Origin of the sequence: Plantactinospora mayteni (assembly GCF_016862935.1) — a bacterium.
Taxonomy (GTDB): Bacteria; Actinomycetota; Actinomycetes; order Mycobacteriales; family Micromonosporaceae; genus Plantactinospora; species Plantactinospora mayteni.
Window position 1 is genome coordinate 1 of sequence record NZ_BONX01000012.1, and the last position, 57,671, is coordinate 57,671.

Genomic DNA, 57,671 nt, shown 5'->3' on the forward strand with positions numbered 1-57,671 from the left:
CGCGGACAGCTCCGGACCGCACGACAGCCAAGCCGCACGACAGCCAAGCCGCGCGACAGCCGGACCCCACGACAGCCGGACCCCACGACAGCCGGGCCGCATGACGGGCCAGGCCGCACGACAGCCGGGCCGCACGACAGCCGAGCCGGAGGAGCCCGGGAGCGGATGGCTCCCGGGCCCGCCGTGCCGGGGTCAGCCGAGCTGGCCGCTGACCGAGAGTCTGGCCCGCAGCGCGGTCACCGTCATCTCCCAGGGAAACCTCTCCAGATACCGTTCCCCGGTGCCCGGCTGGTGCAGTGGCATGACGTGGTCGCCGAAGAGCACCGTGACGTCCCAGTCCCGCAGCCGGGCGATGCTGGTCAGGAAGGCCGGGTGGGCCGCCATCGCGGCGTTGGTGAACGGCATCGCCACGATCGGCAGCCCCTTGCCGAGTCCTTCGACCAGCAGACCGAGGGCGAGGGTGTCGGCTATCCCGGCGGCCCACTTGTTGATCGTGTTCACCGTCGCCGGAGCGACGATCATCGCGCCCGCGTCGGGCAGCACGTCCGGATCACCGGGGTGCTTGTATGCCGACCGCACCGGATGCCCCGTCTGCCTGCTCAGCGCCGGTACGTCGACGAACTTCGTACCGTCCGGAGTCAGCACCACGCACACGTCCCAGCCGTCCCGCTGCGCACAGGTCACCAGCCGACCGACGTGCCGAGCCGGCGGCGAGCCGCAGGCGAGCACGTACAGCACCCGTGACCCGGTCGACTCCGTCACCGGACGATCCCGCACAGCACGGCCATCAGATTCCTACTCCCATGTGTTCAGCCAACTCCGCAATCGGCGCCGGCGGCGCACCCCGTGTGCGACGCAGCACGTTCGACATCACCTCGTGCGCGATCGGCCGGCACCGGATCTCGGACGGGGCCAGCCGGTCGCCGTCGACCAGCGCCTCGCCCGCCCGGTCCAGGTCGCCGATCTGGGCGAACCCGCGGGCCAGGTCCAGCATGTGGTGCGCCCGCCGCTCCGGCAGCAGCGCGTCGAACCCGTCCCGGCGCATGATCCGCCGCTCGTGGGTGTGCACCGCGTTACCGCCCTCGCCCAGTTCGACCGCTGCCGCCGCGCGGTGCAGTTCCAGGTTGGTCGGGCCGAAGCTGGTCCAGTAGAGGTTCTGGTCGCCACCCAGCCGGTCGGCCGCCCCCTCGGCCTCGTTGACCAGGTCCTTGACCGTGTTGTTGTCGCCCATCCGGGCCGCCGCCATCGCCCCCTGCAACAGCAGCATCCCGTAGACGGAGAGCCGGTCCGGCCCGGCGTCATTGCCGCCGCCCGGCGCGAGCCGGTTGGCGACGCTCACGTTCACCTCCAGCGCCGGCCGGGCCCGGCCGAGCGCCAGCAGGGCATTGCCGACCCGGTAGGTGGCCACCCCGGCCAGCAGCGGGTCGTCGGCCCGCTGGGAGACCGCCATCGACCGGTCGGCGGCGAGCCAGGCCAGCTCGTACTCGCCGAGTTTGCGCAGTGCCGACGAGGCGATCTGGTAGACCTGCCCGAGCAGGTGGGCGGCCTTGCCGTCGTCGTCACCGCCGGCCACGCTGTCCAGCGCCTGGGCGTCCCGGAGCAGCTTCGGCAGCGCCCGGGTCAGCACGCCGTACCGGGCGTACTGGTATGTCAGCCAGGCGTGGTTCACCGACTTGGTCATCTCGGCCAGCGAGGGCGGCTGAGGGGTGGCGGCGAAGAACGAGCTCATCGAGTCGTACCGCTCCAGGGCGGAGCGGATCTCGTCGACCTCCACCTCGTCGATGCAGGTGAGCCCGTCGGCACGGCGTTCCGGCGCCTTGCCGAGCAATAGCTGGGCGTCGAGTTGGAGTACGTCGGCGATCTCGTACAGCACCGAGAACTTGTCCAGTCGGCGTACGCCTCGTTCGACCTTGTCCACCCAGCTCTTCGACTTTCCGAGCCGATCGGCGAAGACTTGCTGCGACATTTTGCGGCGACCGCGCCAGTAGGCGACGCGACGCCCGATCGGCAGTTCGTCCACGTCCGGCCCTCCTTTCTGCGTCGGCGGTCCGGTCAGGGGGCCCGCGCCGGTGCGAAAACGGGGTGCGACTCACGTCTGTGCTGGTCGCACAGCATGTACGTCACTCCGGAGACGGCCGCTCGTAACTTTCGATGCAACTTGCGGCTGTCTGCCCGGACAAACGACCGCGTCAGACGCCAGTGACGGGCTTCGACCTGCATTACTGGCCGAGATCGACAAAAGTAGGGGGTTCGCAGAAAATGTGGGAGAAAGTCCGTCCACGTTCGGTCCGTTTCGCCCAGCTCGACCGGGTTCGACTGCGCCGGATCGCGGTCCGCTACGCCGGGCACGGTTGGCAGGTCACCCCTGGGGCGTGCCTGGCCCGGCACCGCTTCGTCTGTGGCCGGGCCGGCTGCCCGACCACCGGCTGCCATCCGGCGCTGGAGCAGTGGGAGCAGTGCGCCACCGCCGACCCGGCCCGGGTCGCCACCTGGTGGCGGCTCCGCCCGCACTCGATCCTGCTGGCCACCGGCCGCGCCTTCGACGTCCTGGAGGTACCCGCCTACCTGGGCCGGTTCGCGCTGGAGCAGGCCCGGCCCCGGCTGTTCGGCACCGTCGCCGGCCAGGTCCGCGGGCCGGTCGCCGCCACACCGGGCGGCCGGTGGATGTTCCTGGTACGCCCCGGCGAGCCACTCCGGCCCGAACTGGAGCACAGCCTCTACGTGGTCCGGCACGGCTCCGGCTCGTGGATTCCGGCCCCACCGACCCGGTTGCCGGAGGGTACGGTGCGCTGGGTGGTGTCCCCGGAGGAGACCCGCTGGCGCCTGGCCGACCCGTACGGCATCCAGGAGTTGCTGGTCGAGGCGTTGGAGGCGGTCGCGCCGGCCCTGCCCGAGCCGCTCTTCCCGGCACACCTGCCCGCCCCACGTCGAGGCTACTGAGGTCAGGAGTCCGTCGGGTGAGGCCAGGAGCCCGTCGGGCCTGGCCGACGACGAGTCCGGGCCGCCGGGGCCCGCCGCTGCTGAGTCCGGGGCGACGGGTCCCGCCGCCTGCCGCGTCCGGGGCGTCTGGGCCCGCCGCCTGCTGGGTCCGGGGCGTCGGGTCCCGGCCCGACCGACCCGTTCGCGGGTTTCGCGGGCAGTCGTCGCCGGCCGGTCCCTGATCGACCGGATTCGCCCGCCGGGGCGTCTTCCGCCCCGTCCGGGTCCGCCGGCTCCGGTCCGGGCGGTTCGGTCGGGGCCAGCCCGGGCAGGCCCCGCACCGGCGGGCCGTGGCGACACGCGGCGGCCGGGTGCAGGGCCGGTAGCAGGGGCACCAGCAGCGTGAGAGCCGCCTCGGACCGGGTATTCCGGCGCCGGACTGGTTGACGCCTGAGGAAAGGGCCCACGCCATGCTCAGCAAAGAGGATCAGCGCCGATTTGACGAGATCACGCACCAGCTCCGTTTGACCGACCCCGAATTCGTCGCCCGGCTGGGCGACCGGGGCAAACTGCGCCGCGCTCGGCTGATACTCGTGTTGACCTTCGTACTCTGGGCCACCGTGCCGGCCCTGGTCGTACTCGGCGGCTGGCTGGCCGTCGCGATCGCCCCGGCGGTCCTGGTCGCGGCCACGCTGTTGATGTGGCAGGCCCGGCGGAACCGGTGACCCCGCCACAGCGGGGCGCCGCCGGCCGGGGTGAGCGCTGGGTCGCGTGATCAGGCCAGCCTTGCCCGGAGTCGTTCCGGCTTGCCCGGAGCCAGACGGGTCTGCCCGGAGTCGGGCCAGCCTTGCCCGGAGTCGGGACGGCTTGCCCAGAGTCGGGTCAACCTTGCGCCCGGAGTCGGGACGGCTTGCCCGGAGTCGGGTCGGTGCGGTGTGCGGGTCGGTCAGTCCGGGTCGCGGTCGCCGAACCGGGTGTAGGCGCGGCGGAGCCGCTCGGCCAGGCCGGGCCCGCCGATCGCCGCACCAGGTGGACCGAGCTGGCGCAGTACCAGCTCCGGTTCGGTCGCCAGGGTGGGCGCGCGGGCCGGCAGCGGCACCGGGGCGACCCAGAACCGGTCGAGCATCCCGGCCAGCGGCTCGGCGGCCAGGTCGGCGAGGGCCAGCCCGGCACCGACCGGCGGCGGGTCGACCGCGCCCGGACGGACCGGCGTCGGCAGCTCGGCGTCATCGGCGTCGGACGCACCGGTACGCGCCCGACGCCGGCCGCCCGACCGACGGGTACGCCCCGGACGGGTGTCCCGCTCGGCCTCCCCGCCGCCGGGGTCGGCACCGCGCAGCGCCCGCAGCCGGGCCAGTAACCGGTCGCGGTCCCGCCCCCGCCAGTGCAGCAGTTGGAACGGATCCGCGTCGAACGCCTCGGCGAGCAGATAGAAGGTCGCGGCGAGGTGCTTGCACGGCACGGCGAAGTCGGGGCAGTCGCAGCGCTGCCTGAGCTGGTCGACGCCGGCCGGGAAGAGCGGCGCGCCCGCCTCGGCGAAGACCGCCTCCAACTCCGGCGGTACGTCGCCGGCCAGCAGCCGCGCACTGAACAGTGCCTGCGCGGCGAGCAGCGTCTCCAGCCGGGTCCAGACCCGCTCGGCCAACGGCCGGAACCGGATCGACACCTGGTACGGCTCCGGCCGGGAACCCTGGACCACGGCGGTCACCTCGCCCGGTGCCACGTCGAGCGAGACCACCTGCCCGGCCCGGGCGTACGAGCGGCCACGGGTGAGCCGGGTGCCGAGCGCGAACGACTCGAGTACGTCGAGGAAGCGGCGGGACCACCAGGATCGCCCGATCGCCCCCCGGGCGGTACGCGCCCGCAGTCCACCGTCGACCTTGCGCGGCCGGCCGTACTCGGCGAAGTCGGTCACTCGACCACCGCCCCGCTCTCCAGGGCGAAGAGTTGGCGCAGTTCCGAGGTGGACAGCTCGGTGAGCCACTGCTCGCCGCTGCCGACGATCCGCGCGGCCAGTCCCCGCTTCTCGGCGATCATCGCGGCCACCTTCTCCTCCACGGTGCCGGCGCAGACGAACTTGCGTACCTGCACGGCGCGGCGTTGACCGATCCGAAACGCCCGGTCGGTGGCCTGGTCCTCGACCGCCGGATTCCACCACCGGTCGACGTGGACGACGTGGTTGGCGGCGGTCAGGGTCAGCCCGGTCCCGCCGGCCTTCAGGGAGAGGACGAAGAGCGCCGGGCCGGCCGAGCCGTCCCCGGCGGAGCCCTGGAACCGGGCCACCATCTCGTCCCGCTCCGCCTTGCCGACGCCGCCGTGCAGGTAGAGCACCTCGCGGCCGAACCGGGCGGCGAGGTGGGCCCGGAGCATCCCGCCGAACTCGGCGTACTGGCTGAAGATCAGCGCCTTCTCGCCGGCCGCCAGTACCTCGTCGAGGATCTCCTCCAGCCGGGCCAGCTTGCCGGAGCGGCCGGGCAGCGCGGAGCCGTCCCGGAGTACCTGGGCGGGGTGGTTGCAGACCTGTTTGAGCCGGGTCATGGTGGCCAGCACCAGCCCGCGCCGCTCGATGCCGTCGCTGGACTCGATCCTGGCCATCATGTCGTCGACCACCGCCTGGTAGAGGGACGCCTGCTCCCGGGTGAGGTTGCAGAGCACCTCCATCTCCAGCTTCTCCGGCAGGTCGGTGATGATCGACCGGTCGGTCTTCACCCGGCGCAGCACGAACGGGCCGGTGATCCGGCGCAACCGGGCCGCCGCCTCGTCGTCGCCGTGCCGCTCGACCGGCTCGGCGTACCGCTTCTTGAAGGCGGTCGCGGTGCCGAGCAGGCCGGGATTGGCGAACTCCATGATCGACCAGAGGTCGGCGAGGCGGTTCTCCACCGGCGTACCGGTGACCGCCACCCGGTGCCGGGCGGGCAGCGACCGGACCGCGGCGGCCTGCCGGGTCGCGGCGTTCTTGATCGACTGTGCCTCGTCCACCACGATCCGGTGCCAGTCCACCTCGGCCAGCGCGGCGGCGTCCCGGGCCGCCAGCGAATAGGTGGTGAGCACCAGGTCCGCGTCCCGGACCGCCGCGGCGAACTTCGCCCCGCGCGGCCGTTCCGCACCATGGTGTACGTGTACCCGCAGCTCGGGCGCGAACCGGGCCGCCTCGCGCTGCCAGTTGCCGACCAGCGACATCGGGCAGACCAGCAGGGTCGGACCGGCCTCCGGCGGGTCACCGGCGAGCAGTGCGAGCATCATGATGGTCTTGCCCAGCCCCATGTCGTCGGCGAGGATGCCGCCGAGACCGAGCGACTGGAGAAACGCCAGCCAGGCCAGCCCGCGCTGCTGGTACGGCCGCAGCGTGCCCCGGAACGACTCCGGCGCCTCCCGGGGCGTGAGGTGCCGCTCGGCCTGGCCGGCGAGCAGGTCCCCGAGCGGGCCGTCGGCGCTCACCCCGAGCACCGGCAGCGCCTCCGGATCGTCCTGTGCGGCCAGTCCCAGCCGGAGCAGGTCGCCCACGGTCAGCTCGCCACCCGCCCGGAGCAGCTTGAGCCCGGCGGCGAGCCGCTTCGCGTCCAGCTCCACCCACTGACCGCGGAGCCGGACCAGCGGTGTCTTCAGCTTGGCCAGCGCCCGCAGCTCGGCGGCGGAGAGCGGCTGGTCGCCGAGCGCCAGCTCCCACTCGTAGTCGACCAGCGCATCCATTCCCAGCGCGCTGCGCGAGGCCACCGCCCCCGGCGCGGTACGCGTCTTGGCCTGCAACCGGGCCCCGAGCCGGGCACCCGGCCGCTGCCACCACGAGGGGAGCAGCACGCCGAACCCGGCGGCGTGCAGTACCGGCGCACCGTCCCGGAGGAACCGGTGTGCTCCCTCGGTGTCCAGCTCCAACGCCTCCGGCGCGGCTGTCCGAAGCGCGTCGTCCAGCTCCGGCCAGAGCCGGCTCGCCCGGCCCAGCTCGGTCAGCAGGGTCTCCTGCGGGGCGGCCAGGTGCCGGGCCAGCGCCCGCAGGTCACCCCGGGCCGCCCAGATCCGGTCCGCCCCGACCACCAGGCTCGGCTCGTCGGCCGCCTGGAGCGCGAACTCCACCCGCCAGCGCTGCTCCACCCCGGCCAGCCCGTCCACCTCAACCAGCCCCGCCGCCTCGCCCGTCGTCATGTCGTTCTCGACCGGCGTCACGTCGATCTCGGGCGGCGTCATGTCGATCTCGAGCGGTGCGGGTGGCTCGACGAGCCGGAAGCAGGCGCGTACCGGGCTGCCGGCGGCATCCCGCTGCCAGGCGCGCAGTTCGCGGTCCAGTCCGGCCAGTGCCTCCGGTGCCGCGGTGAAGTCCCGCTGCCGCCCGGTCAGCGCCCGCAGCCAGCCCCGTACGGCGGCGTCGGCGGCGCCGGCCCGACCCGCCCCGATCAGCCGTACGCCCTCCAGAGCCGTCCGGGCGGCGGCGTCGGTGAGCGCGTCCAGGGCATCCGCGACGGTGGCCGCCGCCGAGCCGTTCACTCCGGAAGCGTCACCCGGGCGGACCGCTCCCACTCCGGCGACGCCGTCCGGTCGAATGGTGGCGGTCGGTCGGGTGGTGACCGAACCGCCGGTTTCGGTCGGCCGGGTGGTGACCGAACCACTGGTGTCGCTCGGCCGAGTGGTGGCCGAGCCGCCGGTTTGGGCCAATGCGGCGGCCCCGGCTGCGGGCGGGTCGAGCGCGGCGCGGGCCGCTGGCGGCAGCGCCATGGTCAACGCGCGGGCCCAGCCGGCATCGGACCCGGTGAGCAGCGGGCGCCACACCGCGCGGGCCGAGCCGCCCGGGCCAGTCGAGCCGGCGGAGAAGGCCGTCGCCGACGGGCTGGCCGAGACGGACCCGGCCGGCCGGCGGGCGGAGCCGCGTGGGCTGCGGGAGCCGGCCGGAACGCTGGAACCGGCCGGAGCCGTGGGGCCGGCCGGAGCGGTGGGGCCGGCCGGAGCGGTGGGGCCGGCCGGAGCGGTGGGGCCGGCCGAGGTGTCACCGGAGCCGGTGGCGGCATCGCCGTGGGTGGTCGGTGCGGAGAGGCCGGGCAGGGTCCTACCCCGGCGGACCAGTTCCACCGCGAACTCGGCCAGCCCGGCGAGGTGCCGCAGCGCCGCACCCCGGACCGGCGGGCCCGATCCGTCGGGGTCCCGCTCGGCGGGCGGCTCCGGGTCGGCAGGCCGCTGCCGGTCGGTGCCCCGGCCGGCGGGTGACCTTCGCCGGGCGGGTCGCTCCCGACCGCCGAGCTGCTCGCCCTCGCCGAAGGCGAGCAGCACTGGGAGCGCGTGGTCGGCGTCGTACTCCAGAACCGGCACCCGCCACGACGCGAGGCCGACCGGGTCGCGGTCCGGCTCGACCTGCTCGACCGGGTCGCGGTCCCGCTCGACCAAGTCGGCCGGCTCGACCTGCTGGAGCGGCTCGGTCCGGACCAGCTCCGCCGAGTCGACCGGTGCGCCGGCCCGGGTGGGCAGGGCGAGCAGCGCGCTGCCGGTGGTCGCCTTCGCGGCGAGTTCGCCGAGCGCACCCGCCAGCACGGAGTGTCCCGCCGCGAACGGGTGCGGCCGGTGCCGGGGCGGACGGCCGGGCCGGCGCGGCGGCCGGGCGGGCAGCGTGGAATCCTCCCCCCACAGGGCGAGCCGTCCACCGGCCAGCCACACAGCGTGGAGGACCAGCACGCACAGCTCCCTTCTCGGCCGTGGGTCGACGGGCGGCTCCCTTTCTAGCACCCCGCCCGGCACCGCCGCCCGACCCTCGCCTGTGTCCGGCTACCGCTCGATGCCGTACCGCAGGGTCATGGCCGCACCGCACCGCACCGCACCGCACCGCACCGCACCGCACCGGGAGTTTCCGCTCGGCCGCCCCGGCGGAGCGAATATCCGTGACGGCCCGGACGGGGGCCACCTGTCCCCCCGGCCCGGGTCCGCAGGCTCCTGGCGATTTTCGGCCTTACCCCAGTCACGAATCGAACAGTTCTGCCCCGACAGCCGTACTAACGGACAGGATGACGATAGGCATGGATGCGTCGGCATCACGAAGCGAGGCGGTGACCGTGGACTTCCCTATCGTGAAGCGGGCGACGCCAGGGCGCTACCTGCTGCGCGGGCTGCTCCGCTGCGGGCCCTGCGACGAACTGCTGATCCCGTCCTTCTCGTCGAGCGGGCGCCGCTACTACGGGTGCCCCCGGCGGCAGTGCCCCCGCCCCTGGATACCGGCCGAGCAGGCCGAGCAGGCCGTCTGGGCGCACGTCACGGCGGCGTACGGGGCGGTGGCCCGGGACGTGCCGCCCGACCAGCGGCAGGCACTGCTGACCGCCGTACTGGCCCGGGTCAGCGTCGGGGTGCGGGTGGTCGATCTGCACTACCAGTGGCGGTGACCGGCCGGGTACGCCGATCCGCTGCGCCGGGGCGGCTCCGGCGGCGAGGATGACCACATGGAGGTCACCACGGAAATCCCGCTGGTCGGTGGCGCGGGTGACGGCGGCGCCGTGATCGTCGACCTCGACGTGCACGGCCGTCCACCGCTCACCCACCACCACCTGATCGACGACGGACTCGCCCGGGCCGAGATCTACGAACTGGAGGCGGTACTCGGGGAGGGGCCGCCCTGGCTGTACCGGTGGCGCGGGCCGGCCCCGTCCTGAGACCGCCCGGCCGTTTCCGGCCCCGTCCCGAGCAGCAGCCCCTCCTGAGTAGCGGGCTCCTGCCAAGCAGCGGCCCCTGCTGAGCAGCAGCCCTTCCTGGGCAGCAGCCGGCTACTTGCCCCGGAACACCCGGACCGTGGCGATGCCGCCCAGCGCCAGCGCACCGAGCAGTACAGCCCAGATGATCGTGGTGTTCAGGCCGGTGCCGAACTCCGCGTTCGCCTTGGCGTTGGCGGCCAGCGACTGGTCCTGTGGGGCGGGCACCACCACCGGGGGCAGTTCGGCGTACCGGACCAGGCCGGTGCTCTCCAACAGGGTCATGTGGGTCTGCACGAAGCCGTTCGCCTGCTCGGCGAGCGTGCGTACGGTCTCGTTCCGGGTGCCGGCCCGGACCGCCCCGATGACCGGGAAGATCGCGCCGTGCGCCGCCCGAAGCCGGTCCACGAAGATCCGGTCGAAGCGCGCACCGGACGCGTTCGTCATCTCGGTGACCCAGCCCTTCTGCTGGGCGGTCGCCTCGGCCGGCAACTGGACACCGAGCTTGTTCGCCGCCTCGACGGTGAGCTGGTCCAGCTCCACGTGCTGCTTGGCGATCTCGGCGCCGATCTCCCGGACCCGCTGGCTGGCCCCCTTCTCGGCCGCCATCTGCCCGGCCGGCATCTCCCAGAGCCCCGCCAGCCGTACGCCGCTGAGCAGGGCCATGTCGGCGGCGCCGAGCTGGGTCGGCCCGGCCGGTGCGGCGATCGCCGCCACGGGCAGCACGAGCAGCCCGACTACCAGGCCAGCCAGCAGAGCAGCCGTCCGGCGCATTGCCTTTACCGCAGATCGGGCCGTGGCCACGTACTCAACCTCCCAGAAAGCGGCGCCAGAGTGGCAATGGAGTTATCGGCCAGGACGCTATTGCCGGACGCGCTTATGAGTCAATCTCAGATGCCCGAGGAGAGCGAAGCTTAGGCCACATTTAAAGGAAACCTATATCGGCGGGTAGCGGCGGCCCCGGTGGCCAGTGCCACGCACAGGGGGAGGACCTGCGGTTTCCTGGCTCGACCGGTTCGACCCCGGCAGGTTCGGTTCGAGCCGGTGGGGTTTGGTTCGAGCCACGGGTTCACCTCGGGCTGGCGCTTCGGTTCGGGCCGGCGGGTTCGGTTCGGGCCGGCGGCCGGCGGCTCACCGGAATCCGAGCGGGAATCCGAGTCGGGGCCGACCACGATCCGCAGCCGGGCATCGACAGCCGGTGACACCTCTGGTGAGGTGGACGAGGATTGTGGGCGCGGCAGGTTTCGAACCTGCGACCCCTCGCTTGTAAGGCGAGTGCTCTCCCACTGAGCTACGCGCCCGGAGCGCCTGACGGCCTACCGGCGGCGGCAAGCTTACCCTGCCGCCCCGGTACCCGCTCCACCCAGTTCGCCGATCCGGGGTCCGGCGGGGCGGCGACCCCGTCGGCTCCCGTACCGGCTCAGGCCAGTGCCGCGGCCAGGGCCTTGCGCCAGCCGGCCTGGTCGCGCGGCTCACCGGGCCCGTTGCACTCGGCGAAGCGCACCGTACCGGCCTTGTCGATCACGAAGGTGCCCCGGTCGGCGAACCCCGCGGTGTCGTTGAAGACGCCGTACGCCCGGGCCACCGCGCCGTGCGGCCAGAAGTCGGCCAGCAGCGGGAACTCGTAACCCTCCCGGTCGGCCCAGACCTTGTGCGCGTACGCCGAGTCGACGCTGACCGTCAGCACCTGCACGTCGTCGTTCTGGTATTCGTGCAGGTTGTCCCGCAGTTCGGCCAGCTCACCCTGACAGGTGCCGGTGAACGCGAGCGGATAGAAGACGAGCAGCACGGCCCGCCGACCCCGCAGGTCGGCGAGGCTCACATGTTGGTTGTTCTGATCCTTCAGTACGAAGTCCGGCGCCTGGGCACCGACGTCGATCGGCATGCGGTCCTCCCTGGTCGTGGTGCACCGACCGGCTGACCACGCAGGATCGGCCGGTACGTTCCGGTACGGGTGCCCACCGGGAGCACCGTCGCGGTGCTGCCGGGTCGGGCCGCCGGTCCGGGGGCGGGTCTCGCCACGAGCACCGTCCGGGGCGGGACGGCACCCGTGTCGCGGTCCGGGCTACTTCTTCGCCTTGGCACCTCGGCGGAGGACGAGTCGCGCGCCGCTCCAGTCCTTGCCGGCGTTGACGGTCGAGGTCTGCTGGAGGCCGGCGGTGACCGCCGTCTCACTGATCTCGCTCGGCTCGACGTGGCCCTCCCGCCCGGCCTTGGGCGTCAAGAGCCACACCACGCCGTTGTCAGCCAGCGGGCTGAGCGTCTCGACGAGCATCTCGAACAGGTCACCGTCGCCGTCCCGGTACCAGAGCAGCACCGAGTCCACGACCTCGTCGGTGTCCTCGTCTACCAGCTCTCCGCAGCGATCGGTCAGGGCGTCCCGGAGATCCTGGTCGACGTCGTCGTCGTAGCCCATCTCCATGACGACCATCCCCGGCTCGATGCCGAACCGGTCCGCCAGACTCCGTACGCCGTCGGCGGCCTGACCAGCGGTCGCGCTCACTGTCACGTGCCTCCTCATCTCCACTGCCAGCGGCATCCGTGCGACGCCGATGACGCAAAGTCCACACAGTTGTCCCGTCGCGCGCAAGTGGCGCACCGAGTCGAAGGGAATTTACCGTGCCAGCAGCGTTCGGGCACCCTGGGTAATGGCCTCTTCGGAGACCAGTACGTGACGGGCGGCCGGACCCAACGGGACAAAGGTATCGATAGAAGCTACCCTACGGGCAGAACCGACAAAACCGGCATCGACCAGCGCCGCCACCACACCCTCGCCGACCCCGCCCGACCGGCGTGTCTCGTCCACGACCAGCACCCGGCCGGTCGCCTGGGCCTCCCGGATGATGTCCGCCACCGGCAGCGGGGCCAGCCAGCGCAGGTCCAGCACCCGGACGCCGACATCCTCCTCGGCCAGCTTCGCGGCGGCTCGCAGCGACATGCGAACACCATTACCGAACGTGATGATCGTGACGTCCTCCGCCGAGCCGACGCCGTACACCCGGCCGCGGCCGATCGGCACGTGGCTGGCCGTCCAGCCGCCCGGGCCGAGGTAGGGGGCGAGCCACTCCCCGTCGCCCTCGGCGTGCAGGTCGCGGGTGTGGTAGAGCGCGATCGGCTCCAGGAAGACGCAGACGCTGCCGTCGACCGCCGCGCTGGCCAGGCACGAGCGCAGCATCGGGGCGGCGTCGTCGGCCCGGGCCGGCACCGCGAGCACCAGCCCCGGAACATCCCGGAGTACGGCCAGCGAGTTGTCGTTGTGGAAGTGCCCGCCGAACCCGTCCTGGTACGCCAGCCCGGCGATCCGGGCCACCATCGGATTGCGGTACGCGCCCCGGGAGAAGTACTGCATCGTGGCCGCCTCGCCCCGGATCTGGTCCTCGGCGTTGTGCAGGTACGCCAGGTACTGGATCTCGGGCACCGGCAGCATCCCGCTGAGCCCGGCGCCGAGGCCGAGCCCGAGGATCGAGGTCTCGTCCAGCAGCGTGTCGAAGACCCGGGGAGCGCCGAACCGCTCCCGCAGGCCCTTGGTGACCCCGTACACCCCGCCCTTGGCCGCCACGTCCTCACCGAAGACGGTCATGCTCGGATAGTCGAGCAGCCCGTCGGCGAGCGCGGCGTTGATGGTCTGGGCCAGGGTGAGCGGGCCGGCCTGCTCCGGCAACCTGCCGTCGAAGGCGGTGCTGCGGGCGGCGGCGGCCGGCCCGGCGGCCCGGCCGGCGGCGTCGGTGACCGCCCGGGCGACCCGGACCGGGCGCCTCGGCGCCAGCGGCGCCACGATGTCCGCCGCGCTCTCCAGCTTGCGCTCGCCGAGCACCTCCTCGGCGACCTTGCGTACCTGCCAGCCGACCTCGTCGTAGCGGGCGATCAGCTCCTCCGGCGTGGCCAGACCGGCCTCGGCGAGCAGCCGGGCGGTGGCCACCACCGGGTCCCGGGCCACGTCCCGGGCGATCTCGGCGGCGCTCCGGTAGCCGATCTCGGCGTCCGCACCGGCGTGCCCCATCAGCCGTACCGTCGACAGGTGCAGTACGGCGGGTCGGCGGTGCCGGCGTACCCAGGCCGCCGCCTCGACCGCCACGTCGTACGTCTCGGCCAGGTCGCAGCCGTCCGCCGAGAAGTACCGGATCCCCGGCTTGGCCCGCAGCGTCTGCGCCACCCAGCCGTCCGGCGACTTCACGCTGATGCCGAGCCCGTTGTCCTCGCAGACGAAGAGCACCGGGATGCGCAGTCCGGTGTGGTCGCACCAGCCGGCGGTGTTGAACGCGGCGACCGCGGTGGCGTGGTTCACCGAGGCGTCGCCGAACGAGCAGACCACGATCGCGTCGCTCGGCCAGGCGGAGTCGGCCTCGCCGCGCTGCCGGGCCGCACCGCCGGCCGCCCGTCGACCGGTCGGCCGGCCCCGACCGTCACCGAGCCGGCGCAGCCGTTCGATGGCGAAGCCGATCCCGACCGCCCGGGGCAGGTGCGAGGCGATGGTGGAGGTGGTCGGTACGACGGCGACGGCCGCGTTGCCGAAGACCTTGTGCCGGCCACCGGCGATCGGCTCGTCGGCGGAGGCCACCACCCCGCGCAGTACGTCCCGGGCGGCGTCGAGGACCGCCTCCGGCGCGGCGGCCTCGTCGTCGGCGTCGCCGTCCCGGTGGTCGCCGGAGGTCCCGTTGCCGTCCGGACCGCGCATCGCCTCGGCCACCCGTTCGGCGACCCCGACCCGGTGCGCCGCGCCGTCGGCCTGCTCGGCGGAGCCCTCGGCCTCGGACTGGGCGACCCGGGCACAGTAGAACGCGCCGGACCGGTAGTGCAGCAGCGCCGGGTCGGTCGGCCGGACCGCGAGCGCCACCGCCGCGTTGCCCTCGTGCCCCGAGGAGCCGATGGTGTAGAACCCCTCGCCGAAGCTGCGCAGCCAGCGGGCCGCGAGATCCAGATGCCGGCTGACCAGTTGGGCGTCGAACAACTCCAGGGCCGTCCGGCCGTCGAGCGCGCCGCCGTCCCGGACCGGCTCGGAGGCGGTGCGCCCGGACGCCGACACCTCGATGGCGCCGACCGCCTCCCGGAACCGTTCGTCGAGATCTTGGGGGGTGGTCACGTCCGACAGCATTACCGACGCCGGCCACCCCTGACCACTCAGACACGTCACAACCGCCCGTGGTCTCCGCGCCGACCCGCAGGTGCGCCGGCAGGCGGACGCCGGAATCCAACCCGCCGATCGTCGTCTGAACCGGGGCAAGCCGCCCCTTCCCTTCACTTCTTGTTCGACGGGTCGTTATCGGGACTATCGACCCGATGAACCGGTGCTCGCGAGGCTGCTCACAGCCTGTCCACCGGATCTTGGGAGATCTCGATGGCTCTGTCCCGCCGTACCCTCCTGCTCACCGGCGCCGCGGTCGGGGCCGCCGGCGCGGTGACCGGTCTGCCCAGCGCGGCCGCCGCCGCCCGGCCGCTGGCCGCCGACCCGTTCACCCTCGGTGTCGCCTCCGGCGACCCGGACCCCGACGGCTTCGTGCTCTGGACCCGGCTCGCGCCGACCCCGCTGGCCGAGGACGGCCTGGGCGGCATGCCGAACCGGACCGTACCGGTCCGCTGGGAACTCGCCGCCGACGAGCGGTTCCGGCACGTGGTACGCCAAGGCACGGCGGTGGCCCGCCCGCAGTCCGGGCACACCGTGCACGTCGAACTGAACGGGCTCCAGCCGGGACGCGAGTACTTCTACCGGTTCCACGCCGAGCGGCACACCTCGGCGGTCGGCCGGACCCGTACCGCCCCGGCGGCCTGGGCCAGCGGCGGGAAGCTGCTGATGGCCTTCGCCTCCTGCTCGCAGTTCGAGCACGGCTACTTCACCGCCTACCGCCGGCTCGCCGAGGAGCACCCGGACCTGATCCTGCACCTCGGCGACTACCAGTACGAATACACGAAGGGCTCGTACAACATCCCGGGCGGCAACCCGCGCGACCACGAGGGGCCGGAGACCGTCACGCTGGCGAACTACCGGCAGCGGCACGCGCAGTACAAGTCCGATCCGGACCTCCAGGCCGCGCACCACGTCGCGCCCTGGGTGGTGGTCTGGGACGACCACGAACTGGACAACAACTGGGCCGACGAGGTCTACGAGCGGCCCGACATCCCGCAGCCGGACTTCCTGGCCCGGCGGGCGGCGGCGTTCCAGGCGTACTACGAGAACATGCCGCTGCGCCGCACCTCGATCCCGAACGGCATCGACATGCAGCTCTACCGCCGGCTCCGCTGGGGGCGGCTGGCCACCTTCCACATGCTCGACACCCGGCAGTACCGGGACGACCAGGCCTGCGGCGACGGTACGAAGGACTGCCCGGCCGCACTCGACCCGGCCCGCTCGATCACCGGTGCCGAGCAGGAGCGCTGGCTGATCGACGGGTTCCGCCGCTCCGACGCCCGCTGGGACGTCCTCGGCCAGCAGGTCTTCTTCGGCCAGCGGGACACCGACGCCGGCCCCGCCAGGTTCACCTCGATGGACAGCTGGGACGGGTACGTCGGCTCCCGGGACCGGATCACCCGGGGCTGGGTGGAGGCGAAGGTCCGCAACACCGTCGTACTCACCGGTGACGTGCACGCGCACTGGGCCACCGACCTCAAGCTCGACTACGACGACCCGACCTCGCGGACGGTCGGCAGCGAGCTGGTCTGCTCGTCGATCACCTCGGGCGGCAACGGCGCCGACTCGGTGACCGGCAGCCACCCGTACTTCCCGCACAACCCGCACCTGAAGTTCCACAACAACCAGCGCGGTTACGTGCTGACCCGGTTCACCGAGCGGGAGCTGCGGGCCGATTTCAAGGTGCTGCCGCACGTGACCACGGCGGGCGCCCCGGCGTACACCCGGGCGTCGTTCGTGGTGGAGGACCGGGTGCCGGGGCTCCACCAGACGTACGACCGGCCGGTCGACCCGGCCACCGCCACCGCCCGGTCCCTGGTCGACCAGGCGGCGGAGACCGCGGCCCGGGAGAACCTGCGGCCCTGAGACCGCGCACCGCATCGACCCGATGGTCCCACCGGGTCGACCGGTTCCTGGCCGGCCCGGTTCGGGTCCGGGCCGGCCAGGACCGCCTGTCACTCCTACTCGCGCCAGCCGAGCAGTTCGACCCCCTTGGCCAGCTCCACCCGGAGCCCGGTGACGATCTCCCGGGAGCCGCCCGGCGGCAGCTCCACCCGCCAGATCAGCTCGCCGAGCGCGGCCCGCTCGTCCGGCGGCGGGTCGAGCCGCAGCTCCCGGACCGTGATCCCGTCGCTCTGCGAGACCGGCAACTGGTCGCGCACCGTCAACCGGGCCGGCCTGGGCGTGTGGTTGGCCAGGGTGATCCGGTACTCGACCTCCCGGCGCCGGGTCGAGCCCAGGGTGGTCTTCGTGTCGCTGCGTCGTACCAGCTCCCGCTTCACCCGGATCCGGTCGTCGAGCCCGAGCGCCACCTCGACCTCCTCGCCCGGCGCCCAGGTCGGCAGCGTCGTACCGCCGACGAAGTCGCCGCCGTGGAACACCGACGCCGGACCGGGCAGCAGGGTGTGTTCGGAGCCGTTGACGGCGGTGGCCCGCAACTGCACCCCGGGGGTACGCACCGGCGCGGTCACGTGGTCGAGTCGCGCCGCCAGCTCCAGTACGGCGACGATGGCCCGGTGCGCGCCCCCGTCCGCCGGTACGGCCACCGGGCGGGCCGGCTCGTAGGTGGCGGCCTGCGCCCCCTGGGTCAGGGTGGCGGTGGGCTGCGCCACCGGCGCGGGCGGGCGGGGAGCCGCGCCGAACGACTGCGCCCTGCCGGCGGCGCCCGGTGCCGACACCGCCCCCGGGGACAGCGGACCACCGGCCGCCCTCGCCCGGACCGGCCCGCCGCCCCGGCTGCCCTCCTGCTCCATCCAGCTCACCGGCTCCGCCTGGCGCAGATACCACGGTTCCAACTCCGGCAGCTCGGTACCGGTCGCCGGGCGGGCGGTGGAGAGCAGCAGCTCACACTCCGGCCAGTCCTCCCCGGTCCGCTGGCTGACCAGCCCGAACCAGGTGAGCGTCAGGGTCTCGTCGACCAGCCGCAGGTCGTACGAGGAGGTCCAGCCCGCGCCCTCCACCACGTACGACAGTTCCAGTTGGACCTCGGCGGACGGCTCCGGTTCGGACGACTCGGCCTGCCCCTCCGGCTCGCGCTGCCCCTCGGGTTCGGCCTGCCCCTCCGACTCGGCCTGCCCCTCGGGCTCGGTCGGCTCGATCCGCAGGGTCACCTCGGCGGCGAGCCGGTCCGGCGACCGTCGGCCGGAGAGCGCCGCGATCTCCCGCTCGACCGCGGCCAGCCGTTCCCGGGCCTCCTCCTGGCGACGGGCCAGTTCCCGCCGCCGGGCCTGGCTCGCGGCGGTCTGCTCGGCGACCGAGTCGATGAAGCCGACGACGTCACCCGGGGTGGCGTCCCCGGCGGCCAGCGCCCGGGCGTAGCTGGCACCGGCCCGCTGGGTGAGCAGCGCCAGGAAGTCGGCGCGCTGCCCCTCGACCGCTTCGGCGTCGGCCAGCTCGGCCAGTTCGGCGGTGATGCCACGCCGCCGCTCGGCCAGCTCGGCGGCGGTCCCCTCGGTGGCCCGGGGCAGCACCTCGGTCGACACGTCCACCCCGAGTACGGTCGCCGGGCCGCGCCCGCCGACCCGCAGCGAGTCGCGGAGCAGGCCGAGCGGCAGTGGTCCGATCCGGACCCGGTGCTCACCGGGCGGTAGCCGGAGATCCGTCCGGCGGGTCACCCGGGCCCGGTCCGGATAGACCGTCACGGCGACGATCGGCGCGTCGATTCGGGATGGCGTCATTCGCGCGAGGCTACCGATCCCCCGCCACATCGGGCAGTCCGCAGGTGCCTCCGGGCGCGAGGAAAGCTCTGGTCAGCCGGGCAGGAAGGAGAACCGCACCTGGCGGGTGCTGTTGTCGCCGTTCGGGTCGACCAGGCAGATCGACTGCCAGGTGCCGAGCGCGAGCCGGCCGTCCAGCACCGGCAGCGTCGCGTACGGCGGCAGGAAGGCGGGCAGGACGTGGTCCCGCCCGTGGCCCGGTGAACCGTGCCGGTGCCGCCAGCGGTCGTCGGTGGGGAGCAGGTCGTCCAGCGCGGTCAGCAGGTCGTCGTCGGAACCGGCTCCGGTCTCGATGATCGCCAGCCCGGCGGTGGCGTGCGGCACGAAGACGTGCAGCAGGCCGTCACCCCTGCCGACGAGAAACCGCTCGGCCTCCTGGGTGATGTCCCGGACCACCGGCCGGGACCCCGTCCGGATGGTGATCACCTCACTCTCCATCCGCCCAGTCTGCCGGATCCGCTCCGCCCGCCGTGGCCGCCCCGCCCTGAACCAGCCACCGGTGGGGGACCGCGGGCGGTGGCACGCACCCCGTCCGATTCCGGGCGTGGTGACGAATGTCCGGTCAATGGCCTGGAACTGTCCAGTGGAAACCAAGCAGGGTCAGATAACGGACCTTCCACCCGGCAGGTACCCGTCCCTCGGTCAGGAGAATGTGTGCAACCTCGTCGGACCCTCGTCGCCCTCTCCATGGCTCTCGGCATGGCGTTCGCGTTCGCCGCACCCGCCGCCGCCGCGCCAGCCCCATCCGCCGAACGCCTGGACCAATTGGCGTCCAGCGACGTCTTCGTCTGCTCCACGAACTACTTCGTCAGGACCGTCGACGGCGGCGCGACCGCCTGCTTCAACCCCACCGGCGAAATCCTGACCACCTGCGACGGAAAGGCTGACGGGCACCACCCGGCCGTGTGGTACCAGATCAACGGCGGTTCGTGGGAGAACAAGCACTACGATCTCGGCAACGGCAACTGCGCGAGCCTCAACCTGTCCATCGCCGAGACCGGCTACATCCGGTTCTACGCGGTCAACTACGAGGGCCAGACCCCGCTGAGCTACAGCGACATCATGGTGGCGGGTGCCAACGGGTGACGTCGGGGGTGTGGGGCCGGTGAGTCGTCCCCACACCAGCTTCATTCATCGACAGAACCGGACGAGTAGCCCGGTAGCGCCCTCGGCGATCAACAAGCCGCCCGGCGCCACCAGCGAGGTCTTCCGAACGCCGTGTTGCCGGAAAGTTACCGACTGGTACCTGTGTCGAGCATCGCCTCTCCGACGTCTAGACGTGACGGGCATAGGCATCAGGAGGCAGGATGGCGCTAGAGACCTATCCCACACACAACCTAGGGAACGCCTGTGGCCACGGAACGCAAGCGCCCGGTGATCAGCGACGGCCTGCCGAGCCAGCTTCCGGACATCGACCCCGAAGAAACCAGCGAATGGGTCGAGTCACTCGACGGTGTCATTGACGAGCGCGGTGCCAAACGCGCCCGCTACGTCATGCTGCGCCTGCTGGAGCGGGCCAGGGAGCGCCAGGTCGGGGTGCCGCCCCTGACCACCACCGACTACATCAACACCATTCCGCCGGAGCAGGAACCCTGGTTCCCGGGGGACGAGCACATCGAGCGGCGGATCCGGGCGTACATCCGGTGGAACGCCGCGATGCTGGTGCACCGGGCGCAGCGGCCGGAGATCGGCGTTGGTGGGCACATCTCCACCTACGCCAGCTCGGCGTCGCTCTACGAGGTCGGGTTCAACCACTTCTTCCGGGGCAAGAACCACCCGGGCGGCGGCGACCAGATCTTCTACCAGGGCCACGGCTCCCCCGGGATGTACGCGCGGGCGTTCATGGAGGGGCGGCTGACCGAGGACCAGCTCGACGGGTTCCGGCAGGAGCTGTCGCACCCGGGCGGCGGGCTGCCGTCGTATCCGCACCCGCGGCTGATGCCGGACTTCTGGGAGTTCCCGACCGTCTCGATGGGGCTCGGCGGGATCAACGCGATCTACCAGGCCCGGTTCAACCGCTACCTGCACCACCGGGGCATCAAGGACACCTCCGACCAGCACGTATGGGCGTTCCTCGGCGACGGCGAGATGGACGAGGTGGAGTCGCTCGGCGCGATCGGCGCGGCTGCCCGCGAGGAGCTGGACAACCTCACCTTCGTGATCAACTGCAACCTGCAACGGCTGGACGGGCCGGTGCGGGGCAACGGCAAGGTGATCCAGGAACTGGAGGCGTTCTTCCGGGGCGCCGGCTGGAACGTGATCAAGGTGGTCTGGGGCCGGGAGTGGGACCCGCTGCTCGCCGCGGACACCGACGGCGCGCTGGTCAACCTGATGAACACCACGCCGGACGGCGACTACCAGACCTACAAGGCGGAGTCCGGGGCGTACGTCCGGGAGCACTTCTTCGGCCGCGACCCGCGCACCCGCAAGATGGTCGAGGGGCTCTCCGACGACGAGATCTGGAACCTCAAGCGGGGCGGGCACGACTACCGCAAGCTCTACGCGGCATACCAGGCCGCGCTGAACCACACCGGTCAGCCGACCGTGATCCTGGCGAAGACGATCAAGGGTTGGACGCTGGGTTCGAGCTTCGAGGCCCGCAACGCCACACACCAGATGAAGAAGCTCACCCTGGACGACCTGAAGAGCTTCCGCGACCGGCTCTACCTGGACATCCCCGACTCGACGCTGGACGCCAACCCCTACCTGCCGCCGTACTACCACCCGGGCGAGAAGTCCGAGGAGGCGGAATACCTGCGGGAGCGGCGGCAGCAGCTCGGCGGCTACCTGCCGAGCCGGCGTACCGAGTGGGCGCCGTTGCCGGTGCCGGGCGAGGAGCGGTTCGCCGACGTCAAGAAGGGCTCCGGCAAGCAGAAGATCGCCACCACCATGGCGTTCGTCCGGCTGCTGAAGGACGTGATGAAGGACCGGGAGTTCGGCAAGCGGTTCGTGCCGATCATCCCGGACGAGGCGCGCACCTTCGGGATGGACTCGCTCTTCCCGACCCAGAAGATCTACTCGCCGCACGGCCAGAAGTACACCTCGGTGGACCGGGAGCTGTTCCTGTCGTACAAGGAGGCGACGACCGGGCAGATCCTGCACGAGGGGATCAACGAGGCGGGTTCGGTGGCCTCGTTCACCGCCGCCGGTTCGTCGTACGCCACGCACGGCGAGCCGATGATCCCGCTGTACATCTTCTATTCGATGTTCGGCTTCCAACGCACCGGTGACGCGTTCTGGGCGGCGGCCGACCAGATGGCCCGCGGCTTCGTACTCGGCGCCACCGCCGGCCGGACCACGCTGAACGGCGAGGGCCTGCAACACGAGGACGGCCACTCGCACCTGATCGCGGCGACCAACCCGGCCGTGGTGGCGTACGACCCGGCGTTCGCGTTCGAGATCGCGCACATCTTCGAAAACGGTCTGCACCGGATGTACGGCGAGCGGCCGGAGAACGTCTTCTACTACCTGACCGTCTACAACGAGCCGCTCGTGCAGCCGGCGGAGCCGGAGAACGTGGACGTGGAGGGGCTGCTCAAGGGGATCTACCGGTATTCGCCGGCTCCCCCGGTCGGCGGGCAGGACGGCGGCGACGCGCCCCGGGCCAACATCCTCGCCTCGGGCACCGGCATGCAGTGGGCGCTGAAGGCCCAGCACCTGCTGGCCCAGGACTGGGGCGTGGCGGCCGACGTCTGGTCGGTCACCTCCTGGACCGAGCTGCGCCGGGACGCGGTGGAGTGCGAGGAGTACAACCTCCTGCACCCGGGCGACGAGCCTCGGGTGCCGTACGTCCAGCGCAAGCTGGCCGACGCCGACGGACCGGTGGTGGCGGTCAGCGACTGGATGCGGGCGGTGCCGGACCTGATCTCGCGGTGGATTCCCGGCGACTACACCTCGCTCGGCACCGACGGTTTCGGGCTCTCGGACACCCGGCACGCGCTGCGCCGGCACTTCCACGTGGACGCCGAGTCGGTGACCGTCGCGGCGCTGCGCCAGTTGGCGCGGCGTGGCGTGGTACCGCCGTCGGTGCCGGCCGAGGCCGCGAAGAAGTACGCGATCGACGACATCGCGGCGGCCCCGGTGGGCGAGACCGGCGGGGACTCCTGACGGTCCGCCGCTAGATCCGCGACCTGGAGGGGCGGGACGTCGCAGACCGCGACGGCCCGCCCCTCAGCCCACCGTGGCCAGGCCGGTGAGCCGGGCGAGCGAGCCTTCCAGGTCGGCACCGACCCGGCGCATCCCCCAGCGCAGCAGCGCCCCGCTGACCGGGCCGGCGGGCCAGCGGACCATGATCAGGCGTACCGAGGTGCCGTCCTCCTCCGGTGCGAGTTCGACGTAGACCTCGGTGCGTGCCTCGGCCCGCGCGCCCGCGCCCTCGGCCCGCTCGCGCCACGCGATCAGGGTCGGCTCCTGGTACGCGATCACCTCGGCGTCCAGCGCCCGGCCCGCCGCGTGCACCCGCTGACGGCGGCCGATGCCCTCGCCGGAGAGCACCTCCGCCTGTCGGACCCCGGCCAGCCAGCCCGGCAGGTCTTCAGCCCGCTGTACCAGGTCCCACACCGCCTCGATCGGTGCGGAGACCCGCGTGCTGCGTTCGATGAGCATCATCCTCAGTCGCCTCCATTGCGGACAACCCGTGACCATTGGCAGCTTATTCACGATTACGGACGAAAACGGACGATTAGCCACCGACACGCCGGAAGAAACTACCGCCGTGGAATTCGTCCGCTCCGGGCATCGTCGTGGGGCCTTCGACGGCGACCGTCTCCGGTCGCCCCGGCCCGGTGCGGGCGGCTGGGAAACCTGATGGCGGGCCGCCCCGGGGGCGTGCGTAGGCTGGAGGCCGTGACGGTACGCGTACGCTTTGCCCCCTCCCCGACTGGTATGTTCCACGTCGGCGGCGCCCGCTCGGCCCTCCAGAACTGGATCTTCGCGAAGCAGCAGGGCGGCGTCTTCGTACTGCGGATCGAGGACACCGACGCGGCCCGCAACCGGCCCGAATGGACCGAGGGGATCCTCTCCGCACTGGACTGGATCGGGATCGCCCGGGGCAGCTACGAGGGACCGCACTTCCAGTCCGCGAACGCGGGCGAGCACCGCAGCGCCGCGACCCGGCTCTACACCACCGGCCGGGCGTACTACTGCGACTGCACCCGGGATGCGATCCAGGCCCGCACCGGCTCGCAGTACCAGGGCTACGACGGCTTCTGCCGGGACCGTGGCCTGGAGCCGGGGCCGGGCCGCGCCCTGCGGTTCCGTACCCCGGACGAGGGCGAGACCGTGGTGGTCGACCTGGTACGCGGCGAGCCGACCTTCGAGAACAAGCTGATCGAGGACTTCGTGATCGCCCGGGCCGACGGCTCGGCGGTCTTCCTGCTGGCCAACGTCGTGGACGACCTCAGCATGGGCATCACGCACGTGATCCGGGCCGAGGAGCACCTGCCGAACACGCCCAAGCAGCAGCTCCTCTGGGACGCGCTCGGAGTCAAGCCGCCGATCTGGGCCCACGTGCCGGTGGTGGTCAACGAGAAGCGGCAGAAGCTCTCCAAGCGGCGCGACAAGGTGGCCCTGGAGGCGTACCGGGACGAGGGCTATCTCGCCGACGCGATGCGCAACTACCTGATGCTGCTCGGCTGGGCACCCTCGGGCGACCGGGAGATCGTGCCGTGGTCGGTGATCGAGTCCGAGTTCCGGCTCGCCGAGGTGAACCCGTCACCGGCGTTCTTCGACGAGAAGAAGCTGCGGGCCTTCAACGGCGAATACATCCGGGCGCTGCCGGTCGACGAGTTCGTCGCGGCCTGCCAGCCCTGGCTGACCGGTACCGGGACCATCGCCCCGCCGCCCTGGCAGCCGGCCGAGTTCGACCCGGCCGCGTTCGCCGCGGTGGCGCCGCTGGCCCAGACCCGGATCGCCGTGCTGAGCGAGATCGTGCCGAACGTCGACTTCCTCTTCCTGGCGACGCCGCTGGTCGACGAGGCGGCCTGGGCGAAGAGCATGAAGGAGGGTTCCGCCGACCTGCTCGACGAGACGATCGCCGCCTTCGAGGCCCTGCCGGAGTGGGCGGCGGAGCCGCTGAAGGCGACCCTGGAGGAGGTGGGCGCCGGCCGAGGACTGAAGCTCGGCAAGGCGCAGGCGCCGGTCAGGGTGGCCGTGACGGGGCGCAGCATCGGGCTGCCGCTCTTCGAGTCGCTGGCCGTACTCGGCCGGGAGCGTACCCTCACCCGACTCCGCGCGGCCCGGATCCGGCTGGTCTGATCGGCGGCGGCGGCCGCCAGCCACGCCGCTTCGGCCGTACCTCGGTCGCCGGCCGGGCGGTTCCGAGGGCCGGACGGGGTCGGATTCGCCCGCCGGCCGGTCAGTGCCGCCGGGCCATCGGTTCCGGCGGCACTGGCACAACGGTCAGTTCGCGGAACCGGATCGGCTCGACCTCCGGCGGCGGAGCAGCAACCCGACGGCCAGCGCGGCCAGCGCCAGCACGGCACCGAGGAGCCACGGCCACCACGCCGTCCCGTCCGAGTCGGCGGCCGGGGTCAGTGGCCCGGCCGCCGCACTCGACGGCGGAGCGGCCGGTGCCGAACTGCTGGCCGGAGCGGTCGGGGTCGGCACGGCTGCCGAGGGCGAGGCGGTCGGGGTGGCCCCCACGGTGAGGGTGAACCGGACCTCCCCCTTGATCGGGTGCCCGTCGCCGGAGGCGACCTGGTACTGGACGATGTAGAGCCCGGCGGCGCCCGGCCGGACCGGCACGGTGACCCGGGAGCCGGAGAAGGCGGGCTTTCCCGCCGCCGCGTCGACGTTGTCCGGGCCGGTTACCGTGACCCGCGTGGTGGTGGGGTCGAGCTTGTTCAGAAAGGTCAGCCGCACGCTGGCCGGCGCCTCGTCGAGCCGGGCACCGGTACGCGGATCGCTGCCGGTCAGCGAGTTGTGCGCGGCGGCGGGACCGGCCGGCAGCAGCACGCTCAACGCCGCCAGCACGACGCTCAGCACCAGTGTCCCGACACGGGTGACCCGGGCCCCCATGATCGCCTCCATCCCGCTACGATTTCGCCAACTGATCAATGGCTCGTCAGTTAGTCGACCCTAGATCGCAGATAGTTCCAATAACTGCTCGTTCAGGTGCAACCGAGCGGCGTTCTGCGGAGTCTTTGTAGTGAGTACGGCAGGTCCATCCCGGACAGTGCCGTGCGCTCCACCGACCAACCAGCGCGTGACCTGCATCATGGCCACCATCGAGACGGGGCGAGGAGGTCGGCGATGGCCGGAGAGGTGAGTCGTCGACTTGTCGGCGTGGCCACGCTGTTGATCGCGGCGGCCAGTTGGCTCGGGATCGGCGGCGCCGCCCAGGCGAAGCCGGCCAAACCGACGTCGGTGGTGATCACCGGCAAGGACCTGTCGGCCCCGCTGACGGTCCAGGCCAAGGACAAGCCGGAGGTCTTCGCCGCACTGCTCGACCAGGTGGGCTTCCTGAAGACCGGCGGCGGCAACACCGGCGGATTGAAGGCCGCCGATCTGGGTCCGAAGTACACCATCGCGGTGCACGTCGGCGACGCCGCCCAGCAGTCGTACGACCTCTACCCGCTGGCCAAGGGCGGGCCGCGGGTCTATCGACCGGCCCGGCAGCCGGACAAGAGCCGGCCCGGCGCGGCCTGGTTCTTCGGCCGGCTGACCATGGCGGAGACCCTGCTGGCGGCCGGTGCGCCGCTGCCCACGCAGAACGTCACCAGCCTGAACGGCGGCGGGGTCGGCGGTGGCGAACGGGTGATCCCGGACGACGCGATCGGCAGCAGCAAGGACGTCGACCGTCTGCTCGGTGAACTGCGACAGTTGATGCTGCTCAACGGCGCCGTGCTGCTCTCCATCACGCTGGGGCTGGCCGGCATCGCGCTGCTGGTCCGGCGCCGCACCCGCTGACCGGACCGGCCAGCCACGGCGGCGCACCCGGGTCGAAGTGGTGATCCGGGACGCCGCGGGCGAGCGCCTCGACGCCGAGCGGCCGGCGCCCGGCCGGCGAGTACCCGGATCAGCCAGGCCCGGTCCACGGGCTGGGGGCTGCGGCCCGACGGGCGGCGGTCAGCACCAGCGACGCGGTGGGCGGTCACGCCGGACGGAGCGCCGCGACGGGCGTACCGCGCCGTGCCGGTGCGCCCCGGCCCAGCCCGGCAGATCGGTCTGACACCCCGGCGTACGCCGGCCGGCCGGCTCGGTCGGCCTCTCCGGCGCCCCGTCCGGTCCCCCCGGCGAGGTGCCGGTGCGAGCGAGCTGGGCCTGGTCGTCGCCCTCCGGCCCGCCGGGCGAGGTGCTGGAGCTAGTGCTGGTGCTGGTGCTGGTGCGTGCGTGCCGGCCCTGGTCGTCGGCGTCCGGCTCGCCCGGGCGGGGCCGGGGTACGAGCCTCGACCGGTCGACCGGCCGCCCCGGGTCGGTCAGCGCGTGCTCCGGGCCGCTCGGGTCGGAGGCCAGCACGGTGCCCTCCACCGGCTCCCCGGGCCGGGGCATTCCGGCCTGGTCTTCCATTGCCGCCGATCCGGCTGGACGCGGCCCGGTCCTCGCCGCCGCCGAGCGCGCCGCACCGGACGGGTCGGCCGGATCGGCAGCCGATCGCGGATCGTCGAGGCCGTCGGCGAGCCCGGCGACCACCGGCTCGGCACCGGGCCGGTCGGACGCCCCGTCGATCGGGCCCGTCGGCAGCCCGGCGCTGGCGCCACAGACCCAGCGGAACCGGCCGACCGGGCCGAGCGGGGGCAGCGGCCCACGATCGCCAAGCAGCGACTCCTGCTCGTCCTCCGAACAGCCACGCTCGGCGTCATGCGCCATCCAGGCCTCCTCACACTCGCCGCCGGGTGGGCGGTTGCCCCGGCGTGCGGGTGGCGCCCCACACGGTTGACGGTGAGCCATTGCGGGAAAGCGCATCACCGGGACCATGTCACCGTACTGGTCCGGGACGCCGAGTTCGACGCCGCTGGGACGAGAAACTCCTGCATTCCGCCCTGCGGAAGTTCCAGGTCACGAACTGGTTAACCTCCGGCCGGCGGCCGGACCGGGCTCGGTTCGGCGTCTGGGACGGGCGGCGCGGTGGCCACTGCCGGGGTTCGGGTCGACCGAGCGGTCGATGCTGGTGGGGTCCCAGGGCGGGGTTCGGGTCGACCGGGCGGTCGGTGCCGGCGGGGTTCCCGGGCGGGGTTCGGGTCGACCGGGCGGTCGGTGCCGGCGGGGTTCCAGAGCGGGGTTCGGAACGGGGCGGCCGGTGCCGGCGGGGCTCCAGGAGGGGGTTTCAGCCCGGCGGGTAGTGAGTGTGCGGCCTACCGCCGTCCGGCGGGTGGACTGCCGACGGTCACTCCTGCGGGGCGGGCTTCGGGAAGACGGTCGCCCAGACCGGGAAGGCGACGAGCCAGATCACGATCGCCACGCTCAACCGCACGATCCAGGCCAGCAGTTCGGCGGTACGGTCCGGGTCGCCGACCATCAGGATGCCGAGGCCGAGCAGGCCACAGGCGATGGCCCAGCCCAGCAGTCCCTTCACCCACTCCCGCCACTCGTACCGGGCGCGGGCCCAGCCGCCGCCGGGTGGCCTGGTCGGCGGCGGCCCGCCCGCGAACCGGTACGCGAACCGCTGGTCGGCCCAGCGGATCATGCTGTGCCCGAAGGCGACCGAGAAGCCGAGGTACGCCGCCGCCAGCCCGTGCGTGAAGTTGGCGGTGGCACCGCGACGCAGGTCGAGTACGGTGGCGAGCAGGATCACAAGATCGATCAACGGCGTACCGAGCAGCAGCAGCGCGCCGAGCCGGGGCATCCGGAGCGGGTAGCGGGCGATCAGGCCGGCACCGAGCAGTACCCAGAACCCGATCTCGCCCGCGGCGATCACCGCCAGCATCCCGTACCCCCGATCGTCCGCCCGCCCAGGTCCGTTCCGGCCGGGCGGTACTCCCCCGGAACCCGTCGCCCGGTCACTGCCACCAGTCTCGGCAGGGCGACCGGCCGCGACCTCGGCACCGGTACCGAGATCCGGGTCCGCCGAAAGAGGTACGCCTACACCCTTCGACGGATCCTGACCGGCGCATCCTCGTCGTCCGGGCCGAGGGGGACGGCCGGCCGGTGTGATGGGATCGAGGGGTGACCGCACGGCTGAGCCTGGAGCGCGGGTCCCTGTCCCGGGACGTCGCGCTGGCGTCCGCGTCCCTGGCGGGCGGGCTGCTGATGATGGCGCTCGGGGTCTACCACCCGCTCAACCCCGGCCTGCTGGACGCCCCGCCGGGGCTCTCCGTCGCCACCCTCGCCGTCACCTGCCTGGCCGTGGCGCTGCGTCGGGTGGCGACCCGGCTCGGCCTGGCGCTGGGCACCGTCGCCATCGTCGTCGACCTCGTGTACGGATCGTCGCTGGCCACCAGCCTGGTCTACACCCAGGTGCTCTTCGACTCCTGCGTCTACGGGTCGGCCAAGCTCTGGCGCCGGCTGCTCTGGGTCAACCTGGCACTGACCGGGTTCGCCGCGCTGATCGGGGTCATTTTCGCGTCCCCGGCCTGGCAGGGCATCGGGCTGGGAATCCCGGTGGTGCTGATCGGCGTACTGCCGGTGGTGAGTGGCATCGGCGTCCGGCAGTACCGCGACCAGGCCGCCGCCGAGCGCGCCCGGGCCGAGCAGACCGCCCGGCTGGCCGAACTCGACCGGCGCCAGGCGGTGGCGGCGGAGCGGAGTCGGATGGCCCGGGAACTGCACGACGTGATCGCCAACCACCTGAGCGCGGTCGCCATCCACGCCACGGCGGCGCTCTCGGTCTCCGGGCTGGACCGGGCGCAGCTCGACCAGGCGCTGCGGGTGATCCGGGAGAACAGCGTGCAGGGGCTCGCCGAGATGCGGCAGATGATCGGCCTGCTCCGCGAACCGGCCGACCCCGGGTCGGTGCCGCTCACCGAGGCCGTGCCGGTACCGCCGACCGAGGCCGTGGCGGTGCCGCCGGCCGGAGCCGGGAGGGTGCCGCCGGCCGGAGCCGAGCCTGTTTCGCCCGGGGGTGGCCGGAGCCGGGCCGTCGTTCCGGGCCGGTCGTCGGGCAGCCTGGGTGGGGTCGGCAGGTCCGCTCCGGGTGCGCTCTCCGTCGCGGGTACGGAGTCGACCGGAGTGCCGGGCCGTGGCACGCTCTCCGCCGCCGGGCCGGCCCGGCTGGGCACGGTCGACGGTCCGGTCCGGGCCCGGCTGGCCGAGGTGGACCGGCTGGTCGGCCAGGCCCGGGACGCCGGCCTGGCGGTACGGTTCGAGACCACCGGCGAGGTACGCCCGTTGCCGGTCGGCGTGGACCTGGCCGCGTACCGGATCGTCCAGGAGTCGCTCACCAACGCGCTCAAGCACGGCGCCGGCCCGACCACCCTGACCATCTGCCACCAGCGCCGGTCGGTCAGCCTCACCATCGAGAACCCGCTCGCCCGCTCCGGCGAGCCTCGGGGCGCCGGGGTCGCGGCCGGGGCCGGGCTGCCCGGGGCGGGCGCCGGACTGATCGGAATGCGGGAGCGGGCCGCCCTGCTCGGCGGCCGGTTCGAGGCCGGCCCGAGGGGAGGGAGTTGGCGGGTACACGCGGAACTGCCGAACGGCGACCTCCCCGGCCCGGCGCCCCGGACGCCGCCCGAACCCGCGCCATCGGCCGACTCCGCCGGGGAGGTCGGCCGGCCAGCCGTGGCGCCGACGGTCCGGCCGTGACCGGGCCGGACGACGACCGAGCCGGGGCCACCGCGATCGACGCGCCGGCCGGCGCGGGGCAGCGTGCCGGAGCCGGGCCGGGACGGGTGATCCGGGTGGTGGTCGCCGACGACCAGGACGCGGTCCGGGCCGGTCTGGTGCTGATCCTCGCCGGTACCCCGGGGCTGGAGGTGGTCGGCGAGGCGGTCGACGGCGAGGAGGCGGTGGCACTGTGCCGGCGGCTCCGGCCGGACGTGGCGGTACTCGACGTCCGGATGCCCCGGCTCGACGGTGTGTCGGCGACCGCCGAGATCGTCGCCGAGCAGTTGGCCGACGTACTGGTGCTGACCACGTTCGACCTCGACGAGTACGTCTTCGGCGCGCTCCGGGCCGGCGCGTCCGGGTTCCTGCTCAAGGACACCGACGCCGACGGGCTGGTCGACGCGGTGCGTACCGTCGCCCGGGGCGAGGGGATCATCGCGCCGGCGGTGACCCGTCGGTTGATCACCGCCTTCGCCGCCGCCGCGCCGACCGCCCCGGCGACCGCCCGGGCGGCGGTGGCCGACCTGACCCCCCGGGAGCGCGACGTGCTGGCCTGTCTCGGGCTCGGGCTCTCCAACCAGCAGATCGCCGATCGGCTGACGATGGCGGAGAGCACCACCAAGACCCACGTGAGCCGGATCCTCGGCAAGCTCGGCCTGCGCAGCCGGGTACAGGCGGCGATCCTCGCCCAGGAACTGGGCCTGCCACCGCCCTGACCGGACCGCCAGGGCCGGGCGGGCTACCGGACGGCCCGGTCCGGGTGGTGGGCCGGGAGCCGGGGACTGCCGGTCGGGCTCCGCACCAGCCGGGCGGTCAGCGGGACGACGGCGAGCGCGAGCAGCCAGCCGCCGAGCACGTCGGTCGGCCAGTGCGCCAGCAGGGCCACCCGGGTCAGCCCGACGAAGGCCGCGAAGGCCACCGTCAGCGCGACCGTGAGCGCCCGGGCCGGGCCGCCGAGCCGGGACCAGAGCAGGAGTACGGCCACCAGCGCCGCCGCCGCCGCGTTGCTGGTGTGCCCGCTCGGAAACCCGTTACTGGTGATCACGACGAAACCGTTCTCGGGCCGGGGGTGGAACACCAGCCAGTGCATCAGCCCCCAGAGCACCGGTATCAGCACCGTCACCGCGGCGCAGAACGTGGCGGCCCGACGCCCGCCCCGGGCGGCCAGCCCCACCGTGACGGCCAGGCCGGCGACCAGGAACGGCATCGTGGCGGCCACGTCGGTGGCGATCCGCAGCACCTCGACCAGGCGGGGGCGGGCGTCGCCGTACCCCCGGAAGGTGTCGCTGACGGCGGTGTCGAAACGGTCCAGCGGCGCCCAGCCGGCCACGGTCAGCGCGAGCAGCCCCAGGAAGCCGGCGAGCGCGAGCAGCGGGACGACCAGCGGCGGGCGGGCGACCATCGGCACATGATGCCACGGCCGGTGCCGACCCCAGAGGTTCCGCGTGGCACGCTGGGCCGATGGCGAGCGAGGCGGGCGACGGCGAACTGGCGGCCACGCTGCGCCGGATCGAGCGGGCGGCGGGCACGCTGGCCAGCGCCAGTGTCACCCGGATGGACGAGACCCTGCCCTGGTTCCGCGACCTGCCGGCCGAGCAGCGGTCCTGGGTGATGCTGGTCGCCCAGGCCGGCGTCCGGTCCCTGGTCGAGTGGCTGCGGTCCCGGCCGGACGCCGACGACCGGCAGGGCGCCGACGCGCTGGCCGACAGCCCGGACGAGGTCTTCGCCGCCGCACCCCGGGCGCTGGCCCGGTCGATCAGCCTCCAGCAGACGGTGGCCCTGATCAAGGTGACCATCGACGTGGTGGAGGAGCAGGTGCCGCACCTGGCGGCGCCGGGCGAGGAGCGGCTGCTGCACGAGGCCGTGTTGAAGTTCTCCCGGGAGATCGCCTTCGCCGCCGCCCGGGTCTACGCGCGGGCCGCCGAGTCGCGCGGCTCCTGGGACGCCCGGCTCCAGGCCCTGCTGGTGGACGCGCTGCTCCGAGGCGACTCCCCCGACGTACTGGCCAGCCGGGCGGCGGCGCTGGGCTGGTCGGACGCCCCACCGGTGGCGGTGGCGGTGGGCCGGTCCCCGGGCGGCGAGGTCGCCGCCGTGCTGCACACGATCTACCGGGTCACCCGGCGGCTCAACCTGGAGATGATCGGCGGGGTACACGGCGACCGGCTCGTCGTGGTGCTCGGCGGCGCGACCGACCCGCTGGCCGCCACCGCCAAGATGCTCGCCGGGTTCGGCGAGGGCCCGGTGGTGGTCGGGCCGGCGGTGCCGAGCCTGGACGCGGCGACCGACTCGGCCCGGGCGGCCCTGGCCGGTTTCCGGGCCGCGCCCGCCTGGCCGGCCGCGCCCCGCCCAGTGGCCGCCGCCGACCTGCTCCCCGAGCGGGCCCTGGCCGGTGATCCGGAGGCCCGCCGGACGCTGCGCCAGGACGTCTACGCCGCGCTGGTCCGGGCCGGTGGCGAACTGCTGGAGACCCTGGACGCGTTCTTCGCGGCCGGCGGGGTGCTGGAGAGTGCCGCCCGGTCCCTGTTCGTGCACCCGAACACGGTCCGCTATCGGCTGCGCCGGATCGCGGATGTGACGGGATTCTCCCCGCTCACCGCCCGGGACGCCTTCGCGCTGCGGATGGCGCTGACGATCGGACGGCTGGATCCGTCCGCCCCGGTCGGGCCGGGGACGGGACACTAACCCCCGTTTAGGACAGGTCGGACCGAGAAGTCCGTGATCACCATGGATTTTTGTAGGGTCCCCACAAAGCTGGTAGTACGGATTGGTGCATCACGGCAACCGCGCCGGGGCGGATGATCCAGGAGAGTCGTAAGCGTGCTCGCCGTACTCTCACCCGGCCAGGGTTCACAGAAGCCCGGCTTCCTGACCCCGTGGCTCGACCTGCCCGGCACCGAGGCGCGGCTGCGCTGGTGGTCCGCGCTGGCCGGCATCGACCTCGTCCGGCTCGGCACCGAGGGTGACGCCGACGAGATCCGGGACACCGCGCGTACCCAGCCGCTGCTGGTCGCCGCCGCCCTGCTCGCCGCCGAACAGCTTCCGATGTACGAGGTGACGGTCACCGCCGGGCACAGCGTCGGTGAATTGGCCGCGGCGGCGCTGGCCGGCGTACTGAGCCCGGAGGCGGCGGTCACCCTGGCCGGCGTACGGGGTCGGGAGATGGCCGCCGCCTGCGCGCTCGAACCGACCGGGATGTCGGCGGTGATGGGCGGCGACCCGGACGAGGTGCTGGCCGCCCTCGCCGCGCACGAACTGCACCCGGCCAACTTCAACGGTGCCGGCCAGCTCGTGGTGGCCGGCGCGCTCGACGGGCTGGCCAAGTTCGCCGCCAACCCGCCCGCCAGCACCAAGGTGATCGGCCTCAAGGTCGCCGGCGCCTTCCACACCCCCTACATGGCGCCGGCCGAGCGGGCCCTCGCCGGTGTCGCGGCCGGGATCACCCCGACCGACCCGGCCCGGATCCTGCTCTCCAACGCCGACGGTGCCGCCGTCGACCACGGGCGGGAGATGCTGCAACGCCTGGTCCGGCAGGTGACCGCCCCGGTCCGCTGGGACCTCTGCGTCCGTCGCCTCGCCGACCTCGGCGTGACCGCGGTGATCGAGCTGCCCCCGGCCGGCACCCTGGCCGGGCTGATCAAGCGGGAGCTCAAGGGCACCGGCCAGGTCCCCGAGATCGTCACCCTGAACACCCCGGCCGACCTGGCCGCGGCCCGCGACCTGATCGCCCGGCACGGCGGCCCGGCCGGGCCGGCGCCGGCCCCGCGGTTCCGGGTGGTGGTGGCCGGCACCCCCGGCATCTTCGCGTCGATCGAGGGCCTGGCCGAGGGCGCCGCCGTCGAGTCCGGGCAGGTCATCGGTCACATCACCACCCGACAGGGCGCTGTCGAGGTCACCGCGCACGGCTCCGGCGTACTCACCGAATGGCTCGCCCAGCACGACGACCCGGTAGCCCCGGGCCAGCCCCTCGCCCGCATCGGAGGAACAGCTTCATGACCGGTCAACGGGAGACCCCGGACCACCGCTCGGCGGTGCTCCGGTGAGCAGGATGATCGCGCTCGGCCACTACCAGCCGTCGCGGATACTCACCAACGACGACCTGGCCCAGATCGTCGACACCAACGACACCTGGATCCGCGAGCGGGTCGGCATCGTCACCCGGCGAATCGCCGACACCGAGACCGTCGCCGACATGGCCGCCGCCGCGGCCGACAAGGCGCTGGCCAACTCGGGGCTGGCCGCCTCCGACATCGACCTCGTCGTGGTGGCCACCTGCTCGGCCGTGGACCGCAGCCCGAACACCGCCTGCCGGGTCGCCGCCAAGCTCGGCATCGACGCACCGGGCGCGTTCGACGTCAACACCGCCTGCTCCGGTTTCTCGTACGCCCTCGGCACCGTCGACCACGCCCTGCGGGCCGGCGCCGCCCGCAACGCGATCGTGATCGGCGCGGAGAAGCTCTCCGACTTCACCGACTGGACCGACCGGTCGACCTGCATCCTCTTCGGCGACGCCGCCGGTGCCGCCGTGGTCACCGCCAGCGGGGACGACGAGCCGGCCGGCATCGGGCCGGTGGTCTGGGGCTCGGTCCCGGAGCGCAGCGACGCGGTCCGGATCGAGGGCTGGCGGCCGTACATCCAGCAGGAGGGGCAGTCGGTCTTCCGCTGGGCCACCACCGCGCTCGCCCCGCTCGCCCTGAAGGCGTGCGAGCGGGCCGGCGTCGCCCCGTCGGAGATCGCCGCGTTCGTGCCGCACCAGGCCAACCTGCGGATCATCGAGGGCATCGCGAAGCGGCTCGACATGCCGCAGGCGGTGATCGCCAAGGACATCATCGAGTCCGGCAACACCTCGGCGGCGAGCGTGCCGCTGGCCCTCTCCAAGCTGGTCGAACGCCGGGAGGTGCCGTCCGGCGCCCCGGTCCTGCTGTTCGGCTTCGGCGGCGGCCTCACCTACGCCGGACAGGTCGTCCGGTGCCCCTGACCGGGTGTTCCGGGTCCGGAGCGGCGCACCCGCCGTCCCGGCCCCACCCCCATCCACCGGTCACACGCTGACCAGCGGTGGCGGACGGATCCGCCGCCGCAGATATCCATCCATGGAGAGGAAAGAACCGTAATGACCCGTGACGAGATCACCGCCGGCCTCGCCGAGATCCTCGAAGAGGTTGCCGGGGTGAGCCCGGACGACGTCGCCGAGGAGAAGTCGTTCACCGACGACCTCGACGTCGACTCGCTCTCCATGGTCGAGGTCGTGGTGGCCGCCGAGGAGAAGTTCGGCGTCAAGATCCCGGACAACGACGTCCAGAACCTCAAGACCGTCGGCGACGCTGTCGCCTACATCGAGGCACAGTCCTGATCATGAGTCGTCCCGACGTCGTCGTCACCGGGCTCGGCGCGACGACCCCGCTCGGCGGGGACGTCGCGTCGACCTGGGAAGCCATGCTGGCAGGTCGCTCCGGGGTGGGTCCGCTCACCCAGGAGTGGGCCGGGCAGCTTCCGGTACGCATCGCCGCCCAGCTCGCGGTCGAACCGACCGAGAAACTGGACCGGGTCAAACTGCGCCGGCTCGACCGGTCGGAGGCGATCGCCCTGATCGCCGCGCACGAGGCGTGGGCGGACGCCGGCCTCGCCGACTCGCCGCCGGACCCGGAGCGGCTCGCGGTGAGCGTCGGCTCCGGGATCGGCGGCGCGCAGACCCTGCTCGCCCAGGACGACATCCTGGAGGCGTCCGGGCCGCGGCGGGTCTCCCCGCACACGGTCCCGATGCTGATGCCGAACGGCCCGGCGGCGTGGGTCGGGCTGGAGTTGGGTGCGCAGGCGGGGGTCCACTCGGTGGCCAGCGCCTGCGCCACCGGAGCCGAGGCGATCGCGCTCGGTCTCGACATGATCCGCTCCGGCCGCGCCGACGTGGTGCTGGCCGGCGGTACCGAGGCGGTCGTGCATCCGCTGCCGATCGCCGGGTTCGCCTCGATGCGGGCGATGTCGACCCGCAACGACGACCCGGAACGCGCCTCCCGCCCGTGGGACAAGGGCCGGGACGGCTTCGTACTGGGTGAGGGGTCCGGCGCGGTCGTGCTGGAACGGGCCGACCACGCCGCCGCGCGCGGTGCCCGGGTCTACGCCCGGCTGGCCGGCGCCGCGCTCACCTCCGACGGGTACGACATCGTGCAGCCGCACCCCGAGGGGCGCGGCGTGATCCGGGCGATCAACATGGCGATCGCCGACGCCGGCATCGATCGTTCGGACATCGTGCACGTCAACGCGCACGCCACCTCCACCCCGGTCGGCGACATCGCCGAGATCGTCGCGCTGCGGTCCGCGCTCGGCACCCACCCGGTGCTGACCGCGACCAAGTCGATGACCGGGCACCTGCTGGGTGCGGCCGGCGCGCTGGAGTCGATCGCCACCATCCTGGCCATCCGGGACGGGGTGATCCCGCCGACGATCAATCTCGACGATCCCGACGACGCCCTCGACCTGGACGTCGTCGCGCACAAGGCCCGGCACATGGACGTACCCGCGGCGCTCAACAACGGGTTCGGATTCGGTGGCCACAACGCGGTTCTCGTCTTCGCGCGGGTCTGACCGGCCCGCTCGACACCAGGGCCGGGTCTGACCGGCCCGCTCGACACGACGGCCGGGCCTGACCGGTCCGCCGGTCCGCCGGCCCGGCCCGGTCGGCGACACCCCGGCCCCGACGGGCAGCCGCGGTGTCCCGATCGCCGGCCGTGCCCCGGTTCCGCCAACCCAGGCTGCGAACGACCGATCGTCTGCGGTAGGGTCCGTCGGACTGCGGAGGAGTAGGCGTGGAAGCGACCGAGATCCACAAACTCGCCGCGCTGGAAGATACCCACTGGTGGTATCGCGAGCGGCGCGCACTGCTGGCCCGGGCGCTGCGCCGGCTCGCCAGCAGTGGCCGGCCGGCCGGCCGGGCCCTGGACATCGGTGCGGCGGGCGGCGGCAACACCCGAGTGCTCAGAGCGCACGGCTGGCAGCCGGTGGCCCTGGAATACAGCCAGGACGGCGCCCGGATCGCTGCCGAACGTGGTCTGGCCACCATCCGGGCCGACGCCCGGTACCTCCCGTTCTCCTCCGCCAGCCTCGACCTCGTGGTCGCGTTCGACATCCTGGAGCACTTCGACGAGGACCACCTCGCGGTGGAGGAGATCCGGCGCGCCCTGCGGCCGGGCGGCACCGCGCTGATCGCCGTACCGTGTGACATGCGGTTGTGGTCGGCGCACGACGTGGCGGTCGGGCACGTCCGCCGCTACGACCGGCAGTCCCTGGCCGCGGTGTTCGAGAAGGCCGGGCTGGTGATCGACGAGCTGTGGAGCTGGAACGTCCTGCTGCGGCCGGTTGCCGCGTGGCGGCGGCGCAAGTCCACCGGCAGTGATCTCGACGACCTGCCCGGGGTGGTCAATCTCGGCCTGCGCGTGGTGATCCGGGCCGAGCGCTACCTGCCGGTGAAGGGGCTGCCCGGCGTCTCGTTGATGCTCCGCGCACACCGCCCGGAATCGGATCGTCCCTGAGCCGGTCCCACCCCGGACCGAAGGAGGAGAAGCAGATGCTGGCAGGGGTCAAGGGCCTGCTCGGCCACGTTTCGCTGTATGTCGCACTCCAGCGCGGCCTGGGCGCCGACCGGCTGCGCTACCGCTGCCTGGACGAGCTGGCGCTCTCCGACGGCGACACCGTCATCGACGTCGGCTGTGGCCCGGCCTACTACTTCGAACGGCTCCCCGAGGTCCGATACTTCGGCTTCGACACCGCGCCCCGCTACATCGAGTACGCACAGCGCCGCTGGGGCAGTGACCGGGCCGAGTTCCACTGCGAGATCTTCGGCGAGCAGCACCTGGCCAAGATCCCGCCGGCCAACGCCGTACTGCTGCTGGGCCTGCTGCACCATCTCTCGGACGAGGATTCCCGGCACCTGCTGCGGGTGGCCGGCAAGGCGCTGGCGCCGGGCGGCCGGGTGATCGCTGTCGACACCTGCTTCGAGCCTCGGCAGGGCGCGGTGTCGCGGTGGATGTCGAAGAACGACCGCGGCGAGCACGTCCGCACGCCGGAGGGCTTCGTCACGCTCGCCAAGGAGGCGTTCACCGACGTCGACGGCGAGATCATCGACGACGCCACCCGGATCCCGTCCAGTTTCTGGATGATGCGGATGCGGGATCCCGTGCTGGCCGCGCAGCCGAGCTGAACGACCCCTGACAGGGGTTGTAGATGACCGGACGACTCACCAACTGGGCCGGCAACATCGACTTCCGGGCCGGGCGACTGCACCGGCCCGGATCGGTACCGGAACTTCGGTCACTGGTGGCCGGCAGCGACCGGGTCCGGGCCCTCGGCACCGGGCACTCGTTCAACCGGATCGCCGACACCACCGGTGACCTCGTCTCGCTCGCCGGCCTGCCGCCGGTGGTCGAGATCGACTCCACCGCCGCCACCGTCACCATCTCGGCCGGGATCCGCTACGGCGAGTTGGTCGGGCACCTGCACCGGGCCGGCTTCGCGCTGCACAACCTCGGCTCGCTGCCGCACATCTCGGTGGCCGGCGCCTGCGCCACCGGTACCCACGGCTCCGGGCCGGGCAACGGCAACCTGGCCACCGCCGTCGCCGCGCTGGAGCTGGTCACCGCCGACGGCGACCTGGTGACGCTGCGCCGGGGCACCGACGGCGACGACTTCCTCGGCGCCGTGGTCGGGCTCGGCGCGCTCGGCGTGGTCACCCGGCTCACCCTCGATCTCGTCCCGGCCTTCGAGATCGCCCAGTACGTCTACGACGACCTGCCCCGCGACCAGCTCGACGCGCACTCCAGCGAGATCCTCGGCGGCGGCTACAGCGTCAGCCTCTTCACCGACTGGACCGGTCCCCGGATCAACCAGGTGTGGGTGAAGCGCCGGGTCGACACCACCGCCGGAGTTGCCGCCGGAGTTGCCGCCGAGCCGCACTGGCACGGCGCCACCCTGGCGGCCGAGCCCCGGCACCCGGTGCCGGGGATGTCGGCGGCGTACTGCACCGAGCAGCTCGGCGTACCCGGCCCGTGGCACGCCCGGCTGCCGCACTTCCGGCTCGAGTTCACCCCGAGCAGCGGCGAGGAACTCCAGTCGGAATACTTCGTGCCGCGCGAGCACCTGGGCGCGGCGCTGACGGCGCTGGACGGCATCGCCGACCGGATCGCCGCAGTGCTCCAGATCTCGGAGATCCGCACCGTCGCCGCCGACGAGCTGTGGTTGAGCCCGAGCTACCGGCGGGACAGCGTGGCACTGCACTTCACCTGGGTCAAGGAGACCGAGGCGGTACTGCCGGTGCTGGCGGCGATCGAGGAGCGGCTCGGGCCGTACGCGCCCCGACCGCACTGGGGCAAGCTCTTCGTCACCCCGCCGGAGCAGCTCCGGGACCGCTACGACCGGTACGCCGACTTCGCCAAGCTGGTCCGCCGGTACGATCCGGCCGGCAAGTTCCGCAACGAGATGCTGGACCGCTACTTCCCCACTGCCGGCTGACCTCGGGGCGCTCGACGGCTCAGGAGAGCTGGTAGACCGCCATCCGGCCGTTCTCGTAGCGCAGCCGGGCCAGCCGGCCCAACTCCGGGGACTCCGTACCCACCGACCGGTCCACCACCAGCCAACGTACGGCGTGCCGGTCCCGCAGCTCCCGCAGCCCGGCCTCGGTCGGCGCGCTGAACGCCTCGTCGTTGCGCCGCAACAGCTCCTGGTCCCAGAACGGGGTGTACGCCCCCGACGACGCCACCCGGGGCGCGAACCCCCAGCCCTCGACCAGTACCCGGCGTTCGGCGTACGCGCTGAGCCAGAACGAGCGGGCGTCGCACCAGCCGTTCACCACCGCCAGGCAGTGCACGTTGGTCGCGAGTACGTCGCCGGGTTGGCTGTGGTCCCGGGCCCACCGGGCGGCGTCGACCCGGCTCTTCGGCAGCGCGATGTTGGCGTACGCGCCGCCGTTCGGGGAGCGTTCCGACTTGCGCATGTCCATCAGCAGGCCGGGTGCCCCGACCACCAGGACGGCGGTGAGCAGGGCGATCGCGCCCCGCTTGTGCAGCGCGGCGATGCCGAGGCTGGCCGGCAGCCAGATCCCGGCGGCGATCACCGCCAGCACGGCGAGACCGGCCGACCACCAGAGCAGTGGCCGCAGCCAGTCGAACATGGTCTCCCCGGTGGCCGGCTCGGCGTACCGGAACTGGAGCGCGACCAGCACGGCGGCCAGGCCGAGCGCGCCGAGCCCGAGTACCGTGCCGGAGCGCCGGGTCAACCGGGCCCGCTCGGCGACCAGCACATAACCCCAGGCGGAGATCACCACTGCGAAGGCGAAGCCGGCCCGGGTGAAGTACTGGTTCCCTCCGCCGGGCTGGCGCAGCAGCAGGTAGAGCGCCGGTCCGGCCAGCGCGCCGCCGAGCAGGAACCACTGCACCGGTTCGAGCCGGCCCCGGCGCAGCCAGAGCAGCGGCAGCATGCCCACCACCCGGAGCTGCATGTTCACCACGAAGGCGGCGAACACGGCGAGCACCGCCAGCACGCTGGGCCAACCGCCCGGCGGCGGCGTCCAGTACGGCTCCAGGCTGCTCGCCCACGGATCGACCGCCAACCCGTACGACTTGAACCGGTAGAGCACGGCGGTGGCGAAGAGTTGCGCGGCGGCGGTGGCCAGTCCCGCCCCGACCACCGCCCAGGGGATCCGTCGGGTGGCGATCAGCAGCGCGACCGCGGTGACCGCCAGCGCCAGCCCGACCACCGGCAACGAGCTGGCCTTCGCCCCGCTGGAGGCGAGCATCAGCAGCGGGGCGAGTACAAACGCGCCCCGGCCGATCGCCGCCACCGGCCGGTCCGGACGCCGGTCCACCACGTCGGCGAGTACGGCGATCAGCGCGATCAGCAGCACCCAGCTATAGATCATCGACATGCCGTGCCAGATCACGAACGACGCCTGGGTGCCGAACGGCATCGTCACCGGGTCGGTGAAGTTGGTCTCGCCGACCACGAAGAAGAGCACCGCGGCGATCGCCCCGACCGCCGGGCGCCCGCTGACCCGCCAGCCCAGCACGGCGGTGAGTACGATCGCCGCCGCGCACAGCGCCGGGATGGTCAGCCGCAGCGCCACCACCGGCAGGTCGATCCCGCCGATCAGGCTGGTCGCGGCCATGTGCACGTAGCCGAACCAGTGGTAGTCGAGCGGTTCGGCGGCGACCTGGGGCAGGTGGATCGGGAACTGGTGCTTCGCCTCCCCGGCCAGCGAGAGCTGGTAGGCGAGGTCGAGGTATTGGTGGGTCTCCTCGGAGGTGGGCAGGATCGGGTTGCGTTCCAGGAAGGTGCTGGAGAGATAGGTGGTGAAGAACGCCACCGCGCCGGCCACCGACCACGACCAGCCGACCGGGGTGGGCCGGTAGTCCCGGACCAGCCAGTGCCGGCGCAGCCGGGGCACCGCCAGGAAGAGCCCGACGATCGCCGCCGGCCAGGTCCAGAGCCAGCCGGCGAGGCCGAGCCAGGCGTACAGCGCCCAGGCGGGCAGCTCCAGCACCAGCCCGACGGCGGCGCCCATCGCCACGTCCTCGACCAGGGTGTGCGGCCGGCGGCGCAGCGCCCGGTAGACCAGGGTGCCGGGCAGGATCAGCGCCAGCAGCAGGTAGCCGGCGTACCGGACGATGTCGGCGGGGTCGGTGTCGGCGGCCAGCAGCACCGCGGCGAAGTAGCCGGCGCCGGCCAGCAGCGGCGCCCAGCGGAGCAGCGCGGGCGCACGCGGCGGCGCGGCCGGAGCGGAGGAGTCCGCCACCGCCGCTTCGGTAGCGGTCACCGGACCACCCGCGCGCCACCGTTACGGCTGGCCGCGTCTCCGGGATCCCGTTCGGCCGGCGTCGCCGAGTGCTGTTCGGCCGGCGTCGCCGCATCCCGTTCGGCCGGCGTCGCCGAGTGCTGTTCGACGGCCTCCCGGGCGGCCGGCGCCGTCGGGGTGCGGTCGCCGCTCTCCGGCGCGTCCGGCGCGGCGGGACGGTGACTGCGGCTCTCCGGGACCTCCGGTGCGGCGGGGCGGTGATCCCGGCTCGCCGGCACGTCCGGGGCGGCGTCGGCCGGGGTACCGGTCGGGTCGGCCGGTGTACCTGTCAGTGCCTCGGCCACCAGGTCCGGCTCCTCGACCCGCAGGGCCGGCTCCTCGGCCGGGTTGGCGGTGTCGGAGCCGACGAAGTAGGCCGGTCGGCCCTGCACCGCCGCGTAGATCCGGGCGATGTACTCGCCGAGCAGCCCGAGGCAGAGCAACTGGACGGCGCCGAGGAAGAGCACCGCGACGTAGAGCGAGGCCCAGCCGGCAACGGTCGAGTCGCGGAGGTACATCACGACCGCGAAGACCACCATGACCAGGCAGAGCAGCATGCCACCGGCACCGAGCCAGGTCGCCGCCCGCAGTGGCGCCCCGGAGAAGCTGGTGATGCTGTCGGTGGCCAGCCGGAACATCCGGGACAGCGAGTATTTGGTGCTGCCCGCCGCCCGCGCCTCGCGGATGTAGCTCACCTCGCCGCTGGGGAAGCCCAGCCAGGGCACCACCAGCCGGAGCACCGGGCGACGTTCGGGCAGCCCGCGCAGTGCCTCGATGGTGGCCCGGCTGAGCAGCCGGAAGTCACCCGCCTGGGCCGGTACGGCGTTGCCGACGAGCCGGCGCACCAGCCGGTAGTAGAGGCCCGCGGTGGAGCGCTTGAACCAGGTGTCGGTGGAGCGGTCGCCGCGTACCCCGTAGACGATGTCCAGGCTCTCGGCACGGGCCAGCCGCAGCATCTCGACCAGTATCTCCGGCGGGTCCTGGAGGTCGGCGTCGATGCTGGCGACGTAGGCGCCCCGGGCCCGGAACAGGCCGGCGATCAGCGCCGCCTGGTGACCGCTGTTCCGGCGCAGCCGGACGACCCGCAGTTCGGGCCAGCCGCGACGCATCCCGACCAGGATCGCCGGGGTGGCGTCGCTGCTGCCGTCGTCGACCGCGACCACCTCGTACGGCTCGCCGAGCCCGTCGAGCACCGGCCGCAGCCGTTCGACCAGCAACGGGAGGACACTCTCCTCGTTGTAGATCGGTACGACCACGGACAGGGTCGGCTCCCGGCTCGTCACCGCCCGTACACCCCCAGTCTCCAGATCACCGGACAGCCGAACGCTACCAGCCAGCCCAGTGACCGATCTCACCAGCGGCCCGGGCTCACCATCGACCACGGCCCGGGCTCGGCGGTCGGTCAGGAGCAGCTCGTCCGGGGCAGGCCGCCCACCGGCACCGGGGACCGCCCGGTCGGCCGGGCCTTTCCGGCCAGTACCTCGGCGAGCGCGGTCAACGAGGCCGAGTTCGACGAGTACGTCGCCAGCAGCACCTTGGACTTGGCCCGGCCGAGCAGGTACGGGGTGTCCGTCGCCACCGTCACGGCCGCGTCGGCGCGCAGGTCGGCGGCGGTGTCGTCGTACCCGACGAGGTGCACCACGGCCCCGCCGGACGGGACGACCTTGACCCCGGCGGCGCTCAGCGCCTGGCTGAGCCGGTCCCGACTCCGCTCCCGGCCGCTCGCCGCGGTCACCGTCACCGGCCCGGTCACCAGCGGCCCGGCGCAGCTACCGCGCAGCAGGGTGATCGCCGACGTCGACGCCAGGCGGGCGGCCTCCTGGTGGCCGGCGCTGTTCAGCGTGCCCATCTCCGGCCTCGGGTGCTCGGCCAGCCGGAACTTCAGCGTCAGCACCCGGGTCACCGCCTCCACCAGCCGGGCCCGGGGCAGCGAGCCGTCCCGCAGCGCGGCCAGCACCCCGTCGTACGCCTCGGTCACGTTCGGCGGCATCAGCACCAGGTCGTTGCCGGCGTTCAGGGCCCGGACGGCGGTCGTCCCGGGCGGCTGCTTCGCCACCGCCGCCATGTCCATCGCGTCCGTGACCAGCACGCCGGTGAAGCCGAGCTGCCCGCGGAGCACGTCGGTGAGGAGCTTGCGGGAGAAGGTGGCCGGCACCTCCGGGTCGACCGCCCGCACGTCGAGGTGCCCGGCCATCACCAGCCAGGCCCCGGCGGCGATCCCGGCCGAGAACGGTGGCAGGGCGGTGGCCTCCAGCTTCTTCCGGTCGGCGGTCACCACCGGCAGCCCCTTGTGCGAGTCGGCGGCGGTCTGCCCGTGCCCGGGGAAGTGCTTGAGGGTGGCCGCGACGCCCGCGCCCTGCAATCCGCGTACGGCGCCGCCGACCTGCGCCCCGGCCGCCTTCGGATCCGACCCGTACGAGCGGGAGCCGATCACCTTGCTGTTCGCGTCGAGTACGTCGGCGCTGGGCGCGAAGTCGACGTTGACGCCGAGCGCGGCGAGTTCGGTGCCGGCGGCCCGCCAGGCCGACTCGGTGATCGACGGGTCACCGGCCGCGCCGAAGGCCATCGGGCTGGGCAGGTTGGTCACCCCGTCGGAGATCCGGGTGACCACGCCGAACTCCTGGTCGATGCCGATCAGCGCCGGGGCGGCACCGGCCGGCAGTTTCCCGGCCGCGTCCTGTAGTCCGGCGGTCAGCTCGCGTACCTGGGCCGGGTTGTCGACGTTGGTGGTCGGGTTGGTGTCGCTGGTCGGGTCGTCGGCGGAGAAGCCGACCAGGATCAGCCCGCCCAGCCGGTACTTCGCGATCATCTCGGCCGGGGTCTCCACTCCGGCCAGCTTCCGGTTGCCGGCCGCCGAGCCGCCCGACACCTTCGTCGCCGAGTTGCCGTAGGCGTACGGCATCAGCACCTGGCCGACCAGGTCCTCGTCGGCGAGGGTGCCGACGAGCTGGGCGGCCCGGGCCGCCGGGTCCGGGGTCGGCGCCGGGGCGGCGCCGGTCGCCGAGGGCGACCCGGCCCCGGGGGGCGCCGGCTCCCGCGAGCCGGCGCAGCCGGAGACGATCAAGGCGGTGACGAGGGGAAGCACGACGAGAGCGCGCCGGAGGGGAGTCGACACGCCCGCTATCCCACCAGCCCGTCACCACCCAGGCAACTTGACCAAGGCCCCCCGGGCCGAGCGGACGGCCGCCGACCAGCGGACCCGGCGACCGTTCAACCGACCTGGGTGAGCAGGGTGACCGGGGCACCGTCCCCGGCGTACCGGTACGGCTCCAGTTCGGCGTCCCAGGCCGTGCCCATCGCCTTGTCGAGCGCGTGCGCGAGCGCCTCCGGCGCCCGGGCCGACGCCATGATCGACCGCAGCCGATCCTCGCCGAGCTGGATGTCGCCGGCCGCTCCGGCGGTGGCCCGGAAGAGCCCCCGGCCGGGCACGTACATGAACCGCTCACCGTCGACGCCGGGACTCGGCTCCTCGGTGACCTCGAAACGGATCATGGGCCACTGTCTCAGGGCAGCCGCCAGTTCCGCGCCGGTCCCAGGCCGGCCGGACCACCCGCACTCCGCCCGACGGGCGCTCGGATCGACCGGCTGGGCCGTCCAGTGCAGGGTGACCGGCGCGGTAAGGACGCGCGCGATCGCCCACTCGACGTGCTGGCACACGGCGAGTGGGGTCGAGTGGACGTAAACGACGCCACGCGTTGGCACGGTGACCTCCCGGAGAGCGAGGTGCGTCTTCCCCTACGACCTCGACCTCGGCGGGCTGATCTCCCGTGCGATTGCTGGAACACATGATGACGCTTGTGACGGATGGTACGCCAGGGATTCACGAAACTGCCCCGGGGGAATACCCGTACCGGTGACGGTAGTTGGACCGCACGTCAGCGGCGGTAGCCGTCCGGCCATCGCCGGTGTCGTGTAAAATTTGCCCGGCGGCGTCTGCCGCCAAGGCCGTCCCCTCGGACTTTCCAGTCCTCCCGTACGTCTTCAAGGAGTACCCCCGTGGCGAGCAACACCTCCAAGACCGCGCGCGCATCCGTCCGTGCCGGCCAGGCAGGCCAGGGTGGCGCCCTGAGCGTGCTCGGTGAGTTCAAGTACCTCATCCCGCTCAACGGCGGCAAGCACGCCTACGTGCGGAACCTGACCAACGGCAAGACCTCGCACCTGCGTACCGACTCCGAGGCGTTCGTCGAGGAGATCCGGACGCTGGCCGGTGCCGGCCACGCCGTCAAGATCCGGGCCGAGCTGAACAACCTGGCCGCCACCCACCCGGCCGACGGCTGGGACACCACCGAGAAGCGGCTGGTCGAGGCCGGCGTCTTCGAGGCCTGAGCCCACCCACCGGCACACTCAGCTCCACAACCCGTAACGCCCCGACGGATCGTCTCGCGTCGGGGCGTTCACGTCTGCGCGGGACGTTCCGCACCGATCCCCGCCGGCCCGCCCACCCGAGCCGATGATTCGCCGGGACGACGGGCGGGTATCCCCCGTTCCAGCGACGCGTTCCGGCAGTTCGTGGACGTCGGCGCCGCGCCGGCCCGACCCGTCGGCGCCACCCTGGCCGGAGCGCCCACCATCCGTGGGTACGGCTACCCCGGCTCGACGCGGAGGTGACCATGCCCGCCCCGGTTCCGGTACGCCTGCCCGACGGCGTACGGCTGTCCGACGGCGTACGGCTGTCCGACGGCGTACGGCTGTCCGACGGCGTAGGGCTGTCCGACGGCATGCGGCTGCACGTCGACGTCTCGGGTGCGGACAGCGCCCCGCGTACCGTGGTGCTGCTGCACGGCTGGACCCTGGACGGGCGTACCTGGCACCGGCAGGTGAGCGCGCTGCGGGAGGCGTACGGCGACGGCGTCCGGGTGGTCAGTTACGACGCGCGGGGGCACGGCCGGTCCGGCCCGACCACGCTGCGCTCGTCCACCCTCGCCCAGCTCGGCGACGACCTGGCCGAGGTACTCGCCCAGGTGGCGCCGACCGGGCCGGTGGTGCTGGTCGGGCACTCGATGGGCGGGATGACGGTGCTGGAGTACGCCCACCGGCACCCCGCCGACTTCGCCCGCCGGGTCGCCGGAGTCGTCCTGGTGGCCACCACCGCCGAGGGCCACACGCACACCGGGTACGGCGTACCGGCCCCGCTGGCCCGGCTGATCCGGATCGCCGAGACCACCTGTGCCGGACTGCTGGCCCGGTGCGGCGGCTGGCGTACCCCGCCACCCCTGCTGTACGCGCTCCGCCCGACCCTGCGCTGGCTTCTCTTCGGCGACGCCTGCGAGCCGGCCGACATCCGGCTCACCACCTCGGCGGTGGCCCGGGCCGGGCTCGTCTCGATCGGCGGGTTCCGGCCCTCCATCGGGGCCCAGCGGCGGCTGGAGACGCTCGCCACCCTCGGCGACCTGCCGGTGGCGGCCCTGGTCGGCGACCGCGACCGGCTCACCCCACCGCCCTGCACCCTGTCGATCAGCGCGGCGCTCCCCTCGGCCGAGCTGACCGTCTGCCCCGGCGCCGGCCACATTGCTGATGCTGGAGCGCCCCGAGGAGGTCACCGCCGCCCTGCACTCGGTCGTCGACCGGGTCGGACCGCTCCGACGGACGGGAGACCGCCCCGGCCCGGCGACGAAGATCACCCGGAAGGCGAAGATCACCCGGAAGGCGGCGGCCACGGCGACGGCCACCGGCCGGGCGAGGCGGGCCGGGACCCACCTCGAGCAGCCCAGAGGGGTCGGCGCCCGGCGCGGCGCACCATGCCCCTGAGCCGGATCGACCCGCCGCCGCACAGGCGTGGCCGGGTCGGGGCGGGCGGGCACGGCGTACCCTCGCTTCCTGGAAATTCGGCGCGCGGCCGTCCGGACCTCGGGTGCCAGACGGGGGCGTCGCCGCAGATCGACCTCCGGGAGCAGACGCGTTGACCGACCACACCACTCTGCGGCAGGAGATCGAGGCCGAACAGCGCCACCTGGACCGGGTCTACGCCCGGCTGGCGCAGTTGCGGCACTCCGCCGTGCTGGCCGAGCGGGAGGGCTACCAACTGGCCCGGGTCGGCAACTTCGGCGCGCTGGTGGAACGGGACGCGATGGTCTTCCACGCCGCCCGGCGCCGGCACACCCTGGACGCCGAACACGAGGGACTGGTCTTCGGCCGGCTGGACCTGCGTACCGGGCAGGTGCTGCACGTGGGCCGGCTCGGCGTACGCGGCGAGCACGCCGAGCCGCTGGTGATCGACTGGCGGGCACCGGCCGCCGCCGCGTTCTACCAGGCCACCGCGGCGGAGCCGCAGGGCGTCGTACGCCGACGGGTGATCAGCTCCAGCGGCGAGCGAGTGACCAGGATCTCGGACGACCTGCTCGACCCGGCGGCGGCGCCGAACGGGATGCGGGTGGTCGGCGACGGCGCCATGCTCGCCGCCCTGTCCCGGACCACCGGCCGGGAGATGCGCGACATCGTCGCCACCATCCAGCGGGAACAGGACGAGGCGATCCGCTCCCCCGCCGGCGGGGTGACCGTGGTCTCCGGCGGTCCGGGCACCGGCAAGACGGCGGTGGCCCTGCACCGGGCCGCCTACCTGCTCTATTCCGACCGCAACCGGTTCGCCGGCGGCGGGGTACTGGTGGTGGGCCCGTCCGCCGTCTTCGTCGACTACATCGCCTCGGTGCTCCCCTCACTCGGTGAGAACGCCGCCACCCTGCACTCGCTCGGCTCGCTCTTCGAGGGAATCGAGGCGACCCGCACCGACCCGCCAGCCGTGGCCGCCGTCAAGGGCTCGCTGCGAATGCGCCGGGTACTGGAGCGGGCGGTCCGGGACCAGGTCCCGGACGCCCCCACCGAACTGCGGCTGTTCTACCGGGGCGAACTGCTCCGGCTCTCCGGCGCCGAACTGGAGCGGATCCGGACCCGGGCGCTGCCGCCGGGTGCCCGCCGCAACGAGGTACGCCGGGCCGGCTTCGACGGCATCTTCGCCGCGCTCTGGGCACAGGCCCAGGAGCTACGGGTGGGCCGGCTGCCCGACCAGCGGACCTTCGAGGACGACATCGCCGAGCGCCCCGAGTTCCGGGACTTCCTGCGCGCCTGGTGGCCCCGGCTGCACCCCCGGCACGTACTGCCCTGGCTGGCCGATCCGGAGCGGCTGCGCCGGTACGCCACCGGGATCCTGTCCCGGGCCGAGATCCGGCTGCTCGCCGAGGCGTACCGGACGCTGGGCGGTGCGGGGCCGAGCGTCGCCGACGTGGCACTGCTCGACGAACTCGACCACCTGCTGGGCCGGCCGCCCCGACCGGCGAAGCGGCGGCGTGACCCGTACCAGTTGGCCGGCGGGGTCCGCGAGGTGACCACGTACGCGGACCGGCAGCGCTCGGCCCGCACCGGCCGGGACGCCGCCGCCGAGCGGCCGACCGACTACCGCGAGTACGCCCACGTGGTGGTCGACGAGTCCCAGGACGTCTCCCCGATGCAGTGGCGGATGCTGGGCCGGCGGGGGCGGCTCGCCTCCTGGACCGTGGTCGGCGACCCGGCCCAGACCGCCTGGACCGGCGACCCGGCGGAGCTGGACCGGGCCCAGGACAAGGCGCTCGGTCGACGTCCCCGGCACGAGTTCACCCTCACCACCAACTACCGCAACTCGGCGGAGATCTTCGCGGCGGCGGCCCGGGTGATCCGCGAGGTCTCCCCCGACCTGCCGCTGCCGGTCGCGGTCCGGGCCACCGGGGTACTCCCGGTCGAGCTGGTGGTGCCGGCCGCCGAGCTGTCGGACGCGGTCCGGGAGGCGGCGGCGAAGCTGCTCGCCGAGGTCGAGGGGACGGTCGGGGTGATCAGCGCGGTCACCCGGCGGGCCGAGGTCGCCGGCTGGCTGGAGTCGGCCCCCGACCCGCGCCTCCAGGTGGTCGACACCATGCAGGCCAAGGGCCTGGAGTACGACGGCGTCGTGCTGGTCGGCCCGACCGAGATCCGGGCGGACTCAGCCGCCGGGGTACGCACCCTCTACGTAGCACTCTCCCGCGCCACCCAGCGACTCACCACCGTCAACCCGCTCTGACGGCTCTTCGGGGTGGGCCGGTGCGGGTCGGGCGCCGGAGCGGTATCGGTTGCCGAATCGGGCAGCCGAACTGCCCCCTCGCGGCAGGCCCCAACACGTTCAGAAACCGGCGGTGGATCCGACGCCACCCCCGGACCACCAAGGCGCCGGCAACACACCAAGTCTCAAGATTCTTGGAGAGTTATGGTCCGCCACGAACCCTAAGTCGCCGAGAATCTTGAGGGTTGTTCCACATCGTGGGCGCTACGAGGCGGCCAGGCCCAGTCGGGCCGCCCGGTCTGACGGCTCTTCGGGGTGGGCCGGTGCGGGTCGGATGCCGAAGCGGTGTCGGTTGCCGGGTCAGAGGCCGGGCCGCCCTCTTGGCGGCGACCTCCGAGATGACGAAGCCCCCGGACCCGGATCTACCTACCCCGGGCCGAGGGCTTTGCGTCGTTCCGGGGCCGGCTGTGGCTGGCCCCGGTGGCTGGTTCGTCGGTACCTGTGTCAGGCGTGCGTCTTCGTCAGGCTGACGAACGCCCGCCAGGCGGCCGGGCCGAAGGTCAGCGTTCCGCCGTCCCGGTCCTTGGTGTCCCGGACCAGCACTCGGCCGGGAAGGTTGTCGGCAACCTCGACACAGTTTGAATGGCCGCCGGAACGCACGGACTTCCGCCAGGCCGGGGCGTCACTTGTGTTCATTCAGCACCTCCAGAATCAGGTCTCTGCTCAGGTCGGCCGCCATCGCCAAGCCGTTGATCGACTCCCAGGATAGCTCTAGCTCGCCCACGTCCCCCGCTGAGGTCGCTACCTTGCCCTGCAACTGATCGTCAAGGTATGAGATCCGCTTGCCGTCTCTCAGGGTTGCCAGCGAGATCGGACCGCCTAGACCAGCGTGCAACCCTCCGGCGGCATCCGGCAGCACACGCACCGTCACGGATGGCTTGTGTCCAATGTCGGCGAGGTATCCGAGCTGATCTTTCATGACCTCGTGCGGACCTCGCCGAAGCGCGAATTCCGCGATGATGCAGGAAATCGTCGCCGGCGGGTCGCGGTCCAGAACGGCTGCCTGCCGGGCTGCCCGGTCCGCGACAAGATCCTCCACTCTCCCCACGTTCGCCGGAACTCCCGCGAACATCTCTCGCATGTACGGCTCACGCTGTAGCGGGGACGGGATCAATAGCGGTGCCCAGGACCGCAGCAACAGCGCGCGGCGCTCGTGCTCAACCCATGGGCGTAGCCACGGGCGCAGGTCTTCGTGTGCCGTCTTTGCCAGCCCTTGAATTTCGCTGCCGGTGCCGAACACCTCGTCAAGGCGTTGCGCCGTGCCTTCCTGCGGTATCAGCTTCCCCGACTCGAAGTTCTGCACCGAGGACTTTGACACGCCGATCGCGGCGGCCAGCCGATCTTGAGACAGTTTGCGCTGGGTGCGCAGCTCTCGGATGCGGGCCGGAAGCGATGCCGGTTGGTCATTCACGATTATCACCTCGGGTGGTCGGCAGGTGTTGTCACCATCATTGGGCGGCCATCGGGTTCATCTTCCGATATCGCAACCTCACGGTCCAGGGTGGAGGGCAGACGGAAAGCCATTACAGCGGCCCGCTTCAACATGCCGGGGGCGTGGCCGCAAGATCCGCCCCGATGGTGGGTCATCTTTCCGTCAACGGGGGCGGTCGCTCGTACGGGACACGAGCACCGCCCCCTTTCCCTGTTGTTTACCGGAACGGGAGGGCAAAAGAATGAGACAGGCACGAGGGACCAGACTCGGCCATCGCCGAGTTTGGTGGCGCCTCTGGCGGTATTGCTGGTGTGGACACCGGTGGATCTGCCCCGACTCGGATCCCGGCGTGTGCTTCTACTACCCCCAGCGGGGTAGTAGAAGCACACGATCGGCGGGTGCCGACGCCGAGAGTGCGTCCCGGACGGGCGCCGAGTTCCGGCGGGCGGTTCGGGTCGCCACGGTTGACGCCAGGATCGCGCGGCAGGCACGGGCCGGGCACGAGGACGCGCCACCCCCGCCGCCACCACCCCCGCCCTCGCCGCCGGAGCAGCCGCAGCGTCCGTGGATCGATCTCCCCGTCTCCCGCAATGCGGGCCGGTATGACGGGTGGAACGGGCCGACCCGGGCGCACCTGGCCCACGGCCGGGCCGGCGGCCTGACTCCGGCCCAGCAGCACCGAGCCCGGCACGCCGAGCGGGTGTAAACCCGTGATCGGGCCATGGGCGCGATGGGAACGACACATCGCCCGACGACGAGCGCGTGAGCGGCAAACGCCCGGGCAGCACCTCCCGGCCGGCGGCCCGACGCCGGACAACGCCGCCCGCTCACTCCTCCGGTGGCGGGGCGGGCGGGTCGAGGAACAGGGCCAGCCGGTCGACACTGATCGCGCTGGTCAGCAGCCGCTCCTTGCGGTTGCCGAGCAACCGGCGGGTCCAGTCGACGAAGCCGCCGTCGCCGAGTTCGACCCGCTCGCCGTCTAGTACCGCGCTGATCTTGAAGCACCATCCGGTGTAGTAGCCCCGGCCGCGGGAGCGGTCCGGGTCGTCGCGTACCAGGATCTTCGGGTGGTCGGCCAGGGCGGCCCGGGCCGCCTCGGCGATCGGTACCGCCGCCGGGTCCAGCACGGTCAGGGCGACCTCGATCGTCGGCACCCCGGCCGACTCCAGCGCCGCGCAGAGGATCCGCAACTGCTCGCCACAACTGCGCCGCTCAAACGCCAGACTCCCGGTGTCCCGGCCGGCGGTGACCAGGGCGAGGAGGCTGAAGTGGGCGAACCGGCCCGCCCCGGCGAACCGCTGGGCCCGGATCACCCGTTGCAGGGTCGCCAGTCGCACCGGCGGGGCCGACCGGCCGTTCCGGGCGAGCAGTTCCCGGCGCCGGACCGCCGCCTCCAGCGCCAGCCCGTTGGTCGGATCGGCCGCCACCTCACTGCCCCGGACCGTGGCGAGCACGTTGTTCTGGTTCACCCCGGCGACCACGGAGTGGGTGCCCAGCGGTGCGACCGGGGCGAGGGTAAGCAGTTCGTACCGCTCCGGTACGGCGGAGAGCAGCAGGTCCTCGGCCCGGCGCAGCCGGCGGAACCCGGCCTGGGCCGGTGCGACGAAACGGTTCTCCGTGTACCGGCGCAGTACGTCGGCCGGGCTCAGGAAGCCCGCCCGGGTCCGGAACGCGGCCAGCAGCAGCGTGACCAGATCCGAACCGGACAGCCGTACGCCCAGGGTGTTCAGGATTTCGGCGCCGCCGGCCTGGCGCAGCACCCGGGCCAGCGCGGCCCCCTCGACCGTGTCAGGATCCGCCATCGCATATCGCTATCACGGCGGATCGCCGTCCACCACCCGGATTTCCATTCGAACCGTGCCGCGCACCGCGACACGTCACTCGGGTTCCAGGTGCACCCGGCCCCGGCCGAACGCGTCGGTCCGGCCCCACCGCCCCGGAATGCCGACCAACTCGATCCGGCCGAGCCGCTCCGGAATCGCCGGGTCGATCGTCAGGTGGTCCTGGTGCGGGCGCAGGCCGAGCAGGGTACGGAGCAGCACCAGCGTGGTCCCCGCCGACGAGCAGTGTGGACTGCACGCCCGGGGGTACTGCACCGGATACTTGGTACGCCGTCGGTCGTAACCGGCGAACGCCTCCGGCATCCGGCCGCCGAAATACCCGGACGCCTCGACCATCGCCACCGCCAGCCGGGCCGCCTGCTCGGCGAAGCCGTACCGGCGCAGTCCCAGCGCGATGAGCGAGTTGTCCGACGGCCAGATCGCGCCGGTGTGGTAGCCGACTGGGTTGTAAAATGCCTGGTCACGGGCGAGCGTCCGGATTCCCCAGCCGGAGAAGAGATGCCGGTCGAGCAGCACCTCGGCCACCTGCTCCGCACGGGAGTCGTCCACGATCCCGCTCCAGAGCAGGTGGCCCATGTTCGAGGCGAGGGCGTCGACCTGGCCGCCCTCGGCGTCGAGCGCGAGCGCGTAGTAGCCCTGGTCGGCGATCCAGAAGTCCCGGTTGAACCGGTCGCGCAGGTCGGCCGCCTCCTGCTCCAGCCGGTCCGCGTACGCCGGGTCGTTCCAGAAGGTACGGGCCAGCCGCGCGCCCCGGACCTTCGCGTCGTACGCGTAGCCCTGTAGTTCGCAGGTGGCCCGGGGGTTGCCCGGCAGCCGACCGTCGGCGTACGTGACGGAGTTCCAGGAGTCCTTCCAGCCCTGGTTCTCCAACCCGCTGGGACTGCGGCGCTCGTACCAGACGTAGCCGTCGTCCATCAGATTGCCGTACGTGTCGATCCAGGCGAGCGCCGACCGGGCCTCGTACTCCAGCAGCCGCACCGTCTCGGCGTCCCCGGTCCACCGCTCGTACTCATCGAGCAGCACCACGAAGAGCGGCGTGCAGTCCGCCGCGCCGTAGTACGTGGTGTACGGGCTGTCCCCGAAGCCGCCCGGCTCGCCGTACCGGATCTCGTGCATGATCTTGCCCGGCTCCTCGTCCCGGAAGTCGTCGACCCGGCCACCCTGGAGCAGGGCGAGCACCCACAGCGCGCTGCGGGCGATCTGCGGTATGAACGGCAGGGTCTGGAAGCCGGTGACCAGGCTGTGCCGGCCGAACAGGGTCATATACCAGGGCAGCCCGGTCGCCATCAGCTTCACCTGGCTGGTCAGCCCGATGTACTGCAAGGCGGCGAGGTCGACCAGGCTCCGCTGGTACGCGTCGTCCAGCGTCTCGGAGTCACAGGTGAGCTTCGGGGCCTGGTCCAGCCATTCGCGCAGCTCGCGCCGTTTCTCCGGCCAGGCCTCCTGGTAGCCGCGCAGGTTCTCCCGGACGTCCCGGCCGCCCGCACCCTGGATCGTGCCGATCGCCCGGAGGGTCGTGGACCACCTCCCGTGCGCGCCGAGTTCGATCCGGAAGGTGAGGCCGTCGGCGTCGATCTCGGCCGGCTCGCTGCTGGTCACGATCGTCTCGGCGACGTGCCGGTGCCGCTCGTGGCACAGCCGCAACCGGCCCGGTTCGACGAGCTTCGCCGTCCGCCCCGGCAGCGACCGGGATTCCCGGGCGTCGAACACGTCCGCGAAATCGGAGTCGATCTCCATCCGCAGGGTCAGCACCACCGGCTCGTCCCGGTGGTTGAGCACGGTCAACTCTTCCTCGAACGCCCCGGCGAGCGACCGCTGCCGGATCACCGAGGTCTTCGCGTCGACGTAGTGGGTCGGCTCGCCCGGCACCAGGAAGAACCGGCACTCGAAGTACTGGAGGTCGTCGATGGAGAGTTCGTGCAGCCGCTCGCCGTTGATGGTGAGCACCCACCGGGAGAGGAAGCGGGTGTCCCAGGCGAAGAGCCCGGACGGATAGTTCGGCGACGGCTCGACGTCGCCGGTGGAGTCGCTGAGCATGAACGTGTTGCCGTCCAGGATGCTGACCAGGTCATTCACGGCCGACGCTCCCGTTCCCCGGCGACCCGGCGGCCGGCGAACCGCTCCCGGATCCGCTCCCGGGGGTCCCGGGTGCCCGGCGGCGAGGGAAAGGCGCGGCGGAAGACCAGCAGCAGCGGCAGGTTGCCGCGCACGGTCAGATCGTTCCGGTTGTACGCGGCGAGCACCTGCGCCTCACCGGTGGCGAGCTTGTCGAACAACTCCTTCTCGGTGGCGACCACGCAGTCCGCCTCCCGCTTCTCACGCGACACCAGCACGTTGCCCTGGTTGACCGCGACGAACCAGTGTTCGACCTCGCCGTCCCGGTCGAGGTCGAACCGCAGCCTTCCCCTGGCCTTGGCCGGCAGCAGGTCCGGCCCGTGCTCCTCGATCCGGCTGAAGAACTCGGCGGTCGGATCCGCCATCGGGTGACGCCTCCCTTCCCGACTCGTCCGGCGTCCCGCACACCCACTGGTGCTGCCTGCGGGTACCCGTAACCGACGTTCTGCCCGAGCCGTCGCGGTCTTCGACCTCGACCGGGCCGACGAACCGTCACTCCATCAGGCCCGGCGGCGTCCGGCTGTGCTCCGCCCGGCCCCGGCCGAACGCGTCGATCAGGCCCCATCGGCCCGGGATGTCCAGCAGTTCCATCCGGCCCATCCCCACCGGCAGGGCCGGGTCGACCACCAGGTGCTCGCCGTGCGGATCCAGGCCCAGCAGGGTCCGGATCAGCAGCATCGGCGTACCGGTCGACCAGGCCTGCGGGCTACAGGCCGTCGGGTACTGCACCGGATACTTCGTCAGTGCCCGGTCGTAACCGGCGAACGCCTCCGGGAGCCGGCCGCCGAAGTACCGCCCCGCGGCGATCATCGCCTCGGCGATCTGGCCCGCCTCGTGCCGGAAGCCGTACCGGCGCAGGCCCCAGGCGATCAGCGAGTTGTCGAACGGCCAGACCGTGCCGACGTGGTAGCCGATCGGGTTGTACCGGCCCTCCCCCTCGGCCAGGGTCCGCACCCCCCAGCCGGAGAAGAGCCGGGGCCCGAGCAGGTGCTCGGCCACCTTCCCGGCCCGGTCGTCGTCGACGATCCCGCTCCACAACAGGTGCCCGATGTTCGAGGACAGCGCGTCCACCTGGCCGCCCTCGGTGTCCAGGGCCAGCGCGTAGTATTCCCCGTCCTCCACCCAGAAATCCCGGTTGAACCGCCGCTTCAGCTCCGCCGCCTCCCGCTCCAACCGCTCGGCGTAGACCGGGTCCTGCCAGAAGAGCCGGGCGAGCCGGGCGCCGCGCATCTTGGCGTCGTAGGCGTAGCCCTGTAGCTCGCAGGTGGCCCGGGGAAACGCCGGCAGCCGGCCGTCGGAGTACGAGATGCCGTCCCAGGAGTCCTTCCAGCACTGGTTCTCCAGGCCGTTGCGCAGGTTCCGCCGCTCGAACCAGACGTAGCCGTTGCCCATCAGGTCGCCGTACCGGTCGATCCAGTTCAGCGCGGCCCGGGCCTCGTGCTCCAGCGCCTTCACCAGCTCGGTGTCCCCGGTCCACCGCTCGTACTCGTCCAGCAGGATCACGAAGAGCGGGGTGGAGTCGGCGGAGCCGTAGTAGGGCGAGTGCGGCTGCTCCTCGAACGCCGTCGACTCGCCGTACCGGACCTCGTGCAGGATCTTCCCGGGCTCGCGTTCCCGGAAGTCGTCCAGGGTGACCCCCTGGGCCAGCGCCAGAAAGCGCAGCGTCGGCCCGGCGAGTTCCGGGGTGAACGGCAGGGACTGGAGGCAGGTGATCAGGCTGTCCCGGCCGAACATCGTCATGAACCAGGGCAGGCCGGCGGCCGGCAACGGCGGACCGGCGGTCAGTGGTGCGTACCGCAGCGCGGCCAGGTCGATCAGACTCCGCTGGTACGTCTCGGTCAGCGGCTCGCTGTCGCTGCTGAGCTTCGGCGCGCGGGCCAGCCAGGCGTCCAGGTCCTCGCGCAGTTCCTCCGGGGAACGGCTCTGGTGCCGCTGGATGCTGAGCCGGATGTCCCGACCACCGGCCCCCTCCACCAGGGTCTCCACCCGGAGCCGGGTCTGCCACTGCTGGTGCGCCCCGATCCGCAGCGCGAAGGTCACCCCGTGCCGGTCGAACTCGGCGGGCGCGGTCGAGGTGACGATCGCCTCGCGCCGGAAGGTCTCCCGCTGGTAGTAGAGCCGCAGCCGGTCCTCCTCCACCACCACCGTGGTGCCGCCGACCTTCTCCCGCACGTCCTTGATCTCGAACAGGTCGGCGAAGTCGCTCTCCACGTTCAACCGGACCGTCACCTCGACCGGCTGGTCCTCGTGGTTGAGCACGGTCAGTTCCTCGACGAAGCTGCCGCCGACCGTCCGG

44 protein-coding genes, 1 tRNA gene and 5 pseudogenes (1 of these 50 running past the window's edge) are annotated in these 57,671 nt (G+C 72.8%); 22 read left to right on the forward strand and 28 right to left on the reverse strand.

The window, feature by feature from the left end; genetic code table 11:
- Positions 1-192 precede the first annotated feature (192 nt).
- The gene (locus Pma05_RS11070; protein WP_239312176.1) at positions 193-762 is read right to left on the reverse strand and encodes a flavoprotein; all 570 of its coding nucleotides are present in this window, start codon (positions 760-762) and stop codon (positions 193-195) included.
- 25 nt (positions 763-787) lie between these two features.
- Positions 788-2,020 carry a helix-turn-helix domain-containing protein gene (locus Pma05_RS11075; protein WP_203857271.1) on the reverse strand — a complete coding sequence of 411 codons (1,233 nt, stop codon included), beginning with the start codon at positions 2,018-2,020 and terminating at the stop codon, positions 788-790.
- Between the two features lie 239 nt (positions 2,021-2,259).
- On the opposite strand from Pma05_RS11075, the gene Pma05_RS11080 reads away from it, so the two are divergent.
- Positions 2,260-2,940, forward strand: coding sequence for a bifunctional DNA primase/polymerase (locus Pma05_RS11080; RefSeq protein WP_203857272.1), 681 nt, complete (start codon positions 2,260-2,262; stop codon positions 2,938-2,940).
- 449 nt (positions 2,941-3,389) lie between these two features.
- Positions 3,390-3,644 (forward strand): DUF3040 domain-containing protein, encoded by a 255-nt coding sequence (locus Pma05_RS11085; RefSeq protein ID WP_203857273.1) that lies wholly within the window; start codon positions 3,390-3,392, stop codon positions 3,642-3,644.
- 221 nt (positions 3,645-3,865) lie between these two features.
- On the opposite strand, the gene Pma05_RS11090 is transcribed toward Pma05_RS11085, so the two are convergent.
- From Pma05_RS11090 to Pma05_RS44310, 3 genes and pseudogenes are all read right to left on the reverse strand, one after another.
- Positions 3,866-4,834, reverse strand: a complete 969-nt coding sequence (locus tag Pma05_RS11090; RefSeq protein ID WP_203857274.1) for an SWIM zinc finger family protein — start codon at positions 4,832-4,834, stop codon at positions 3,866-3,868.
- A pseudogene (locus Pma05_RS11095) lies at positions 4,831-7,374 on the reverse strand (DEAD/DEAH box helicase); the annotation flags it as partial. The pseudogene Pma05_RS11095 and the gene Pma05_RS11090, both read right to left, overlap by 4 nt.
- 777 nt (positions 7,375-8,151) lie before the next feature.
- Positions 8,152-8,574: pseudogene (locus Pma05_RS44310) on the reverse strand (hypothetical protein); the annotation flags it as partial.
- 374 nt (positions 8,575-8,948) lie between these two features.
- On the opposite strand from Pma05_RS44310, the gene Pma05_RS11100 reads away from it, so the two are divergent.
- On the forward strand, positions 8,949-9,272 hold the full coding sequence (locus Pma05_RS11100; RefSeq protein WP_203857275.1) for a recombinase zinc ribbon domain-containing protein: 324 nt from the start codon (positions 8,949-8,951) through the stop codon (positions 9,270-9,272).
- Between the two features lie 57 nt (positions 9,273-9,329).
- A complete protein-coding gene (locus Pma05_RS11105; protein WP_203857276.1) occupies positions 9,330-9,539 on the forward strand; it encodes a DUF8847 domain-containing protein in 210 nt (69 codons plus the stop codon).
- Positions 9,540-9,650: 111 nt separating this feature from the next.
- Here the strand turns inward: Pma05_RS11105 and Pma05_RS11110 are convergent, their stop codons facing one another.
- The 6 genes and pseudogenes from Pma05_RS11110 to Pma05_RS43965 form a co-directional block, all read right to left on the reverse strand.
- Positions 9,651-10,349 (reverse strand): DUF4142 domain-containing protein, encoded by a 699-nt coding sequence (locus tag Pma05_RS11110; protein WP_203857277.1) that lies wholly within the window; start codon positions 10,347-10,349, stop codon positions 9,651-9,653.
- A gap of 455 nt (positions 10,350-10,804) precedes the next feature.
- A tRNA-Val gene (locus tag Pma05_RS11115) sits at positions 10,805-10,876 on the reverse strand.
- A 119-nt stretch (positions 10,877-10,995) separates the two neighbouring features.
- Positions 10,996-11,460, reverse strand: a complete 465-nt coding sequence (locus tag Pma05_RS11120) for a peroxiredoxin (protein ID WP_203857278.1) — start codon at positions 11,458-11,460, stop codon at positions 10,996-10,998.
- Positions 11,461-11,640: 180 nt separating this feature from the next.
- Positions 11,641-12,078: a DUF3052 domain-containing protein gene (locus tag Pma05_RS11125; RefSeq protein WP_203857279.1), complete on the reverse strand. Its 438-nt coding sequence runs from the start codon at positions 12,076-12,078 to the stop codon at positions 11,641-11,643.
- Between the two features lie 111 nt (positions 12,079-12,189).
- Positions 12,190-14,163 (reverse strand): annotated as a pseudogene (locus Pma05_RS11130) (transketolase C-terminal domain-containing protein); the annotation flags it as partial.
- A 140-nt stretch (positions 14,164-14,303) separates the two neighbouring features.
- Positions 14,304-14,667: pseudogene (locus Pma05_RS43965) on the reverse strand (MFS transporter); the annotation flags it as partial.
- A gap of 243 nt (positions 14,668-14,910) precedes the next feature.
- Between Pma05_RS43965 and Pma05_RS11135 the strand changes: the two are divergent.
- The gene (locus tag Pma05_RS11135) at positions 14,911-16,563 is read left to right on the forward strand and encodes an alkaline phosphatase D family protein (protein ID WP_203857281.1); all 1,653 of its coding nucleotides are present in this window, start codon (positions 14,911-14,913) and stop codon (positions 16,561-16,563) included.
- Between the two features lie 95 nt (positions 16,564-16,658).
- Here the strand turns inward: Pma05_RS11135 and Pma05_RS11140 are convergent, their stop codons facing one another.
- A complete protein-coding gene (locus Pma05_RS11140; protein WP_203857282.1) occupies positions 16,659-18,374 on the reverse strand; it encodes a DUF4139 domain-containing protein in 1,716 nt (571 codons plus the stop codon).
- A 72-nt stretch (positions 18,375-18,446) separates the two neighbouring features.
- Positions 18,447-18,851: a YjbQ family protein gene (locus Pma05_RS11145; protein ID WP_203857283.1), complete on the reverse strand. Its 405-nt coding sequence runs from the start codon at positions 18,849-18,851 to the stop codon at positions 18,447-18,449.
- Between the two features lie 216 nt (positions 18,852-19,067).
- Here Pma05_RS11145 and Pma05_RS11150 point away from each other — a divergent pair, with 216 nt between their 5' ends.
- Both Pma05_RS11150 and aceE read left to right on the forward strand, forming a co-directional pair.
- Complete coding sequence (locus Pma05_RS11150) at positions 19,068-19,499, forward strand: hypothetical protein (RefSeq protein WP_203857284.1); 432 nt, start codon at positions 19,068-19,070, stop codon at positions 19,497-19,499.
- A 264-nt stretch (positions 19,500-19,763) separates the two neighbouring features.
- The gene (gene aceE, locus Pma05_RS11155; protein ID WP_203857285.1) at positions 19,764-22,520 is read left to right on the forward strand and encodes a pyruvate dehydrogenase (acetyl-transferring), homodimeric type; all 2,757 of its coding nucleotides are present in this window, start codon (positions 19,764-19,766) and stop codon (positions 22,518-22,520) included.
- Positions 22,521-22,583: 63 nt separating this feature from the next.
- Here the strand turns inward: aceE and Pma05_RS11160 are convergent, their stop codons facing one another.
- A complete protein-coding gene (locus Pma05_RS11160) occupies positions 22,584-23,021 on the reverse strand; it encodes an SRPBCC family protein (protein ID WP_203857286.1) in 438 nt (145 codons plus the stop codon).
- Between the two features lie 237 nt (positions 23,022-23,258).
- On the opposite strand from Pma05_RS11160, the gene gltX reads away from it, so the two are divergent.
- On the forward strand, positions 23,259-24,668 hold the full coding sequence (gene gltX / locus Pma05_RS11165; protein ID WP_203857287.1) for a glutamate--tRNA ligase: 1,410 nt from the start codon (positions 23,259-23,261) through the stop codon (positions 24,666-24,668).
- 144 nt (positions 24,669-24,812) lie between these two features.
- Here gltX and Pma05_RS11170 read toward each other — a convergent pair whose 3' ends face one another.
- Positions 24,813-25,442: a copper resistance CopC family protein gene (locus tag Pma05_RS11170; protein ID WP_239312180.1), complete on the reverse strand. Its 630-nt coding sequence runs from the start codon at positions 25,440-25,442 to the stop codon at positions 24,813-24,815.
- Positions 25,443-25,664: 222 nt separating this feature from the next.
- Here Pma05_RS11170 and Pma05_RS11175 point away from each other — a divergent pair, with 222 nt between their 5' ends.
- Positions 25,665-26,321, forward strand: coding sequence for a hypothetical protein (locus Pma05_RS11175; protein WP_239312182.1), 657 nt, complete (start codon positions 25,665-25,667; stop codon positions 26,319-26,321).
- A 159-nt stretch (positions 26,322-26,480) separates the two neighbouring features.
- Here the strand turns inward: Pma05_RS11175 and Pma05_RS11180 are convergent, their stop codons facing one another.
- Together Pma05_RS11180 and Pma05_RS11185 are read right to left on the reverse strand one after the other, a co-directional pair.
- A complete protein-coding gene (locus tag Pma05_RS11180; RefSeq protein WP_203857577.1) occupies positions 26,481-27,221 on the reverse strand; it encodes a hypothetical protein in 741 nt (246 codons plus the stop codon).
- A gap of 517 nt (positions 27,222-27,738) precedes the next feature.
- Positions 27,739-28,278, reverse strand: a complete 540-nt coding sequence (locus Pma05_RS11185) for a hypothetical protein (protein ID WP_203857288.1) — start codon at positions 28,276-28,278, stop codon at positions 27,739-27,741.
- A 239-nt stretch (positions 28,279-28,517) separates the two neighbouring features.
- Here Pma05_RS11185 and Pma05_RS42500 point away from each other — a divergent pair, with 239 nt between their 5' ends.
- Together Pma05_RS42500 and Pma05_RS11195 are read left to right on the forward strand one after the other, a co-directional pair.
- Entirely contained in the window at positions 28,518-30,092 is a 1,575-nt protein-coding gene (locus tag Pma05_RS42500; protein ID WP_239312184.1) for a sensor histidine kinase, read from the forward strand.
- An 86-nt stretch (positions 30,093-30,178) separates the two neighbouring features.
- Complete coding sequence (locus Pma05_RS11195; protein ID WP_203857542.1) at positions 30,179-30,829, forward strand: response regulator; 651 nt, start codon at positions 30,179-30,181, stop codon at positions 30,827-30,829.
- A 23-nt stretch (positions 30,830-30,852) separates the two neighbouring features.
- Here the strand turns inward: Pma05_RS11195 and Pma05_RS11200 are convergent, their stop codons facing one another.
- A complete protein-coding gene (locus tag Pma05_RS11200) occupies positions 30,853-31,515 on the reverse strand; it encodes a phosphatase PAP2 family protein (RefSeq protein ID WP_203857289.1) in 663 nt (220 codons plus the stop codon).
- A gap of 59 nt (positions 31,516-31,574) precedes the next feature.
- Between Pma05_RS11200 and Pma05_RS11205 the strand changes: the two genes are divergently transcribed.
- The 8 genes from Pma05_RS11205 to Pma05_RS11240 all read left to right on the forward strand — a co-directional run bounded on the left by Pma05_RS11205 (position 31,575) and on the right by Pma05_RS11240 (position 39,608).
- On the forward strand, positions 31,575-32,795 hold the full coding sequence (locus Pma05_RS11205) for a PucR family transcriptional regulator (RefSeq protein ID WP_203857290.1): 1,221 nt from the start codon (positions 31,575-31,577) through the stop codon (positions 32,793-32,795).
- A gap of 135 nt (positions 32,796-32,930) precedes the next feature.
- Positions 32,931-34,106: an acyltransferase domain-containing protein gene (locus tag Pma05_RS11210; RefSeq protein ID WP_203857291.1), complete on the forward strand. Its 1,176-nt coding sequence runs from the start codon at positions 32,931-32,933 to the stop codon at positions 34,104-34,106.
- Positions 34,107-34,158: 52 nt separating this feature from the next.
- Complete coding sequence (locus Pma05_RS11215) at positions 34,159-35,088, forward strand: beta-ketoacyl-ACP synthase III (protein ID WP_203857543.1); 930 nt, start codon at positions 34,159-34,161, stop codon at positions 35,086-35,088.
- Between the two features lie 132 nt (positions 35,089-35,220).
- Complete coding sequence (locus Pma05_RS11220; RefSeq protein WP_107261778.1) at positions 35,221-35,460, forward strand: acyl carrier protein; 240 nt, start codon at positions 35,221-35,223, stop codon at positions 35,458-35,460.
- Positions 35,461-35,462: 2 nt separating this feature from the next.
- Entirely contained in the window at positions 35,463-36,689 is a 1,227-nt protein-coding gene (gene fabF, locus Pma05_RS11225; protein WP_203857292.1) for a beta-ketoacyl-ACP synthase II, read from the forward strand.
- A 221-nt stretch (positions 36,690-36,910) separates the two neighbouring features.
- Positions 36,911-37,633, forward strand: coding sequence for a class I SAM-dependent methyltransferase (locus Pma05_RS11230; RefSeq protein WP_203857293.1), 723 nt, complete (start codon positions 36,911-36,913; stop codon positions 37,631-37,633).
- A 35-nt stretch (positions 37,634-37,668) separates the two neighbouring features.
- Complete coding sequence (locus Pma05_RS11235; protein WP_203857294.1) at positions 37,669-38,301, forward strand: class I SAM-dependent methyltransferase; 633 nt, start codon at positions 37,669-37,671, stop codon at positions 38,299-38,301.
- Between the two features lie 23 nt (positions 38,302-38,324).
- Entirely contained in the window at positions 38,325-39,608 is a 1,284-nt protein-coding gene (locus Pma05_RS11240) for a D-arabinono-1,4-lactone oxidase (protein WP_203857295.1), read from the forward strand.
- A 19-nt stretch (positions 39,609-39,627) separates the two neighbouring features.
- On the opposite strand, the gene Pma05_RS11245 is transcribed toward Pma05_RS11240, so the two are convergent.
- The 4 genes from Pma05_RS11245 to Pma05_RS11260 all read right to left on the reverse strand — a co-directional run bounded on the left by Pma05_RS11245 (position 39,628) and on the right by Pma05_RS11260 (position 45,627).
- Positions 39,628-41,907, reverse strand: coding sequence for a hypothetical protein (locus Pma05_RS11245; protein WP_203857296.1), 2,280 nt, complete (start codon positions 41,905-41,907; stop codon positions 39,628-39,630).
- On the reverse strand, positions 41,904-43,208 hold the full coding sequence (locus Pma05_RS11250; protein WP_239312186.1) for a glycosyltransferase family 2 protein: 1,305 nt from the start codon (positions 43,206-43,208) through the stop codon (positions 41,904-41,906). The genes Pma05_RS11245 and Pma05_RS11250 overlap by 4 nt, the downstream gene beginning before the upstream one ends.
- Positions 43,209-43,327: 119 nt before the next feature.
- Positions 43,328-45,040: a glycoside hydrolase family 3 protein gene (locus Pma05_RS11255; protein ID WP_203857297.1), complete on the reverse strand. Its 1,713-nt coding sequence runs from the start codon at positions 45,038-45,040 to the stop codon at positions 43,328-43,330.
- A gap of 95 nt (positions 45,041-45,135) precedes the next feature.
- Entirely contained in the window at positions 45,136-45,627 is a 492-nt protein-coding gene (locus Pma05_RS11260) for a DUF3145 domain-containing protein (protein ID WP_203857298.1), read from the reverse strand.
- 294 nt (positions 45,628-45,921) lie between these two features.
- Between Pma05_RS11260 and Pma05_RS11265 the strand changes: the two genes are divergently transcribed.
- The 3 genes and pseudogenes from Pma05_RS11265 to Pma05_RS11275 all read left to right on the forward strand — a co-directional run bounded on the left by Pma05_RS11265 (position 45,922) and on the right by Pma05_RS11275 (position 49,948).
- Positions 45,922-46,251, forward strand: a complete 330-nt coding sequence (locus Pma05_RS11265) for a hypothetical protein (RefSeq protein ID WP_203857299.1) — start codon at positions 45,922-45,924, stop codon at positions 46,249-46,251.
- A 392-nt stretch (positions 46,252-46,643) separates the two neighbouring features.
- Positions 46,644-47,496, forward strand: a pseudogene (locus tag Pma05_RS11270) (alpha/beta fold hydrolase); the annotation flags it as partial.
- A 328-nt stretch (positions 47,497-47,824) separates the two neighbouring features.
- Positions 47,825-49,948 (forward strand): HelD family protein, encoded by a 2,124-nt coding sequence (locus tag Pma05_RS11275; RefSeq protein ID WP_203857300.1) that lies wholly within the window; start codon positions 47,825-47,827, stop codon positions 49,946-49,948.
- A gap of 483 nt (positions 49,949-50,431) precedes the next feature.
- On the opposite strand, the gene Pma05_RS11280 is transcribed toward Pma05_RS11275, so the two are convergent.
- The 6 genes from Pma05_RS11280 to Pma05_RS11305 form a co-directional block, all read right to left on the reverse strand.
- The gene (locus Pma05_RS11280; RefSeq protein WP_203857301.1) at positions 50,432-50,623 is read right to left on the reverse strand and encodes a DUF397 domain-containing protein; all 192 of its coding nucleotides are present in this window, start codon (positions 50,621-50,623) and stop codon (positions 50,432-50,434) included.
- Positions 50,610-51,398: a helix-turn-helix domain-containing protein gene (locus Pma05_RS11285; RefSeq protein WP_203857302.1), complete on the reverse strand. Its 789-nt coding sequence runs from the start codon at positions 51,396-51,398 to the stop codon at positions 50,610-50,612. Before Pma05_RS11285 ends, Pma05_RS11280 begins: the two co-directional genes overlap by 14 nt.
- An 848-nt stretch (positions 51,399-52,246) precedes the next feature.
- Positions 52,247-53,221, reverse strand: coding sequence for a hypothetical protein (locus tag Pma05_RS11290; RefSeq protein ID WP_203857303.1), 975 nt, complete (start codon positions 53,219-53,221; stop codon positions 52,247-52,249).
- A 75-nt stretch (positions 53,222-53,296) separates the two neighbouring features.
- Complete coding sequence (locus Pma05_RS11295) at positions 53,297-55,336, reverse strand: amylo-alpha-1,6-glucosidase (RefSeq protein WP_203857304.1); 2,040 nt, start codon at positions 55,334-55,336, stop codon at positions 53,297-53,299.
- Positions 55,333-55,740 (reverse strand): SCP2 sterol-binding domain-containing protein, encoded by a 408-nt coding sequence (locus Pma05_RS11300; protein WP_203857305.1) that lies wholly within the window; start codon positions 55,738-55,740, stop codon positions 55,333-55,335. The genes Pma05_RS11295 and Pma05_RS11300 overlap by 4 nt, the downstream gene beginning before the upstream one ends.
- A 127-nt stretch (positions 55,741-55,867) precedes the next feature.
- Positions 55,868-57,671, reverse strand: the 3' portion of a protein-coding gene (locus tag Pma05_RS11305; RefSeq protein WP_203857306.1) for an amylo-alpha-1,6-glucosidase. Its footprint extends 263 nt past the window's final position; only the last 1,804 of its 2,067 coding nucleotides appear in the window; the start codon falls outside the window, past its right edge; the stop codon is at positions 55,868-55,870.

Coding starts and splice junctions, on each gene's coding strand:
- Pma05_RS11080 (WP_203857272.1), top strand. CDS start 2,260: ATGTGGGAGAAAGTCCGTCCACGTTCGGTCCGTTTCGCCCAGCTCGAC.
- Pma05_RS11085 (WP_203857273.1), top strand. CDS start 3,390: ATGCTCAGCAAAGAGGATCAGCGCCGATTTGACGAGATCACGCACCAG.
- Pma05_RS11105 (WP_203857276.1), top strand. CDS start 9,330: ATGGAGGTCACCACGGAAATCCCGCTGGTCGGTGGCGCGGGTGACGGC.
- Pma05_RS11110 (WP_203857277.1), bottom strand. CDS start 10,349: ATGCGCCGGACGGCTGCTCTGCTGGCTGGCCTGGTAGTCGGGCTGCTC.
- Pma05_RS11120 (WP_203857278.1), bottom strand. CDS start 11,460: ATGCCGATCGACGTCGGTGCCCAGGCGCCGGACTTCGTACTGAAGGAT.
- Pma05_RS11135 (WP_203857281.1), top strand. CDS start 14,911: ATGGCTCTGTCCCGCCGTACCCTCCTGCTCACCGGCGCCGCGGTCGGG.
- Pma05_RS11140 (WP_203857282.1), bottom strand. CDS start 18,374: ATGACGCCATCCCGAATCGACGCGCCGATCGTCGCCGTGACGGTCTAT.
- Pma05_RS11145 (WP_203857283.1), bottom strand. CDS start 18,851: ATGGAGAGTGAGGTGATCACCATCCGGACGGGGTCCCGGCCGGTGGTC.
- Pma05_RS11160 (WP_203857286.1), bottom strand. CDS start 23,021: ATGATGCTCATCGAACGCAGCACGCGGGTCTCCGCACCGATCGAGGCG.
- Pma05_RS11170 (WP_239312180.1), bottom strand. CDS start 25,442: ATGGAGGCGATCATGGGGGCCCGGGTCACCCGTGTCGGGACACTGGTG.
- Pma05_RS11175 (WP_239312182.1), top strand. CDS start 25,665: ATGGCCGGAGAGGTGAGTCGTCGACTTGTCGGCGTGGCCACGCTGTTG.
- Pma05_RS11180 (WP_203857577.1), bottom strand. CDS start 27,221: ATGGCGCATGACGCCGAGCGTGGCTGTTCGGAGGACGAGCAGGAGTCG.
- Pma05_RS11185 (WP_203857288.1), bottom strand. CDS start 28,278: ATGCTGGCGGTGATCGCCGCGGGCGAGATCGGGTTCTGGGTACTGCTC.
- Pma05_RS11200 (WP_203857289.1), bottom strand. CDS start 31,515: ATGGTCGCCCGCCCGCCGCTGGTCGTCCCGCTGCTCGCGCTCGCCGGC.
- Pma05_RS11205 (WP_203857290.1), top strand. CDS start 31,575: ATGGCGAGCGAGGCGGGCGACGGCGAACTGGCGGCCACGCTGCGCCGG.
- Pma05_RS11215 (WP_203857543.1), top strand. CDS start 34,159: ATGATCGCGCTCGGCCACTACCAGCCGTCGCGGATACTCACCAACGAC.
- Pma05_RS11220 (WP_107261778.1), top strand. CDS start 35,221: ATGACCCGTGACGAGATCACCGCCGGCCTCGCCGAGATCCTCGAAGAG.
- fabF (WP_203857292.1), top strand. CDS start 35,463: ATGAGTCGTCCCGACGTCGTCGTCACCGGGCTCGGCGCGACGACCCCG.
- Pma05_RS11235 (WP_203857294.1), top strand. CDS start 37,669: ATGCTGGCAGGGGTCAAGGGCCTGCTCGGCCACGTTTCGCTGTATGTC.
- Pma05_RS11240 (WP_203857295.1), top strand. CDS start 38,325: ATGACCGGACGACTCACCAACTGGGCCGGCAACATCGACTTCCGGGCC.
- Pma05_RS11280 (WP_203857301.1), bottom strand. CDS start 50,623: ATGAACACAAGTGACGCCCCGGCCTGGCGGAAGTCCGTGCGTTCCGGC.
- Pma05_RS11290 (WP_203857303.1), bottom strand. CDS start 53,221: ATGGCGGATCCTGACACGGTCGAGGGGGCCGCGCTGGCCCGGGTGCTG.
- Pma05_RS11300 (WP_203857305.1), bottom strand. CDS start 55,740: ATGGCGGATCCGACCGCCGAGTTCTTCAGCCGGATCGAGGAGCACGGG.